We start from the raw sequence: 57028 nt of genomic DNA, 5'->3' as shown, positions 1-57028 counted from the left end.
GCGGGCGGCCTCGGCGCGACCCCTCCGTACGGGCCGACGCCCCTCCAGGGCCCCGGCGGCCGGCCGCGACCGGACCGGTCCGGCGGCAGGCGTTCCTCCGTGGTTTTCGTCGCGGTCGCCCTGGTGGTGGCGCTCGGCGCGGGCGGCTCGGTGTACGCGCTGATGAAGAAGGGGGAGCAGGGCGGCAAGGAGAACGACGGCAAGGGCGGGCCCACGACGAGCGGGCCCGAGACCCCCGGGCCGACGACGTCCGGGCCGACCGACCCGGAGACCTCTCCCGACCCCACCACCGAGTCCCCGGACGCGGGCACCATCCCGGAGGACTTCCTCGGCACCTGGAACGCGTCCCTCGGTGGCTCCGGCGGGTCCGACACCCGTGAACTCGTCATCCAGCAGGGCGAGGTCGGCGACATCGTGCTCTCCCTGACGGCGGACGGGCCGCTGGAGACGGGCGGCACGTACCACTGCGTGTTCGAGGCGGAGCTGAGCGAGGCGCCGGACGACGACGGCCCCCTGCGGATCGGCCCCTCCACGGTCACCGAGGGGGAACCGGCCACGTCCTGCTCACCGGGCGCCGCCACCACGGTCACCCTCCTCCCCGACGGCCGCCTGCGCCGCGTGGACACGGCGGGCAAGTCGGTGACCTACACGAAGGGCTGAGCGGGGGCCGGGGCGCCTAGGAGCTCGGGGGTGCGCGGTTCGTTGGCGGGTGCGGGTTCGTCGTGGTTTCTCGCGCGGTTCCCCGCGCCCCTGAAGGGTTGGGCCTGCGGCCCGGCCTTCATCCTGAAAAGCACGGGGCGCGGCCCCGGTCGCTTTTCAGGGGCGCGGGGCGTTGACATATGCGGCTCCGCCGCGTGGGCGCGACCAGCCCCCACGCACCCGCACCCGCCCACGAAACAGCGCCCCCCGAGCCATGAGGCGCCCTGGTCACCGCGTATCCGGTGGTCTCTGGCGAGGCATGTTCGGCCGTGCCCCCGGCGACATCGGCAGTCGGCCGCCGGGCGGGATCTCGGAGGGCCGGGAGGCCGACCCGGCCGTCTGGAGGCCCAGCGGCGCCGCCCCCGCGCGGAACTCGACCATCCAGTCCGCGGTCTCCGCCCGCACCAGCTCCGTCACGTCCTCCGAGAACCGCCGCAGTACCGACAGGCACCGCTCCGCCGCCTCCCCGGCCGTCCCCTCCGTCGGCCCGAGCACCTCCCGCGCGCTCTCCGACGCCCAGTCGAACTGGAGCGCCTGGAGCCGCCGCTGCACCGCCTGCGCCGTGGCGACGTCCCTCATCCACCCGGAGGTGAGCCCGAAGAACCGATCCGCTGCCACACAGGCCACTGAGCCCAGCAGGGCCAGGTACCCCCAGGGCGCCATGCCGCCGACCGCCCCGGTGACGTCCAGCAGCGGCAACCCGGCCCCCGCGAGCGCGCCCACCGCCGCCCCCACCCGCAGCACCCGTGCCGCCAGCCGTTTGCCCGTCCGGTCCGCGAGATACCACGCGGTGGTCTCCAGCGCCGCCCGCTCCACCCACCGGTACAGCTCGTCCAGCCGCTCCGCCGGCACCGCCCAGTCCCCGTGCGGAAAGGGCCGCCCGGTCAGATCACCCGCCCACGGCCCGTCCGCCCCCGTCCACGGCTCGGCCCACAGCCCCGGCCCCTCACCCCGCCCGTCCTGGGGGGACCCCTCGGGCTGCATCTCCGGCTGGCTCACCCGGTACTCCCTACTGACGACGCCGCTGACGACAGTGCGAGACGCGTGCGCGCACCGCCGCGTCACCGGCCGTACGCACGGCCTCTTCCTACCTCCCAATGGGTGGCGAAAACCCCGGTTTCATAGCTTTTCCGCCTGGAAGAGGTCCTTGATCAGGTATACGAATCCCCGCACGCTCACTCGAAAGAGTGGCGCCGCGCGGGCCGGGCCGACCACGTAGGCTCGTGGGCGACCGCAAGAGAGCGAAACGAGGGAGCTGAACGTGATCCCCGGTGGTGGCCAGCCCAACATGCAGCAGCTGCTCCAGCAGGCCCAGAAGATGCAGCAGGACCTGGCGCGGGCCCAGGAGGAGCTCGCGAACACCGAGGTCGACGGTCAGGCGGGCGGCGGCCTGGTCAAGGCCACGGTCAACGGCTCCGGCGAGCTGCGCGCCCTGAAGATCGACCCGAAGGCGGTGGACCCGGAGGACACCGAGACCCTCGCCGACCTGATCCTCGCGGCCGTCCACGCGGCCAACGAGAACGCCCAGAGCCTCCAGCAGCAGAAGCTGGGCCCCCTCGCCCAGGGTCTCGGCGGCGGCTCCGGCATTCCCGGTCTGCCCTTCTGAGGCGACCCTCCCCTCCACCGACCCCATCCGTGCCCCGTACCGCCTTCCTCGGACCGGCGGCGGCCGACTACGGTACGTACGGAAAGACACCAGGAAGGACGGCAGTCCGTGTACGAAGGCGTGGTCCAGGACCTCATCGACGAGCTGGGGCGGCTGCCCGGCGTCGGTCCCAAGAGCGCGCAGCGGATCGCCTTCCACATCCTTCAGGCGGAGCCGACGGACGTACGGCGTCTCGCGCAGGCCCTGATGGAGGTCAAGGCGAAGGTCCGCTTCTGCGCGACCTGCGGCAACGTCGCGCAGGAGGAGCTGTGCAACATCTGCCGCGACACCCGCCGCGACCCGTCGGTCATCTGTGTCGTGGAGGAGCCGAAGGACGTCGTCGCCATCGAGCGGACCCGTGAGTTCCGGGGCCGGTACCACGTCCTCGGCGGCGCGATCAGCCCCATCGAGGGCGTCGGACCCGACGACCTGCGGATACGGGAACTTCTCGCCAGGTTGGCCGACGGTACGGTCACGGAGCTGATCCTGGCCACCGACCCCAACCTGGAGGGCGAGGCCACGGCCACGTATCTCGCCCGCATGATCAAACCCATGGGCCTCAAGGTCACCCGCCTGGCCAGCGGCCTCCCGGTGGGCGGCGACCTGGAATACGCGGACGAGGTGACCCTCGGCCGCGCCTTCGAGGGGAGACGATTGCTGGATGTCTGACGCCACGCTGCACGCGACCGGCCTGAACCCGGACGACTTCGCCGTCCAGATCGCGGACCAGATCGAGAGCTTCCTGGTCGCGGTCACCGAGGTGGCCAAGGGCGACGAGCCGGACTCGGCCGTGCCCTTCCTGCTGCTGGAGGTCTCCCAGCTCCTCCTGGCGGGCGGCCGCCTCGGCGCGCACGAGGACATCGTGCCGGACGAGCGCTACGAGCCCGACCCGGGCCCCGAGCAGGACGTCGACGAGCTGCGGGAACGCCTGGCCGCGATGCTCGACCCGGTCGACGTCTACTCCGAGGTCTTCGACCCGTACGAGCCCCGCAAGGCGCCCGTGCCGGCCCGCATCTCCGACGACCTCGTCGACGTCATGGCCGACCTCCGCCACGGCATGGCCCACTACCGCGCGGGCCGCACCACCGAGGCGCTGTGGTGGTGGCAGTTCTCCTACTTCTCCAACTGGGGCTCCACCGCCTCGGCGACCCTGCGCGCCCTGCAGTCCCTGGTCGCCCACGTCCGCCTCAACCAGCCGCTCGCCGAACTCGACGGCCTCGACACCGACCAGGAACTCATGGGCGACGAAACCCTGGAGTTCGAGGCGGGCAAGGTCATGGCGGAGGAGATCGCGGAACCGCTGGGGTTGCGGAAGGTCAAGTAGACCGCCGCCGTGAGGTAGTGGTGAACCGACCGGGCGCGGCATCAAGGAGTTCACGGCGGGAGTCGGACGCCCCGAAGCAGCGGGGCCGCCCGACTCCCGCCGTACGCATAGAGAAGCTGTGCGACTCACCGCCGCTGTTCTCTCACCGATTTGAGTGACTGCACTGCCGTACGCCCCTCTTGGCCCACACAATGCGCTTATGACACTCAAGCCTTGGGCGTGGGCCGGCCTCGCCATCGGTGGGCTCGGCGTGGCGACACTGATCTCGGTCGCCTTCGTCGATCTGGGTAAGGCGGACCAGATCGCCAGCGTGGCGGGCGGTTCGGTCGGCATGATCGGCTTCGTGCTCGCCCTCATAGTCCAGTTCGGCGGCTCGTCCCCGTCGACGGCACCGCCCACCCCGGTTCCGCCCGCCCAGCGCGGGGCGGTTGACGCCTCCGGCGCCGGGGCGATCGCCGCCGGCGGCAACATCGGCTCGGCCTCGACCGGGGGCGGCGCCACACCGCCGGCCGCGACGGTGCCCACCCCGTCCACGGCCACCCCCGCGGCCGGCGTGACCGCCTCCGGCGCGGGCGCGATCGCCGCGGGCGGCAACATCGGTACCGCTTCGACCGGCGGCTCCACACCCCCCGCCACCCCGGCCCAGACCCAGCCCACCCCGCCGCCCTCCGGTGCGCCCGGTCCCGGCGCCAGTGTGGCGGCCACCGGACCGAGGTCCATCGCGGCGGGCGGCGACATCGGCTCGGCGTCGACGGGGAACTGATGGACGTCGAGGCGTCGGGGGAGCGGGCCGTCGCGGCCGGAGGGTCGATCGGCATGGTGGTCACCGGGGACACCTTCCTGCGCGTCGATCGGATCACGGCCCAGCTGCCCGCCGAGGCGTACGAGCTTCCCGCGTGTACGACGCGCGTGGTCAACCTGCCGGACAGGCCGGATGTGTTCGTGGGTCGTGAAGCCGAACTCGACGCTCTGGACGCCGCGTTCGAGGGCGCCGATCAGGTCGTGGTCCACGCCGTGCACGGCCTGGGCGGCATCGGCAAGTCCACGCTGGCCGCTCACTGGGCCGCCGGTCGCGCGGACACCTGGAACCCGGTCTGGTGGATCAACGCGGAGACCCCTGCTGATCTGGACGCCGGCCTCGCCGATCTCGCGGTCGCGTTCCGCCCCGCCCTGGGCGACCAGCTGTCCCGCAGAGTGCTCCGCGACCTCGCTGTGCAGTGGCTGTGCACGCATGATGGCTGGCTGCTGATCCTGGACAACGTCGCCGACCCCGCCGATGTGAAGCCGCTGTTGGGGAGGGCCACGCGAGGACGTTTCCTGGTCACGACCCGGCGGGCGGAAGGCTGGCGGGGAATCGCGGAGAAGCTGCCCCTGGATGTTCTGACCCTGCCGAAGGCGGTGGAACTCTTCGCCGCCGTGCACGGCCGACCGTTCGGCCGTAGGGACGACGACGGCACGGATCTCGACGACGTAGGCGAACTCTGCCGTGACCTCGGATGCCTCCCGCTGGCCGTCGAACAGGCAGCGGCGTACTGCCGGGAGGCGGCGATCACGCCCGCGCGGTATCGGCGGCAACTGGCGGAGTATCCGCAACAGTTGCTGGCCCAGGCGCCCGAAGGCGGACGCGCCGTCGCCCGCGTCTGGCGCGTGACGCTGGACCGGCTGGTGGACACCCCGTTGGCCGGGGAGATCCTCCGGGTGATCGCGTGGTGGGCACCGGACGGCATCCACCGGTCGTATCTGGATCCGCTCGGCAGCCCTCCCGAGGTGACGGAGGCGCTTCGCAGACTGGCCGCCCACAGCATGATCACGCTGCATGGGGACGAGATCTCCGTCCACCGGCTCGTCCAGGCGGTCGCCCGGGCCGCCGATCCGGCCGACCCTCACCGGCTGCCGGAGTCCGTGGTCGCTGCGCGCGAATCGGCGGCGACGTTGCTGAACGGACCGACGGGACCGACGGAGGACAGCGCGCGAGCCATGCAGACGCGCTGGTACTCCCATGCGGAGGCGTTCCTGGGGCATGGCGAACCCGATACGGAACAGAGCGCGCTGCTGTTCGTCACGGTCGTACGGTGGCGTTGCGTCTTCCACGAGGAGGGAGGCGTCGCCGCGCTGTGGCATGCGCTGGGAGTCGCCCGACGGGTCTGCGGACTCGGCCATACGACGACCCTGCTGGCCAGGGAGAACGTCGCTGAGGAGTACCTCGCGACAGGTCAATGGGTACAGGCCCAACTGCTGCTGAGGCAGAACATGTTCACGGCGTACCGGCGGCTTGAGCGGGCACACCCGGTGCGGATCATGGCTTACGCCCGACTGGCCGGACCGATGCTGAGGAAGGGCAACGCCTTTGCCGCGCTGGGCACTCTGGACCGTGCGCTGCGCAAGGCCGAGCGGGCGCTGGGCCCCGACCACGACGTCACCGTGCGGATCGGAATCATGCTGGCCAAGACCGCGACGCATCTGGGCCGGATCTTTCCCCGTCGATACGCCCCGCGTGTCATTCCCCAGGTGGAGAGGTTGCGCGCCCGGGCGGACATCGCGAGTGACGCCGCCTTGCTGTTCACGACATACCTGGTGAGCCTCCATACCAGCACCGGAGACCACGAGCGGGCCGTGCGCACGACAGTCGACTTCGCCGACGAACTGGCCGGGACGCACGGCGAACGGCATGTGTCGACGCTGTACGCCCGAGCCGAGCAAGTGTCGACGCTGGAGGCATACGGGGAGACCGACCTCGCCCGCGCGGTACTCGATCCGTTGCGCGCGGACTGGGAGGAAGCCGTCGAGGACACCCGGCTACCGGCGTCCTTGCGCGAGGCGATGACGCGGATGCTGAGGACGCTCCTGCCCCCGCGCACGGACTGAGAGCCGACAGGCCGCGTTCTCGATTCGCGGCTGGCTTGAGCGGATCGCAACCGTTCCTTTCCCGGTAGCGTGTCCAAGGACCCCTAAGCCGTACCGATGCCTCGCCCTCCCGCCAAGGAACCGGAGTCACCGACGTGACCGTCCTCCTGCTCCTTCTCATCGCCGTGGCTCTGACCGCCGCCGTGCTGGGCCCCCGTGCGCTGCTCCGGGCCGGGTGGCCGGAGCGGGAACCCGTGGTCGCGTTGTGGGCGTGGCAGTGCCTCGTCGCGGCGGCGCTGCTCAGCTGCCTCGCGGCGCTCGTGCTGGGCGCGGCTGCCGTGTTCGAGACGGTCCGGACGCATGCCTTCGCGCCCGCGCCGGCGGCCGTGACCGCCGCGTACGACCTGACGGCCGCGCCGCCCTGGACGGCCGTCCTGACGCTGCTGCTGGCCTGCGGGGCCGCCTGGAGCGGGGCCATGCTCGCCCGGGAGGTCGTCGAGGCCCGGCGCCGCCGCCTCCTGCGCCGCGCCCATCTGCGTGAGCGCGCCCCCGATCTGCCGGCCGGCCTGCCCGACGCGCAGGGCCCCCTGCTGGTGCTGGAGGACGAGTACCCGGACGCCTGGCTGATGCCCGGCGCCCCTCCCCGACTGGTCGTCACCACCGGCGCGTTGGGCAAGCTCACCGACCGTCAGCTGGACGCCGTACTCGCCCATGAACTCGGCCACGCCCGCGCCCGCCACGACTGGCTGCTCCACCTCTCCACCGCCCTCGCGACCGGCTTCCCGCGCGTCCCGCTCTTCGCGCACTTCGCCGACCAGACCCACCGTCTCGTCGAACTCGCCGCCGACGACACGGCGTCGCGTCGCTGCGGCCACCTCACCACCGCGCTCGCGCTGATCGAACTGAACCAGCACCGGGGCGTGTTGAGCTGCGCCAACACCCGCCGACTGCTCGGCGACCGCGTCGAGCGGCTCCTGTCGCCGCCGCCCCGCCTGGACCGGACCCGCCGCGCGGCGACCACGACCGCCGCCGCGCTCCTCGCCCTCCTCCCGCTCCTCATCGCCTTCGCACCGGCGCTGGGGACGCTCTAGGGGGTGTCGTCCAGGGATGCCCCTCAAGCCGCCCGCTCCCGCAGGAAGTCCATCAGTACGGCGGTGAGTTCGGCGGGGTTGTCCTCCTGGACGAGGTGTCCCGCGCTCGTGATCGGCTCGAAGCGCGCGCCCGGGATGCGCGCGGCCAGTTCGCGCCCCTTCGCCAGGGGGATCCAGCCGTCGTCCTCGCCCCAGCACACCAGCACCGGGATGCCGATCTCCCCGTACCGGTCCTGGATCTCGTCGGTGTGGGCCTGGTCCGCCTGGGCGATCTGCCGGTAGAAGGCGGGCTGCCCGTGCTCGCCGAGCCACGGTTCGACGAGCCGGTCGACGACCGCCGGGTGCAGTCCGGGCCCGCCGACGGAACTCACGTACTCCCGCACGAGGGCCCGGTGCAGCGCGGACGGCAGCTGTTCGAAGACGTCGGCGTGCCGGCCGAGCAGCCGGAAGGAGGGGGAGCCCCACGGCGCGAGCGCCACGGGGTCGACGAGGGCCAGCGCGCGGTAGCGGGCCCCGTGCAGCAGATGGGCCCGCAGCGAGACCGCCCCGCCGAAGTCATGGGCGACCATGGAGGGTTCGCGAAGCTCCCACCATGTCAGCAGCTCGGCGAGGACCCGGCCCTGGGCGGCCAGGGAGACGTCCTGACCGGTGTGCATGTCCGACTCCCCGTACCCGGGCATGTCCCACACGAACACCTGGTACCGGCCGGTGCCCGCCAACGCCTGGGCGATGCCGCGCCAGACGTAGGAGGAGAAGGGGGTGCCGTGACAGAGCACGACCGGGTCCTGCCCGTCCTCCCCGACCCTGCCCCACCGCACGTCCCCCGACGTACTCCGGAAAGTCTCAGTCAGCAGCACTTCGCTCATGGATGTCTGCTTACCCCGGTGAACGCCGCCGTCACTGCGGCGAGCGGCAACTCCAGTGCGTCACAAGGGCCTTCAGGCGTTCGGGCCCCGCACCGAGGGTGACCGGGGCGTCGCGGTGCGTGCTTTGTACGATCCCTGTCCCGCCGCTGTATCTGCGTTGCACGGACCCTAACCGGCTCCCCGCGAATCTGGAGTCACTTCCACCGCACACGAGGCGGAGGCAGGAGAACCCCACATTCGCACAGGAGTCAACGATGACCCGCAAGAACCGCATACGCGCCGCCATCGTCACCGCCACCGCTCTCGTCACCGCCGCCACGGTGACCGCCGGCGTCAGCATGGCCGGTGGCGAGTCCGCCCCGAAGAAGCCCTCCAAGAAGGAGATCGCGGCGCTCTTCGACGGCTGGAACAAGTCGCTGCAGACCGGGGACCCGAAGAAGGTGGCCGACCGCTACGCGAAGGACGCGGTTCTGCTGCCGACCGTCTCCAACAAGGTCCGCACGAACCGCGCCGGAATCGTCGACTACTTCCACCACTTCCTGGAGAACAAGCCCAAGGGCAAGAAGATCCAGACGATCATCAACGTCCTGGACGGCAACTCCGCGATCGACGCCGGTGTCTACCAGTTCACGCTCACCGACCCGAAGACCGGCGACAAGCGTGTGGTCAAGGCCCGCTACACATACGAGTACGAGAAGCGCGGCGGCGTCTGGAAGATCGTGAACCACCACTCGTCGGCGATGCCCGAGGGCTGATCACCGGCACCCGTACCGGTGGCTGAGCCACCCCCCGGCTCAGCCATCACCCGGCCCGACCGCCTCCGGTTCAGCCGCCCCCGTGTCGCGCCGCCCGCAGGGTGAGCGCGACGCACAGGCCGCCGCCGGGCGCGTCCTTGAGGATCACGGTTCCGCCGTCGTCGGTGACGAGTTGCTTGACGACGGCGAGACCGAGGCCCGAACCGGACCTGCCGGTGAGACCCTGACCGCGCCAGAAGCGGTCGAAGGCGCGGGACTTCTCGGCGTCCGACATCCCGGGCCCCTCGTCCAGCACCGACAGCACCACCTCGTCGCCCCTGCTCTCCACCCGCACGGTGATGGTCGCACCGTCGGGTGAGACCTCCAGGGCGTTCGACAGCACGTTGTCCAGGACCTGGTCCAGATGACCGGGACTGGCCAGCACGAGCGGCCGGCCGTCGGCACTCCCCCTGAGCGTGATGGTGACTCCGCGCTCGTCGGCGGCCGGTCTCCACACGTCCAGACGTTCCTGGATGACGTCCCGGAGGGACAGCGGTTCCGCCGCCGTGACCTTCGCCTCGGCCCGGGCCAGCACCAGCAGCCCGTTGACCAGCCGGCTCATCCGGACCACCTCGGCGGTCGCCTGCTCCACGTCCTCCCGTACGAATTCGTCGTCCACGCCGTCCGCGATGTTGTCCAGCGACAGGCGCAGCGCCGTCAGGGGGGTGCGGAGTTGATGGGAGGCGTCGGCGACGAAGATGCGCTGCGAGGCGATGAGCGTGTCGAGTCGCTCGCTCGCCTGGTTGAGGGTGCGCGCGAGGGTCTGTGTCTCCTGCGGGCCGGTGATCGCGGAACGCGCCTTGAGGTCGCCGTCGCTCATCTTGCTCGCCATCTCGTTGAGCTGGCGCAGGGGAGCGGTCAGCCGCCGTGCGGCGAACACGCCGATGCCCGCGGCGGCCAGCAGGACGAGCACGGCAAGGCCCGCCCGGAAGCCCCAGATCTGCCAGAGCCGGGCGGTGAGGTGGTCGGTGGAGAACTTGATCCGGACGGCGCCGACGACATCGGCCGTCGGCTTCTTTCCCGCCGCCCGCGTCCCGTCCCCGGTGTCGTCGGCCGACTCCTCGCCGGTCGCGGGGCGTTCGAAGGAGGGGACGGTGACCACCAGGTTCTTGCCCCAGATGAAGTCGGAGCCCCAGTCGACGGTCTCCTCGCCCCGGTCCAGGGCCCTGGTCAGTGCCGCGTCCGGCGTGGGCCGCCGCAGCGTCTCCCGTACGCACCGGTCCGTGGCCGAGACCTCGACCTTCTCCTGCTTCGGATAGGCCCCGGCCATCTTCGCCAGCGCCTCGCAGGAGGCCACGTCACCGGCGCCGAGGAGGCGGGCCATCGTCCTGGCCTCGCGGGTGATGGACGCCCTGGTGTCGTCCCGCAACTGCTTGGTGAGCGTGAACGCCACCGGCACCGTGAACAGGGCGATCGCCACCGCCACGAGCAGCACGTAGCTGCGGATGAGCTGGCGGATCATGACGCGCCGCTGCTCCCGCTCGCACCGCCGAACGTCCCGCCGCTCCCGCTCGCGCCGCCCACGGCACCGGCGTTCTCGTCGGCGCCGTTCACGATGAGCCGGAAGCCCACCCCGCGCACCGCCTCGATGGTGATCGCGCCCGCGAGCTTGCGTCGCAGCGCCGCCACATGGACGTCGAGCGTCTTCGTCGGGCCGAACCAGTTCGCGTCCCAGACGGCCTCCATGATCTGCTCGCGCGACATCAGCGCGCCCGGCTCCTCGGTGAGGAACGCCAGCAGGTCGTACTCCTTGGGGGCCAGCCCCACCTCCGCGCCGTCCAGGTGCACCCGCGCGGCCTTGCGGTCGATGGTGAGCCGGGAGCCGTACCGGTCGGGTCCGGCCGGCGGCGCGTCCGCGGGGCGCGGCTGCACCCGGCGCATCACCGCCCTTATCCGGGCGATGACCTCGCGCACCCCGAACGGCTTGGAGACGTAGTCGTCGGCGCCGAGTTCGAGGCCCACCACCCGGTCCGTCTCGTCGCTGCGGGCGCTGATCACGATGATCGGCACGGCACTGCCGGCCCGCAGCGCCTTGCAGACGTCGAGCCCGTCGGTGTCGGGCAGCCCCAGATCGAGGAGCACCACGTCGTACGGGCCGTCGTACGTCAGCGCCGCCCCGCCCGTGGACACCCACTCCACCTCGAAGCCGTATCGCTGCAAGCCACGCCGGAGCGACTCGGCCACCGGCTCGTCGTCTTCCACCAGAAGTACGCGCACAGGCGAACCATAATCGTTGAACTTTAAGGCGGTCGGTCGGCCAGCCCCCGTTCCGGCGGGGCGGGCACCGGCAGGGAGGGGTGCGCGCATGGTGGAGGCGTCGGGGGAGCGGGCCGTCGGGCTCGGCGGGAGCGCGCGCAATGTGGCCACGGGCGACGGCGCCACCCAGATCGACATGCGGATCGAGCAGGCGACCGTCCTGCCCGCCGAAGCGTTCGCACCGGTCGGGGACTTGCCGGAGAGGCTGCTCAGAGTGCCGTCCCGGACAGGGCTGTTCGTGGGCCGGGAGCGGGAACTGGGGCTGCTGGACGAGGCGGTCGGCGCGCCCGGACGCCCGGCCGTGGTCGCCGTCCACGGACTCGGCGGCATCGGCAAGTCCACCCTGGTCGCCCAGTGGGTGCGGAGGAACGCGGCCGACGCCAACCCGGTGTGGTGGATCACCGCCGACAGCCCCGCCGCGATCGACACCGGTCTGACCGAACTCGCCATGGCCATGGAACCCGCCCTGGCCGACGCCCTGCCGCCGCACGTCCTCAGGGAGCGGGTCCTGCGCTGGCTGGCCTCCCATGACGGATGGCTGCTCGTCCTCGACAACGTGAGCGAGCCGGCCGACGTCGAGCCCCTCCTGGAACGGGCGCCGAACGGCCGTTTCCTCATCACCAGCCGCCGGGCGACCGGCTGGCACGGTGCGGACACCGTCGTGGACGTCGACGTCCTCGACGCGGCGCACGCGGTCGAACTGTTCGAGCGTGTCTGCCCGGCGGGCGGCGTACGCGTTCCCGAGCTCGTCGCCGAGCTGGGCAACCTCCCCCTCGCCGTGGAACAGGCGGCGGCCTTCTGCCGCGAGTCGGCCACCTCGGCCGAGCGGTACCTGGACCTGCTCGCCGCGTACCCGGCGGACATGTTCGCGGTGTCCGCCGAGGGCGGGGACCCGCAGCGGACAGTGGCCCGGGTCTGGCGTGTGACGCTCGACCGGTTGGAGGAGGGCGACCTCACGGCGGTCGTGCTGCTGTCCGTGCTCGCCTGGTACGCGCCGGACGCGATCCCGCGCGGCATGTTGGAGGCGTCGGCGCAGCCCGTGGTCCTCGCCAGGGGCCTCGGGCGGCTCGCCGCGCACAGCATGATCTCGCTGCACGGCGACGCCGTCTCCGTCCACCGGCTGGTGCAGGCCGTCGTCCGCACGCCCACCGGGACGGAACAGGCCGAGGCCGAGTTCATCGCCCTCACCCGGAACCAGGCGATCCGTCTGCTGCACGCCGCGCTCCCCGCCGACCACGAGGACGTCGGCGCCCTGCCCGTCTGGCGCGCGCTGCTGCCCCACGTCCAGGCCGTGATCGGCCATGTGCCGCCGGAGGACGACACCGACGAACTCGGCCGGATGGCGAACGAGGCGGGGATGTTCCTCTTCGGGCAGAAGGACGTCCGGGAAGCCGTCCGTCTGCTGGAGCGCGCCCACGGTGTCGCGGTGCGGTTCCTGGGGCCCGAGCACCACAGCGCGCTCGTGGTGGCGAGCAACCTGGCGCTGGCGTACGCCGAGGCCGGCGACACCGGCCGTTCCCTCGGCCTGATGCGGTGGGTCCGCGAGGTCGGCGAGCGGGTGCTGGGCGCGAACACCCCCGAGTACGCGGTGCTCCTCGGCAATCTGGGGTCGGTGCACTACGCGGCCGACGACCTGGACACGGCGACCGAACTGCACGCCCGGGCGGTGGAGATCCTGCGCCATACCGTCGGCCGCGACGACCCCCGGACCTTCCGCGCCCGCGGCAACCTGCTGAACGACCTGATCACCGCAGGGGAGGGGGCGCACGCGGTGCCCGTGCTGGAGGAGTACCTCAAAGACTGTGTACGTCGCCACGGCGAGGATCATCCGGCGACGCTTCAGGCCCGCAACAACCTGGCCGGGGCCTACCAGTCCTCCGGGGACCTCGAACAGGCCATCGATCTGCTGCGGCGCAACGTCGCCGACCGCGAGCGCCTCCTCGGCCCGGACCACCCGCAGACGTCGCTGTCGCTGAACAACCTCGGCGGGGCGCTCCTCAGGGCCGGCCGGGCGGCCGAGGCGGTCACCGTGGTCGAGCGGGCCCTGGAGGCGTACGAGCGCTCCCTCGGCGCGGACCACCCCCACTGCCGGAAGGTGCGGGACAACCTGGAGGACGCGCGGCGGGTGGTTCGCGAGGGGACTGCGCCCCCCGAGTGACCTCGCCCACTTTATGACTGCGGCGTGCCCGGGGCGGGCAGGGACCACCCCGGAGCGGCCTGGCCACCGACGGTCTCCCGGCGAAGAAGCCGGGGTGAAATCCGGCGGCGGCCCGCAGGAATCCGAGGTGATCGAAGGGTGAGCGGGACATCTCACCATGCGGGAGCCCGGAGGCGGGATTCGGCCGCTCGATAGACTGAGCCGACCGCAGTACCTGTGTATGTGCGGATAAGGGACGAAACCGAGCGAGGAGCGCACGTGGGCCTTGTCGTGCAGAAGTACGGAGGCTCCTCCGTAGCCGATGCCGAGGGCATCAAGCGCGTCGCCAAGCGGATCGTGGAAGCCAAGAAGAACGGCAACCAGGTGGTTGTCGTGGTCTCCGCGATGGGCGACACGACGGACGAGCTGATCGATCTCGCCGAGCAGGTGTCTCCGATGCCTGCCGGACGTGAGTTCGACATGCTGCTGACCGCCGGAGAGCGTATCTCCATGGCCCTGCTGGCCATGGCGATCAAAAACCTGGGTCACGAGGCCCAGTCGTTCACCGGTAGCCAGGCAGGCGTCATCACCGACTCGGTCCACAACAAAGCCCGGATCATCGATGTCACGCCGGGCCGTATCCGGGAGTCCGTCGACCAGGGCAACATCGCCATCGTCGCCGGTTTCCAGGGCGTCAGCCAGGACAAGAAGGACATCACCACGCTGGGCCGCGGCGGGTCGGACACGACCGCGGTCGCGCTGGCCGCCGCGCTCGACGCCGAGGTCTGTGAGATCTACACCGACGTCGACGGTGTCTTCACCGCCGACCCCCGGGTCGTGAAGAAGGCCCAAAAGATTGACTGGATCTCCTTCGAGGACATGCTGGAGCTGGCCTCGTCCGGCTCCAAGGTGCTGCTCCACCGCTGTGTCGAGTACGCCCGCCGCTACAACATCCCGATCCACGTCCGCTCGTCCTTCAGTGGACTCCAGGGCACGTGGGTCAGCAACGAGCCAGTCGTCGGAAAGACGCAGCAGCAAGGGGAACAGAAGGTGGAGCAGGCCATCATCTCCGGTGTCGCGCACGACACCTCCGAGGCCAAGGTCACGGTCGTCGGTGTCCCGGACAAGCCGGGCGAGGCCGCCGCGATCTTCCGCGCCATCGCCGACGCCGAGATCAACATCGACATGGTGGTGCAGAACGTCTCCGCCGTGACCACCGGTCTCACGGACATCTCCTTCACCCTCCCCAAGACCGAGGGCCGCAAGGCGATCGACGCGCTCGAGAAGAACAAGGCCGGCATCGGCTTCGACTCCCTGCGCTACGACGACCAGATCGGCAAGATCTCCCTGGTCGGCGCCGGTATGAAGACCAACCCCGGGGTCACGGCGTCCTTCTTCGAGGCGCTGTCCGACGCGGGCGTGAACATCGAGCTGATCTCCACCTCCGAGATCCGCATCTCCGTCGTGACCCGTGCCGACGACGTCCCGGAGGCCGTGCGCGCCGTGCACACCGCCTTCGGACTCGACTCCGACAGCGACGAGGCCGTCGTCTACGGAGGCACCGGCCGATGACGGTCCGTTCGTACGGTCCGTACGGCGGCGGCACCGGCCGTTGATGGCCGTCGCCGCCGGGCGGACCGGCAGGCCGACGCTCGCGGTCGTGGGGGCGACCGGGGCCGTCGGCACCGTCATGCTCCAGATCCTGTCCCACCGCGCGGACATCTGGGGCGAGATCCGGCTGATCGCCTCCCCCCGCTCGGCCGGCCGCAAGCTGGCCGTGCGCGGGGAGGAGGTCGAGGTCCTCGCCCTCGCCGAGGAGGTCTTCGACGGGGTCGACGTCGCCCTGTTCGACGTGCCCGACGAGATCGCGGAGCGCTGGGCGCCGATCGCGGCGGCCAAGGGCGCGGTGGTGGTGGACAACTCGGGCGCCTTCCGGATGGACCCGGAGGTGCCCCTCGTCGTCCCCGAGGTCAACCCGCACGCCCTGCGCGTCCGGCCGCGCGGCATCGTCGCCAACCCCAGCTGCACCACCCTGTGCATGATCGTGGCCCTGGGCGCGCTGCACGCCGAGTACGGGCTGCGCGAGCTGGTGGCCTCCTCGTACCAGGCGGTCAGCGGCGCCGGCCGGGCCGGCGTCGACACCCTGCGCCGGCAGATCTCCCTCGTCGCCGGTACGGAACTGGGCACCAGCCCCGGTGACGTACGGCGGGCCGTCGGCGACGACACCGGGCCGTTCCCGGAGCCGGTGGCGCTGAACGTGGTGCCATGGGCCGGGGAGGCGCGCGCGGACGGCTGGTCCTCGGCGGAGATGAAGGTCCGGGACGAGACCCGCAAGGTCCTCGGCCGGCCGACGCTGCCGGTCGCCGTGACCTGCGTACGGGTCCCCGTCGTCACCGCGCACGCCCTGACGCTCCACGCCCGCTTCGAGAGCGAGGTCACCGTCGCCAAGGCGCGGGAGATCCTCGCGACCGCGCCCGGCGTGGTCCTCTTCGACGACCCCGGGGCGGGGGAGTTCCCCACCCCCGCGGACGTCGTGGGCACGGATCCCACCTGGGTCGGCCGGGTCCGCCGCGCCCTCGACGACCCCACCGCCCTCGACTTCTTCGTCTGCGGCGACAACCTCCGCAAGGGCTCCGCCCTGAACACGGTGCAGATCGCGGAACTGGTGGCGGGCGCGCGGGCCTGAGGGTCCTTGGGGGAACGGGTGCGAGGGGGGCCTTGTGGCCCGGGGTGCTCGGAGGCTTCGTGGGCCAGGTGGTCCGGGGTGCGCTCGGCCCCCGTCCGTTGGCTGCGCTCCTTTCCCCGTCCCGGTGGCCCCGGCGTCCATCCGTTGTTGTCCCGGGGTGCACCGTTTCTTGGCTCCGCGTGCACCGTTCCCCGAATTCCTCGCGCTGCCACCGGCGTTGGGATAGACCGGCTGTCACGGCCTGCGGGCGCCGTCGGCTGCCGTCGGCGTTGTCGGTGGTGGCGTGTAAGTTCTTCGAGTCGGCGGTTCGTCGGACGAAGGATTTCCGGCCGGACAGCTGTGTGATTTCCGGGTTGATTCAGGCCTCCCGGAGATCGAGGATTTTGCTCCCCGTCCTCCGCAACCGCGCGGCGGACGGGGAGCGTCTTTAACGAGCGCCCTTCGGCGGGGCTGGGCGCGCACGGACTCGGGGCATAGGGGAAGAGCTGGTACGCATGAGGGCGTTCGACGCGCTGTCCGCTGTTCGGTCGGCCGTGCGAGAGGCGCGGGGCGCGCGGCCATACATATGCGCCGCACGAACAGGCACTCGATCTGACGCAAAAGTGATGCCTGTCGCGTACAACCCCGACGGGGGGATACGGGTCCAACAGGCGTGGCAGAGGTACTCGACTTCACCGCGGTACAGACGAGGGGCACCGCCCTTCGTCCACCCCGCCGTCCCCGCATGCCCGGTCCGCCCGGCGGCATGCCGGTGATCGCGCCCATGCCCGCGGCGCGGCCCACCCGCATCCCCAGCCAGCGCGACGGCGCGGAGGACACGACGACACTGCCGGCCTCCGGCACGACCGTCGACCATCTCACCGAGACCTACCGCGCTCACTACCGCTCGCTCCTCGGCCTCGCGGCCCTCCTCCTCGACGACACCGCCTCCTGCGAGGACGTCGTGCAGGAGGCCTTCATCCGCGTGCACTCCGCGCGCAAGCGCGTCCGCGACCCGGAGAAGACGCTCGCCTATCTGCGCCAGACGGTCGTGAACCTCTCGCGTTCCGCGCTGCGCCGCCGCATCCTCGGTCTGAAGCTGCTGTCGAAGCCGATGCCGGACATGGCGAGCGCGGAGGAGGGCGCCTACGACCAGCTGGAGCGCGACTCCCTCATCAAGGCGATGAAGGGCCTCCAGCGCCGTCAGCGCGAGGTCCTCGTGCTGCGCTACTTCGCCGACATGACCGAGGCACAGGTCGCCGAGACCCTCGGTGTATCGCTGGGCTCGGTCAAGGCGTACGGCTCCCGTGGCATCGCGGCACTGCGCGTCGCCATGGAGGCGTCGGCATGAGCGGCGACGCCAGGGGCGACAGGCACGACACGCACGACAGGCACGAGGGGCACGACGAGCTCGGCGCCCGCAGGCGGGCCTCCTGGGGCCGCCGGGACGACGAGCGCACCGAAGGGCAGGAGCGGGACCGGCGCGTCGGGGGGCGCGGGCTCGCCGAGCACGAAGACACGCAATCGCACGCTGGGAACGGAACTGTGAATCACGGCCCCGAAGAACAAGGCCCCACCAAGGGTCAGGATCTCGAAGGCCGCGGTCCGGACGAGCCGGCTCCGGACGCCATGCGCGCGGACGAGCCGACCCCGGGGAAGACGCACACCGACGACGGCACGGAACCGGACGGGACCGTCTCGGACGACGTCGCTACGGGCGAGGACGATGTGGCTTCGAGCGACAGCGCCACGGGCGAGGCGGGCTCGGGTGCGGCGCACTCGGGCGACGCGGATGAGCTGAACGACGACGCGCACGACCTGAACGACGCGCACGGCTTGAACGACGCGCACGACCTGAGCGATCTGAACGACCTGGGCAATCCGCGCGGTCTCAACGGCACGAAGCCGTCCGGGGCGGCGGCGGACCTGCTGTCCTTCGGCCTGTCGGAGGCGGCGCCGGGATCCGGGGCCGGGGCGGCCGGTTCCGGTCCGAAGGGGCCGGACGGTGCCGGTTCCAAGGGGCTCGGCGGGTTCGACTCCGACGAGCTGATGCTGCGCAACCTGCTGCATCACGCCGTCTCGGAGATCGAGCCGCGTGACGGCACCCTGGACCACCTGCGCCGGGCCGTACCGGCCCGGCGGGCGCGCAAGCGTCAGGCCGTCGTCGGGATGGCGGCCGCCGCGCTCTTCATCGGCACGGCGATCCCCGCCCTCGTGCACGTCTCCAACTCCACCGGCTCCGACGCCAACCCGTCGGTCGTCGGCCATGGCTCGGCGACCCACGGCAGCGAGGGCCAGTCCAAGGGACAGACCGGCGGCAGCGGTTCGTCGGGCGGCACCTCCGGCGGCTCCAAGGACACCGGCAAGGGCAGCGGCAAGGGCAAGGGCGACAAGGGCAAGGGCTCGTCCGCCGGGGTGCCCGGCGGCACCGAGGCGACGCCCACCACCGCGAGCGCGGCCCTGTGCACGTCCGCGCAGCTCAGCGGCGTCGGCAGCGTCGGCTCCCCGGACTCCGGCGGCGCCGTCTACGGCAGCTTCCGGGTGTCCAACGTCTCCGGCTCCAGCTGTACGGTCACAGGCGCGGGCGCGGTGAGCGCGTCACCGCAGGGTGCCGCGGACGCCGCAAAGATCACCGTGGCGAACCATGTCTCGGGCGACGCGGCCACCGGACTGCCCGACCCGTCGCTGGCCCTGTCCCAGGTGGTGCTGGAGCCGGGGGCCGCGTACGAGGTGCGGTTCGCCTGGGTGCCCTCCGAGCCCTGTCCCACCACGAGCGGCGGCACCACGGACGGCGGCACCGGCGGTACGGATCCGAGCCCGGACCCGACGCCCACCGAGGAGGACCCGGGGGCCACCGCCGACGGCGGCAGCTCGATGTCCACCCAGCTCGTCAGGGAGGACGGTGTGGCCGACGGCAGCGTCGTCATCTCCCACACGGCGGAGGGCGGCGTCGGCACGTACTCCACCGGCGTCGGCAACGCCTGCGCGGGCACCGTCTACCGGACGGGCCTCCTGACGGCGTCCTGACACCCGCCCCGCCCGCCCTTCACTTCCTGGGCGGGCCCGGCGTCACTGGGCGGGTTCCGCTTCGCGGGAGGGGTCCCGCTCCTCGCCGGAACGGCCTGCCTCCGCCCCCTGGCCGTCCCCGGAAGCACCGCCGTCCCCCTCCGGGAGCAGCCCCAGCTGTTCGTCCCGGAGGAACTCGATCTCACGGCGCAACAGCCGGAACCACATGAAGACGACGAAGCCGGCGAAGACGAACCACTCGCCGGTGTAGCCGAGGTTCTGGAACGCCTTGAGGTCGAGCCCGCTGTCCTGCGGCGCCGTCGCCGGCACGGCCTTCATCCCCGCGTCGCCCTTGTCGAGGGTGACCCACGCGTCGTACAGGTCGTCAGGCACCAGGTTCACCAGCGTCGCCGCGCTGATCGCCCCCGTCTGGCCGGCGGGGAGACCGCCCTGCACGGGCACACCGTTGGAGCCGGGCGTCTCGGACGCCTGGAGCGAGCCGGTCACGGTGACCTCGCCGGTGGGCGCGGCCGGCGCCCGGTCCGGGTCCGCGGTGCCGGGCAGCCAGCCCCGTACGACCGGCAGTGACTTGCCCCCGTCGGTGCGCAGCAGCGTCAGGACGTAGAACCCGTCCTTGCCGTCCAGCTCGCGGTGGGGAACCAGCAGCTGCTCGCCGTACCGGCCGGTCGCGGTGGCCAGTTCGCCGGAGGTCTCCTTGTCGACCGGCAGCAGCTGGTCCAGCGGGCGGGCCGGGGCCCGGTCCGCGGGGTCGACGCGCTCGGTCGCCGTGCGGTGGTCCTGCATGCGGTCCTCGAACCGGCTCAGCTGCCACGACCCCATGAACACGCAGAAGGGGATGGCGAGCAGCACGAAGACGTTGATCCCCCACCATCGGGGCGTCAGCAGAAACCGGTACACGCCTTCCACCGTACGGTGCCCGCACCGCCCGCCCGGCCGCGGGGTCGGCCGGGCGGGCGGCCACGCGGCGGGGCGGTTCAGTACCGCTCGACGAGGTGCTCCCGGCCCGCCGGAGGCTTGTACGGCTCGGGCCAGAAGTCGGTGACGGAGGTGATCCGGCCGTGCGCGTCCCCCGTGAAGAAGGAGACCGCGTCCATCTCCTCCGGCCCCACCGCCACGCGTATCCAGCTGACGACCTGCCCGGGCTCGGCGACGATCCGCTCGACGCCGGCGTGCCAGTCCGCCGGGTAGTCGCGGTTGAACCGCACATACCGCTCCCGGCCCCGGATCCGCTCCCTCGTCTGCGGCAGCTCGTACACCACGTCCTCGGCCAGGGTGTCGGCGAACGCGTCCCAGTCGCGGGCCTCCGCGCTCGCCCAGTACGTCTCGACCGTCCCGCGCAGCACGCCCGCCGGGGTGTCCACCGTCGGTACGCCGCTCGTCGAGGCCGTCGGCACGCCGCTCGTCGAGGTTGTCGGCACATCGCTCGTTGAGGTCATGCGGCGAGTCTGCACCCGGCCACTGACAATCGGTCCGCACCGCCCGGACATCCGGTCGCGACCCGACTGCGCGGTAGCCCCGCGCCATCCGGTCGTGGTCCGGCCGCGGTCGGGCTCGACCTGCGCGTTCACAGGTTGTCCACAGCGCGGGAGCGGCGCCGGGCGGAAGTTTTCCACAGGCTGGGGGCCTCGCCGACGCAATGTCCGACGGTCGGGGCAATATGGGGCCATGACTGAGAGCAACGGGTCCACCCCGCAGCAGCAGAGCGGGTCCATGCCCGACTGGGAGAAGAGGTTCCGGGCGCCGAGGGTGTCGCTGCCGGACTGGGCGGAGGACGCGCCGCACCGCTCGCTGTTCGTCTCCAACGCCACGGGGACGTACGAGTTGTACGCGTGGGACCGGGCGACCGGCGAGCAGCGCCAGGCCACGGACCGGGCCAACGGGACGACGGACGGGGTGCTCTCGCCGGACGGCGAGTGGATCTGGTGGTTCGACGACAAGGACGGCGACGAGTTCGGCGTCTGGCGCCGCCAGCCCTTCCAGGGCGGCCCCGACGAGGAGGCGACGCCGGGCCTGGACGCGTCGTATCCGGCGGGCCTGGCCATCGGCCGCGACGGCCTCACGGCGGTCGTCGGCCGCTCCACCGACGAGGACGGCTCGACGATCCATCTGGTCCGGCGGGGTTCGGCCCCCGTCGAGATCTACCGGCACCGTGAGTCGGCCGGCGTGGGTGACCTCTCGCACGACGGCTCGCTGATCGCCGTCGAGCACACCGAGCACGGCGACGCGATGCACTCGGCGCTGCGCGTGGTCCGCCCGGACGGTACGACGGTCGCCGAGCTCGACGACACCAAGGGCGGCACGATCGAACTGGGCCTGGAGGTCCTCGGCTTCGCCCCCGTCGTGGGTGACACCCGACTGCTCATCGGGCACCAGCGCCGGGGCCGCTGGGAACCCCTCGTCTGGGACGTGGTGTCCGGCGAGGAGACCGACCTCGGTCTCGCCGACCAGCTGGAGGGGGACCTGAGCGCCGAGTGGTACCCGGACGGCTCCGCGCTGCTCGTCGTCCACAGCTTCGAGGCCCGCAGCGAGCTGTGGCGCTACGAACTGGCGACGCGTCGTCTGGAGCGCGTCGAGACCCCCAGGGGCACGGTCTCCGGGGCCACGGCCCGCCCCGACGGCAGTGTGGAGTACCTGTGGTCGTCGGCCGCCGAGCCGCCGGTCGTGCGGTCCACGACGGGTGGCGTCGTCCTGGACCCGCCGGGCCTGAAGTGCCCGGGCTCGGTGCCGGTGGAGGACGTGTGGGTGGACAGCCCCGGCGGCCGGGTGCACGCGCTCGTGCAGCGCCCGGTCGGCGTGTCCGGCCCGTATCCCACGCTCTTCGAGATCCACGGCGGCCCCACCTGGCACGACAGCGACTCCTTCGCCGCCGGCCCGGCCGCCTGGCTCGACCACGGGTACGCGGTGATCCGCATCAACTACCGCGGCTCCACCGGCTACGGCCGCGCCTGGACCGACGCCCTCAAGCACCGGGTCGGCCTGATCGAGCTGGAGGACATCGCGGCCGTCCGCGAGTGGGCGGTGAGCAGCGGCTTCGCCGACCCCGACCGCCTCGTCCTGACCGGCGGCTCCTGGGGCGGCTACCTCACCCTCCTAGGCCTCGGTACCCAGCCGGACCTGTGGAGCCTCGGCATCGCCGCCGTCCCCGTCGCCGACTACGTCACCGCGTACCACGACGAGATGGAGGCGCTGAAGGCGATGGACCGCACCCTCCTCGGCGGCACCCCGGAGGAGGTCCCCGAACGCTTCGCGGCGTCCTCCCCGCTGACGTACGTCGACGCGGTCAAGGCCCCGGTCTACATCTCCGCAGGGGTGAACGACCCGCGCTGCCCCATCCGCCAGATCGACAACTACGTCGACAGACTGGTGGCCCGCTCCGCCGTCCACGAGGTCTACCGCTACGACGCGGGCCACGGCTCCCTCGTCGTCGACGAGCGCATCAAGCAGCTCCGCCTGGAACTGGACTTCGCCGCCCGCCACCTGGGGGTGGATGCCTAGAGCCTGACGACCCCCACCGACCACGCGCGCTGCTCACCGCTCACCGCGTGCGGCTGACCGCTCACCGCGTGCGGCTGACCGCTCACCGCGTGCGGCTCACCGCTCACCGCTCAGGCGGCCGCCAGCGCCGTAGGCTCCCGGGACTCGGCGGGGTCCCGGGGTGCCTCGGCCGCCATGAGCAGCTCCACGAGGGTCGCCCGGGCCCGGGCGACCCGTGAGCGCACCGTTCCGACGGGGCACGCGGTCAGCCGCGCCGCGTCCTCGTAGGGCAGCTCCAGCACCTGCGTGAGCACGAACGCCTCGCGTCGCTCGTCGGGCAGCGCGGCCAGGAGATCGGCCAGCGCGATCCCGTCGTCGAAGCCGGGCAGCCCGCTCGGCTGGGCTCGTTCCACGGCCAGCCGCCAGTCCGGTACGTCGGCGGGCCGGGGCCGGGCCGCCGCGTACCGGAAGCTGTCGGTCACCGCCCGCCGGGCGATGGACAGCAGCCAGGTCCGCGCCGAGCAGCGGCCCTCGAACCGGTGCAGGCTGCCGAGCGCCCGCAGGAACGTGTCCTGGGCCAGGTCGTCCACCACCTGGGGATCGGCACCGAGATGGGCGACGAAGCGGCGGACGTCGCGGTGCAGGGCGCCGACGAACCGCTCGACGGCCTCCGGGTCACCGCCGCGCGCGGCGAGCGCCCAGGCGGTGATCGACTCGTCCCTCGACGCGTTCGCCGAACGGGCGGCCCGGGGCGCCGGGGCCGACGCCGGGGCCGAGCCGGCCACCCGGGGTGCCGGTACCGAACAGGCCGTCTGGGGTGCTGGGGCCGAGTCGGCCACCCGGGGTGCCGGTACCGAACAGGCCGTCTGGGGTGCTGGGGCCGAGTCGGCCACCCGGGGTGCCGGTATTGAACGGGCCGTCTGGGGTGCCGGTACCGAACGGGCCGTCTGGGGTGCCGAGGACGACGGGACCGCCGGACGTGCCGGGGAAGGCGGGGGCTCGGGCAGGTCGCCGGGGAGGAGGGGGAGGGGGGTGGGGGCGGGCGAAGGTATGGGCGTGGGGCGGGTAAGGGTGGTCACCTGGAGTCCTTCTCGGGTCGTCCGGGACACGCCGGACGCGGCGGCCGGTGGACAGCACGGCGCGCGCGTCGGCGGTCCGGTGGGGAGAGGTGGCCGTACGACGTCGCCGGCATGGGCGGCGTACGTACGGCCGAGGCCCGGGGCAGACATCGCTGCGCGTACGGGACGCGGTGCGGGCCTGCGCACAGGCATGACCCGCACGGCCCGCACGGTTGCCCCGGGGCACCGGCTGCCGTCAGCTGACAGTGATCCCGGCGGGTGGCCCCCGAGAGGTGAGGGTGTGGACGAGGAGGAGACGGCGCGGCGAACGGTCCGAGCGGTGGCGGCGGACCCGCGGGCGCGGTCGGCCCGGTGGCACGGCGAGCGCGAGCGCCATCCGCAGGGGCGCCGCCAGCCAGCCGGCCACGGCCCGCAGCAGCCCGAAGGCGGCGCGTTCGCCGTACGCGAGCCACAGTCCGCACAGCAGCGCGGCCAGCAGATGCGCGGCGAGCATGCCGGACGAGGCAGTGAACGGCCCGTCCATGAGGTAGCCGGTGTGGTCCGCGTGGCCCAGGTGACCGGCCGAGCCCATGTGGACGGTGTGGTTCATGTGGGCGGAACCCATGTCCATGGCGCTCGCGCCACCGAAGCCCCCGTCCACGGAACCGCCACCCGCCGAGCCGCCACCGACGGAGCCCCCGCCGAGGGAGCCCCCGTTCACGGGGCCGTCGGCACCGGCCGGGTGCGAGGGCTGGGCCAGGGAGAAGCCCGAGTGGAGGGCGGTCTGGGCGGCGAGTACGACGGACACGATCAGCGGGAGTCCCCGCTCACGGCCCGCCAGGCACCAGCCGAGCCCGCCGGTGGCGGCGGCCGCCGCGCCCATGGCCCACCACGGGACCGGGCTGCCGGACATGGTGACGTGGCCCAGGGCGGCGAGCAGCACACAGACGGCCGCGAACAGCGCGGCCCGGACTGTGCGGGTACCCCACCCTGCGATCATGGCGCCCCATCCTCGCATTCGGACACCGGTCGTCACCCCCGTCCCCCTTGAGTACGGATGTCCACCCTCGGTCGCACTCACACCCCCAAGTGTGATCCGGATCACGCGGGAACCGGTCACGTTCATGAGGCAGGCTTCTGCTTCGTGGGGAGCCCTTCGCAGCAGAGCAACCAGCCCGTTTCGGGCCGTCGAACCGGCCCGACCGACCCGAACTCCCAAGCGGCGCCGGGCCCACCGGCCGTGCCGCCCAGGCCCGGCATCCTCGCCGGACTCGGCGGGCAGCGCGGACCGGCCGATTCCGGGGCGCACATGGTCGTCTGCGGCGACGACGGGCTCGCGCACCGGCTCGCCGCGGAACTGTGCACGGTGTACCGGGAGCAGGTGACGCTCGTGGTGCCGCCGACCGCACGGGTCGCACCCCGGCCGGTGGTGGGCCGCACCCGGGCCGCCACGATCCTCGACCGGGTCTCCGCGGCGGTCAACCGCGCGGCGGGCAACGGCGATCCGGCGACCACCGACCGCACCGGTCCCGGTGCCGGCGCCGGCGTCGGTGCCGGCACCGGGAACGACCGGACCGCGGCCCCGGGCGTCGCCCCGCACGGCGAGCGGCTCCTGGAGGCGGGGGAGGCCACGGAGGCGGTGCTCGCCGAGGCCGGGGTGGAGCGGGCCGCCGCGCTGGCGCTCGTCTACGACGACGACGAGACGAACATCCGGGCCGCCCTGACCGCCCGGCGGCTCAACCCGAGACTGCGGCTCGTCCTGCGGCTCTACAACCGCAGGCTCGGCCAGCACATCGAGGAACTCCTCGACCGGGCGGCCGCGTTGGCGACAGGCGACAACGCCGACGAGGGCGTCGACGGGGTCGACGGGTTCGGCGCCTCCACGACCGTCCTGTCCGACGCGGACACCGCCGCGCCCGCGCTCGCCGCGACCGCCGTCGCCGGCACCACCAAGGTCGTCCAGACGGACGGACTGATGCTGCGGGCCGTGGAACGCCCGCCGGGACACACCAGCCAGGGCCCCGGCCGCGGCCTGTGCACCCTCGCGCTGCTGTCGGCCACCACCAACGACCCGGCGGGCGCCGACGGTTCGGAGGGCAGTGGGGAGCGCGGCCCCCAACTCCTGCCCGACGAGCGGGCCGTGGCGGAGGCCACCGGGCGCGGGTCCATCGTCCTGGACACCGTGCGGTACGCGGGCCCCGCGCTGCCGGCGGGCCGGTCGGGCGGCGGCCCGCTCGGGGCGGTCGGCGCGTTCAGGTCGCTGTTCTCGCGGCGGCTGCGGTGGTCGCTGGCGGGGTTGGTGGGCTGTGTGTTCGCCCTCGCCGTCGCACAGATGGTGACGACCGGGGAGCATCCGCTGGGGGCGACGTACACGACCCTGCTCGACCTCTTCGCGATCAACGACCCGGCGACCGAGGGCAGCGACTCCAGGAAGGTCCTCCAACTGCTCTCGGGCCTGATGGGCTTACTCCTGCTGCCCGTGCTCCTGGCCGCCGTGCTGGAGGCCCTCGGCACGTTCCGCAGCGGCTCCGCCTTCCGCAAGCCGCCGCGCGGCCTCTCCGGCCACGTCGTCCTCCTCGGACTCGGCAAGATCGGCACCCGCGTCCTGGCCCGCCTGCGCGAACTGCACATCCCCGTGGTCTGTGTCGAGGCCGACCCCGAGGCCCGCGGTCTCGCGGAGGCCCGGCGGCTGCGGGTTCCGGTGGTCCTGGGCGACGTGACGCAGGAGGGCGTGCTGGAGGCCGCGAAGATCAACCGCGCCCACGCGCTGCTGGCGGTCACGAGTTCCGACACGACGAACCTGGAGGCGGGCCTGTACGCGCGTTCGGTACGCCCCGACCTGCGCGTCGTCCTGCGCCTCTACGACGACGACTTCGCGACCGCCGTGTACCGCACGCTCCGCGCCGCCCACCCGCACGCCCTCACCCGCAGCCGTAGCGTCACCCATCTGGCGGCGCCCGCGTTCGCCGGCGCGATGATGGGGCGCCAGATCCTGGGTGCGATCCCCGTCGAGCGCCGTGTCCTTCTTTTCGCCGCCGTCGAGGTCCGGGGGCACCCCCGGCTGGAGGGGCGCACCGTGGCCGAGGCGTTCAGCGCGGGGGCGTGGCGGGTCCTGGCCCTCGACACGGCCACGGATCCCGCGGAGCGGGCGGGCGGCCCGGCCGCCGGGTCGGGCCTGATCTGGGACCTGCCTCCCACGTATGTGCTCCGCGCCGAGGACCGCGTCGTCCTGGCCGCGACCCGCCGGGGCCTGGCGGAACTCCTGGGCCGCCGGACCCGCTCCACGTCGTAGGGGGCTGGGGCGCCTACCAGTTCAGGACCTGGTGTTCGTTGGCGGGTGCGGGTGAGTGGGGGTTGTTCGCGCTTTTCAGGGGCGCGGGGAACTGCGCGAACAACCCCCATGGACCCGCACCCGCCAACGAACCCCAGGCCCCGAGCTGTTACGCGCCCACGCCCCCCTCCACCTCATGCTCACACCGCTCCTCAACCCCGACCGTCTCCCAGTAGGGAAACGGATCCTCGAAGCCGGCCGCACCCCCCACCTCCCCGTCCCGCACCAGACACGCACCCAACGCGTCGCGCAACGCCTCCGCCCGCAACCCCGCCCCGATGAACACCAACTCCTGCGCCTCACCGGCGGAGCCACCCCGTACTGCCGACGGCTCGAAGCGGGCCACCGACCCCGCCTGCGACCACAGGCCCACCACCAGCGGCCGGCTCGCCAGCGTGAAGAACCCCTTCGACCGCAGCACCTCCCCGAAGCGCCCGCTGTCCAGCTCCTCGGTCACGAAGGTCCACAACCGCCCGGGATGGAACGGGCGCCCGGCCCGGAACACGGTCGACGAGATCCCGTACTCCTCGGTCTCCGGGACATGGTCCCCGTTCAACTCCCGCACCCACCCCGGCGCCTCCTGAGCCCGCTCCAGGTCGAACAGCCCGGTCCCGAGCACCTGTGCCACCCGCACCCGCCCGTACCTGGCCGGCACGACCCGCGCGGCCGGGTTCAGCCGGGCCAGCGTCCCCGCGAGCCGTTCCGCGGTCGCCGTGTCCACGAGGTCCAGCTTGTTCAGCACGATCACATCGGCGAACTCGACCTGGTCGATCAGCAGATCGCTGACGGTCCGCTCGTCCTCCTCGTACTGGTCGAGACCCCGTGCCGCCAACTCGTCGCCGCCCGCCAGCTCCGGCAGGAAGTTCACGGCGTCGACGACGGTGACCATCGTGTCCAGCCGGGCGAGATCGCCGAGCGTGGCGCCGTCGTCCCGAGCGAAGGCGAAGGTCGCGGCGACCGGCATCGGCTCGGAGATACCTGAGCTCTCGATGAGCAGATAGTCGAAGCGCCCCTCGCGGGCCAGCCGGTCCACCTCCTCCAGCAGATCGTCGCGCAGGGTGCAGCAGATACAGCCGTTGGTCATCTCGACCAGCCGCTCCTCCGTCCGCGACAGCGCCGCCTCACCGCCGCGCACGAGGGCCGCGTCGATGTTGATCTCGCTCATGTCGTTGACGATGACCGCGACCCGCAGCCCCTCGCGGTTGGCGAGGACATGGTTGAGCAGGGTGGTCTTGCCCGCGCCGAGGAAGCCGGAGAGAACGGTGACGGGCAGCCGGTCGAGGCCGCCCAGCCCGTCGTACGCCGTGGACTTCGTGGACCCCGTGGACTTCGTGGGCTCCGTGAACACCGTGGGTTCCGTGGGCTCCGTGGACACCGCGCTCAGCCCTCGGGGTGGATCAGTCCGCGCTCGTACGCCTTCAGCAGCCGCTGCGGTACGAGGTGGGTGACGCCGTCCACCGTGAAGGGCACCAGCTGCGGTGTGCTCGCCTTCCACTGGGCGCGACGGTGACGGGTGTTGCTGCGGGACATCTTCCGTTTGGGCACGGCCATGGGGTCCTCCTCGACGAACGGCGGAATGCCGCACGAGACGCTACATGAAAATGGATCCCATTACGAAAAAGGTTTCGTCTGTGGTGCGCGTCGCAGCGCGGCACGTGAGCGGGAACGGCCTCGTCGCCGTATGGAAGGGGAGGGCGCACCGACCCGCGCAGCACAGCCGTACCCGTACGGAGGTACCGTCCCCCGTGGCCATCACCAAGGAAGCCCCCGACCGGCCCGGCCCCGGCGTCGACGCCTCGCCGCCGGATTCCCGCGGCCGGCACCTCAACTCCCCCCTCCTCCTCACCATGTTGCTGGTCCTGGCCGTCGCCGCGCAGGGCCCCCTTCGCCGTGTCCTCGCCGCGCCCGTGACGCAGAGCTGGATGACGGTGTTCGTGGCGGTGGTCGTCCAGGCGCTGCCGTTCCTGGTGCTCGGGGTGGTGCTGTCGGCGGTGATCGCGGTGTACGTGCCGCCGTCGTTCTTCGCCCGCGCGCTGCCGAAACGGCCCGCGCTGGCGGTCCCCGCGGCGGGCATGGCCGGTGTGGTGCTGCCGGGGTGCGAATGCGCGTCGGTGCCGGTGGCGGGGGCGCTGGTACGGCGCGGGGTCACGCCCGCCGCGGCGCTCGCCTTCCTCCTCTCCGCACCCGCGATCAACCCGATCGTGCTGACGGCGACGGCCGTGGCGTTCCCGGGGAACCCCGAGATGGTGCTGGCCAGGTTCGTGGCGAGCCTGCTGGTGGCGTGCGTGATGGGCTGGCTCTGGCAGCGGTTGGGGCGCGGCGAGTGGATGCGCCCGCCGGAGCGGCCGTCCTACGAGGGGCTCGGCAAGGGGGCGGCGTTCTGGGGCTCGGTACGGCACGACGTGATGCACGCGGGCGGTTTCCTGGTGGTGGGCGCCATGGCGGCGGCCACGCTCAAGGCGGTCGTCCCCGCGAGCTGGCTGAACGCGGCCGCCGACAACCCCCTCGTCGCGATCCTCGCCCTCGCCGTGCTGGCCGTGCTGCTGTCGATCTGCTCGGAGGCGGACGCGTTCGTCGCCGCGTCGCTGACCCAGTTCTCCCTGACCTCCCGGCTGGCCTTCCTCGTCGTCGGGCCGATGATCGACCTGAAACTCTTCGCCATGCAGACGGCCACGTTCGGCCGTGCCTTCGCGCTCCGCTTCGCCCCCGCCACGTTCGCCCTCGCGATCCTGGTGTCGGCCCTCGTCGGGACGGTGCTCCTGTGAACCGCCACGCCCAGACCGTCGTCCTCCTCCTCACCGGCGGCGCCCTCCTGCACGCCGGCTCCACCGACCTCTACCTCCGCTACGTCAAGGCGGGCCTGCAACCCCTGCTGATCGGCGCGGGCGTGGTGCTGATAGCGGCGGCGGTGGCGACCCTCTGGTACGAACGCCGGGCGACTCGAAGCCGGCAGGGGAACGGGGCGCCCGCGCCCGACCACGCTGCCGAGTCGGACCACGCCCCCGGCCCCGACCGAACCCTCGGCCCCGACCGAACCCTCGGCCCCGACCGAACCCTCGGCCCCGACCGAACCCTCGGCCCCGACCGAACCCTCGGCCCCGACCCCGACCGGCACGCTCCCGAGCCCGACGCGCCCGCCCACCATGAACCCCGTGTCGCCTGGCTCCTCGTCCTCCCCCTCCTCGCACTCGTGCTGGTCGCCCCGCCCGCCGCCGGGTCGTACACCGCGATGCGCACCGGATCGGCCCTGCAGGAGCAGCCCTGGGGTTACTCGAAGCTCCCCGCCGACGGCCCGCTGAAGCTGAGCGTCGCCGACTACGCGGGCCGTGCCGTGTACGACAAGGGCCGTGCCCTCGCCGGCCGGCAGATCAAGGTCGCCGGCTTCCTCGCCCTCGACGGCCACGGCGCCCCGTACCTCGTCCGCATGGCCCTGAACTGCTGCGCCGCCGACGCCCAGCCCGTCAAGATCGCCCTCACCGGTGAACTCCCCCCGGTCCTCCAGCCGGACAGCTGGATCGAGGTGACCGGCACCTACACCCCGAAGCGCACCAAGGACCCGGTCAACGGCACGGCCGTCCCGTACCTCTCGGTCGCCTCCACCCGCCCGGTCAAGGCCCCGCAGGACCCGTACGACGAGGCCTGGAACGGCTGACACCCGCCCGCCGCGACGGCGTACGCGCGACTCTGGATAGCTGACGGTCCGTCAGTTATGGTCGCCGACAACGCCGTACCCCCGAGAGGTGAGTGCCGTGTCGACACATCCCCGGACCCGGACCCCGAGCCCGCAGCCGCCCGGCGCTCCCCGCTGGGTCGCGATGTTCTACGAGCCCTCGTCGTCGTCCTGGAAGGTGGGCGCCCAGTCGCCGTACCGTTCGCCCGTGCTGTACGCGGTGGGGGAGATGACCCAGACCCTGCGGGCGCGCGGCGAGGACCCGGCGGTCACGGTGTGGGGCCCCAAGGACGGGCCGGGCGACGGCGACTGGGAGCGGCACGACCCGGCGGCCCTCGCGACGGACGCCGCCCCGCTCCGGGAGCCCGACCGGACCGCCGACGCGCCCGCCGCGCCCGCCACGAAGCCCAGCACCCTCTCCGAGCGCATGACCGGCCGGCGTCAGCAGGTGCTCATGGCCGGTCTCGGCAAGGCGGGCCTCTACGACCTGGCGCCGGACGACGTGACGGCGGTCAGGGCCGTCGTCGACGGCCTCGACGAGACCACCGTCCGCCGGATCGCCCACTGGCTCACGGTGGCGGGCGCCGGCCGCCCTTAGACGTCCTTTCCTTTGGCGTGATGGCTCGTTGAGCCGCGCATGACGGATCTGGTCGAGCGGTTGGTACCTGACGAGTTGTGGGTGCTCTTTCGCCGAGTGGTCCCGCCGACGGAGATGAAGCGTCCGCAGGGCGGAGGCAGACGGCGGGCGGGAGACCACGAATGCCTGGCGGCGAGACATCTTCGTGGCCACCTCGGGGTGCACCTGGCGGCAGTTGACCCCAGTGTTCGGCCCGGCCTGGCCGACGGTCTACCGGCGCTTCGCCCGGTGGGGCCGGGACCGGGTCTGGGCCCGGCTGCACCGCGTCCTCCTGGACGAGCTCGGCGCCCGCGGTGAGCTGGACTGGTCGTGATGCGCCATCGACTCCGTCAGTCTCAGGGCCGCAAAAGGGGGCCACTGACCGGACCGAATCCGACCGACCGCGGCAAGAACGGATCGATAAGCCACCTGATCACGGACCGGAACGGTCTACCACTGTCACTGGGCGTCCCTGGCGCCAACATGCACGACAGCCTCGGCCTGAAGCCGCTCGTACGCGGCGTCCCGCCGATCCTCTCCCGGCGCGGCCCGCGCCGTCGGCGACCGGCCAAGCTCCACGCCGACAAGGGCTACGAATACGACCACCTGCGCCGATGGCCCGCAAGCGGGGCATCCACCACCGGATCGCCCGCAAAGGCATCGAGTCCTCGCAGCGGCTGGGCCGCCACCGCTGGGTCATCGAGAGGACGGTGTCCTGGCTCGCCGGCTGCCGGCGGCTGCACCGCCGCTACGAGCGCCAGGCCGAACACTTCCTGGCCTTCGTCGGCATCGCCGCAGCCCTGATCAGCTGCCGCGGACTCGCCAACTGAAACGACGTCCCACAGTCCCCGCGCGCGCCGACCGCATCCGCGTCGGCAGTGGTCCAGCCGCTGTCAGGACACGCTCGGCCCCGTCCGAGGCTCGAGGAGGGTGAGGGCGAACTCGAACGCCCGATCGACACGCGCGCGGTCTCCCGAGACGAGAAGGTCGAGCTGAAGCCCCCGTATCTGAGCCAGGAGGAGGGTGGCCAGGGCTGACGCGTCCTCGGGCGCCCACCCGTCCTGCCTGAGCCACCCGGAGATGAAATCGACGTAGTCGTCCATCGACCGCGCCAGCTCCCCGCCGTCGCCGGACTGCCACCCCTCGCTGGCGACCGTTTCGAACAGGAGCAGGAACTGCCGCTGCTCCTTCGGCTCGCACAGCCGTCGCCAAGTGATCCTCAGCAGCTCTGCCGTCGACCCGGCTTCCTTCAGTTCCCTGTCGGCGGTCACCTGAGCGAAGAGATCGGTGCGCATCTTCTCCACTACGCACTTGATCAGCTCGTCCTTCGACGAGAAGTGGCGCAGCAGCGTCGCATGGGTCACCCCCAGCGCCTGGGCCACCGGGCGCAGCGACAGGCCGGCGATGCCGTGATCGAGGACGTACTCGGTCGCCGCGGTCAGCAGCTCCGGCCGCCGGTGCTGAAACCGGAGGGTCCGCCCGTCGACGCGCTCGGAACTCATCAGCTGTCGTCCTCCTCCGCTTGCCTGGTCGATTGAGTGTACCAACTGGTTGCCCTAACCGAGTGGTACTGCTACTTTTCATGCACCGGAGCCGGAGGCCGCCGCATCGGTCGGGACCCCCTGAGCGGCGACGATGACTGATCCGGCACGGGTACCGACTGCCGGACCTTCCATCACGACAAGGACACCTGATGACTGACACGACAACGACACCGATGACTGACGACGAGACGGCAGTCCGCGCCGCGAGCACGGCCTTCGCCCAGGCGATGCAGGCGATGGATCTCGAGGCGCTGAAAGATCTGTGGGACGACGGCTACGAGCACCTGGTCTACCAGCCGGAGGAGATTGAAGCCGCCCTCACGACGTGGGACGCGATCGTCGACTACTGGCGCCAGCTTCCGGGATTCGTCGACGGGATCGAAGGGCGTGAGTACAGCAGCCACGTCGCTGTGCTCGGCGATGTCGCGCTCGTCTACTGGCGGGGCCACACCACGGTCGAGTTCAAGGGCTCCAGCGAGTCGCTCGCCGGCGACTCACGGCTCTCGGCCGCTCTGCGTCGGACTGATGGTGGTTGGCGATTCATCCATTGGCACGAGTCGCGCCAGCTCGCCGTCGGGTGAGAGCACGACCATGAGTACGGGAGTTCCGCAGCTGCCACGCGGGGAAGCGGGTTTCGCTGAGCGCCTGCACCGGCTGGTGTTCAACAAGCTGCGGTTCGACCGCGTACCCGATCGCGTCGTCTCGCCACGGCCCGACGACGAGGTCAACGCCGCGGTCCTCGGTGCAGCGGCGTACGGCCGGAAGGTCGCCGTCTTTTCCGGCGACCACTGGGAGCACTGCTGACCCGGGCGACCGGCCGTCCCCTCAGCGAGTACATGCAGGAAGAACTGGGTGAGCCCCACCGGGCGGAGCGCCGGTAGACCGTCGGCCGGGCCGGGCCGAACACTGGGGTCAACTGCCGCCAGGTGCACCCCGAGGTGGCCACGAAGATGTCTCGCCGCCAGGCATTCGTGGTCTCCCGCCCGCCGTCTGCCTCCGCCCTGCGGACGCTTCATCTCCGTCGGCGGGACCACTCGGCGAAAGAGCACCCACAACTCGTCCGGTACCAACCGCTCGACCAGATCCGGCATGCGCGGCTCAACGAGCGATCACGCCAAAGGAAACGACGTCTTGGAAGCCGCCACTCCAGGAAGTCGCCGTTCCTCGAAGCTGCCGCTCCTAGAAGCCGCCGCCGTCTCCGCCCCCGTGCTCCCCGCCCGGTGGTGGGCCGTGGCTGTGGCCGTGGCTGTGGACGAGCGGGTCCAGGCGGTCCGGGTAGGTCCAGCGGAACGTGGCCAGGGCGCGGGCGCGGGCCTCTATCACCGCCATGCGGGCGGCTCGTTCGGCCTTGTCGAGGTGGGCCGCCTGCCCGGTCGCCTGGCCCTCCCACTTGCGGTAGAGGAGGCCGACCTCGGCGGAGAACCAGCCGCGGCTCACGGAGTTGAGCGCGAGGAGCAGTCCGGTGTCCTCGGAGGCGGGCAGGGCCATCCAGCCGCCGAGCGCCAGCGCCAGTTCGCGGCGGACGAAGAGGGTCGCGGGGTGCACCGGCGACAGGAAGTCGTGGGCCGCCCAGTGGTCGAGGACGGCGCCGCGCTCGATGGGGCCGTGCTCGGGGTCGCCGGGGAAGCCGAGGGTGGAGCCGTCGGGCAGGACGTCCAGGACGCGTGAGGTGGCCCAGCCGAGCGTGTGGTCGGCTTCGAGGGCGGCCAGATCGCGGGCGAGCGCCCCTGGTGTCAGCCGGTCGTCGGCGTCCAGGACCTTCACGTAGGCACCGTCCGCCTCCGAGAGGGCGATGGTGCGGGCGACCCCGGGGCCGCCGGGCCGCCCCTGGCGGAAGGTCACGCGGGTGTCGGCGGGGACGTACGGGGCGACGGCGTCCGAGGTGCCGTCCTCCTGTATGACCCAGTGCCACTCCCAGCCGCCGGGTAACCGCTGGTCGCGCAGCGACGCGTAGGCGTCGGGGAGGAAGGGGGCCGAGGGGGCGTGGACGGCGGTGACGACGACGATGCGCCGGGTCACGGCAGCACCCACCACCCTTCGAGGCGTCGCGTCGATCGGCCGCATGACAACGCCCGGCCGCTGGCGACGGGGGATGCACCAGCGACCGGGCTATGGCCAAGGCTAACAAGGTCGCCCCCGCGACGGGAGTCGACTGCCGAACTGCGTTGACAAGTTGTGATCGGGATCACGCCCGAAGGGGGCAGTGACCAAACGTTTGTTAGACGGCGGGGGCCACGTCGAACCCCGCCCTTGGCACTGCCGAGACCGGGCCTGATCGCGCCCGGACACCGCCCTGACCTCGCCCGGAAGCCGCCCTGATCGCGCCCGGACACCGCCTGACCGCCCGGAAGCCGCCGGGAACCCGCCCCGAACCCGCCGAGCCTCTGCCGGAACGTCGGAAGGTCCCCTCGGTCCGCCGTCAGGAACCCTCGCACGGCGGCTCGTACGACAGCCGCGGCAGGTACTCGTTCCACTTCGACCGGGTCAGCACCCCGCGCGTGGCGGAGCAGATGTGCCGTACCGCCTCGTCGACGTCGAGGTTCCACAGCCGTACCGTGTCGGCGCCGCTGGAGACGCCGAGCATGCCGCTCCTCGGGCTGAACGACAGGAAGTTGCCCGTCTTGGCGTTGGGGCTCATCGACTGACCGATGGGGGAGGCGTCGGCGGGGTCGGAGACGTCCCACAGCCGGACCGTGTTGTCGTTGCCGCCGCTGGCCAGGGTCCGGCCGTCCTCGCTGAAGGTCAGCGACACGACGGCCTCGGTGTGGCCGGTGAGCGGCTCGCCGAGCCGGGTCGCGTCGGCGGGGTCGGAGACGTCCCACAGCCGCACCGTGTCGTCGTCGCTGCCACTGGCCAGGGTGGCGCCGTCCGGGCTGTACGCCAGGTCGTTGACGGGCCCACGGTGGTCGGTGAGGGGTGCGCCGAGGCGGGCGGGGCGCCGCGGATCGGTCACGTTCCACAGCCGGGCGGTGCCGTCCGCGCTGCCGCTGACGAGGGTGCGTCCGTCGGGGCTGAAGACGAGGGCGAGGATGTAGCCCTTGTGGCCGGTGAGCGGCTTGCCGAGCGGGACGGCACGGGCCGGGTCCCTCACGTCCCACAACTGCACGGTGTGATCGTCGTACGGGGTGGCCAGGGTGCGCCCGTCCGGGCTGTACGCCATCGCGTCGGTGTAGCGGGTCCGCAGCATCAGGGGCTCCGCGTGGGGGACCGGGTGCGCGGGGTCGCGGACGTCCCACAGGTGCACCGCCCGGTTCCCGGTCACGATCGCGAGGGTGTGGCCGTCGGGGGAGAAGGCGAGGGAGCGGTTGCCGCCGTCCTTGACCAGGAACGGCCTGCTCAGTGCCACCGGCCGGCCGGGCCTTCGCACGTCCCACAGCCGGATCCGGCCGTCGCGCCCGGCCGTGGCGAGCACCCGCCCGTCCGGCCGGAACACCCCGTTCTGGCCGACCATGTCCGCGGTCGGTATCGACCACAGCCGGACCTTGCCGTCCCCGCTCCCGGTGGCGAGGGTCCGGCCGTCCGGGCTGAAGCCCAGCGCGTACATCTCGCCGCTGGCCCCGGCGAGCGGCTCACCCACCTGCGACGGGTACGCGGGGTCGCGGACGTTCCACAGGCTCGCCGTGCTGTCCGCGCTGGCGACGGCCAGCGTCCCCCCGTCGGGACTGAACGCCACCGACCACACCGGCCCGGTGTGACCGCTGAGCGGGGCGCCGAGCGCCGCCGGATGCCGTCGGTCGGCGACGTTCCACAGCCGTACGGTGTTGTCGGCGCTGCCGCTGGCGAGGGTGCGCCCGTCGGGGCTGAACGCCACCGAGTGCACGGTGCCGGTGTGGCCGCTGAGCCGGGCGCCGAGCGCGGCCGGATGCCGTGGGTCGGCGACGTTCCACAGCCGTACGGTCCGGTCGTCGCCCCCGGCGGCCAGGGTCCTGCCGTCCGGGCTGAACGCCACGGAACGCACGGGCGCGTCGTGCCCGGTGAGAGGCTCGCCGAGGGCCTTCGGGCGGGCCGGGTCGGACACGTCCCACAGCCGCACGGTGCGGTCCTCGCCGACGGACGCCAGCGTCTTCCCGTCGGGACTGAAGGCGACCAGGTAGATCGTGCCGTCGTGGCCGGTCAGCGGTGCGCCCGACGACCGGGGCGAGCGGGGGTCGCGGACGTCCCACAACCGGATCTCCCCGTCGTCGCCGGCACTGGCGAGCGTCCGGCCGTCCGGACTGAAGACGGCGCTGCTCACCCAACTTGTGTGCCCGGTGAGGGGCTTGCCCAACGCCTTCGGGCGGGACGGGTCGGACACGTCCCACAGACGGACGGTCCGGTCGTAGCTGGCGGTGGCCAGGTACCGGCCGTCGGGGCTGTAGGAGGTGAGGTAGACGGCGCCGGTGTGGCCGAGCAGCGGGGTGGCCAGCGGCGCGTTCACGATCGAGATCAGCCGGTTGGTGGTGCCCTCGTCGCCGGGCCGCAGCCCGTGCGCCACCAGGTCGAGCTGGGCCGACAGCGACGGGTCGGTGTACTGCACGCGGTCCGCCTCGGCGACCACCTGCTCGAACACGGCGTCGTTGCGCTGCTGCCAGGCGACCACCGCCGAGCCGACGGCCACCAGGGCGAGCGCCACCAGGGCGGCCACCGCGCTCCGGCTGATCCACACCGTGCGCTTGCGCAGCCTCACCGCCGCGGCCAGGAACTCCACCGCGCTGCGCGTCAGCAGCGTGTCGTCGGCGGACCCCGCCCAGCTGCGGGCCTGCTCCAGCCGGGAACCCCGGTACAGCAGCGACGTGTCGCGGTCCGACTCCTCCCAGGCCCGGCCGTCCTCCTCCAGGCGCTGGCGCAGCAGATGGTCGTTGCGGCCCTCGTCGATCCAGCCCCGCAGCCGGGGCCAGGCGTGCAGCAACGCCTCGTGGGTGATCTCCACGGTCTCCGCGTCGAGCGTCACCAGCCGGGCGCGCACCAGCGCCTCCAGCGACTCCTCCGTCTTGCCGGGGTCCGTCGACTCGTCGGCGAGCTGCCGCCGGGTCCCGCGCCGCCGGGTGGCCTGTGTGTCCTCGCCGAGCCGCACCAGCCGCAGCAACAGCAGCCGCGCCGCCGTACGGGCCGCCGGGTCCAGCCCCGACCAGGCACGCTCGGCGGTCGCCGCCACGGCGCCCTGGATGCCGCCGGCCGCCCGGTAGCCGGCCAGCGTCAGCCGCCCCGCCTTGCGCCGCTGCCAGGTCACGAGCAGCGCGTGCGACAGCAGCGGCAGCACGCCCGCGTCGTGCGCGCCCCGCGGCCCGTCCGCGCTCACCTCGCGCACGATCAGCTCGGCCAGCCCCGGCTCCAGCTCCAGCCCCACGGCCTTGGCCGGCCCGGTCACCGCCTCCCGCAGCTCCGCGGTCGTCAGCGGCCCCAGCACCATGTGCCGGTGCTGCAACGCGTCCGCCAGCTCCGGATACCCGAGGCACTCCTCGTAGAAGTCGGCCCGGATCCCCAGCACGACCAGCACGGGCGCGAGTTCCCCCGCGGCACCGGGCGTACAGGCGGCGGTGAGCAACTGGATGAACGTCCGCCGATCGGCCTCGTCGGAGGAGAGCGTGAACGTCTCCTCGAACTGGTCGACGATCAGGACGGGGCGGGCGGGGTCGCTCGCTCCGGAGGGGGTGGAGTGGGTGGAGTGGGTGGAGGGGGTGGAGGAGGCAGTGGCGGAGGTAGCGGCGGTGGCGGTGGTTGTCGAGGCGGCGGTGGCGGAGGTAGCGGCGGTGGCGGAGGTAGCGGCTGTCGTGCGGTGGCGGGCCCAGGCCCTGACGGCCTCCCGTACCGCGTCGGCGAAGAACGGCGTGCCGGGCTCGTACGCGGCGGACACGACCTGCGCGAGTTCGGGAATGTGGCGGGTCAGCTCCCCGATGGGATCGGCACCCGGAACCAGCTGGATCACCGGGCCGCCGGGTCCGTCCGCACCCGAGCCGTCCGCGCCCTGGCCGTCCCCGCCGCCGAGCGCGCCCTCGCGTACGGCGGGCACGAGGCCGGCGTTGAGGAGGGAGGACTTCCCCGACCCCGAGGCGCCGACGAGCATGACGAGGCCGCCCGTCTTCTCCACCGCCCGGAGCTGGCCGACCAGGGCGTCCGTGCTGCGCTCCCGCCCGAAGAACCAGCGGGCGTCCTGCTGCCGGTAGGAGGCCAGCCCCCGGTACGGGCAGACCCCGCCGGGGACGGCGGGGGAGTCCCCCGGAGGTGACGGTTCCTCTTCCGTGGAGGCCCCGGCCGGGGCGGTGCGTTCGCCGGCCGGGTCGGCCACCGCCCGCTCCCAGAGCCGCTGCCACTGGGCCAGGTCGTACAGCCCCTTGGACACCGGCGCGGGTCGCGCGCGCCGCGCCTCGGGTATCAGGACGTGCAGGACGGCGGCGAGGGCGGCGAACTGGGCGGGCACGTTCTTGGCCCGCCGCCAGTCGCTGATCCGCTGGGCGGAGACCCGTACCGGACGCCCGCGTTCATCGACCCTTTGCAGTCGGACGACCGACTCGGAAACACTCTTGAGGGGAGGATTGCCCGCTTCCTTGTACAGCAGCGCGAGACGTTCCGCGAAGGCCGTGCGTGCCCCTGAGTCGCCACTCAAGGTCTCCACCCCTTACTTCCCCCGCTGCTGGACATCCGGACCGGAAAACTCACTTTATATGCCTGACCTGCGGCGAAGCCGTCCGGACGTCCCCGGGCCCTCCTCGCCGCTGGCCCCGACTGGCAGGATCACGACCAAGCGGCCACCGCCTCGGGTGGCCCCCTCGCAGGCCACCAGCGCAGCGCACGCAGAGACGACTCATGCCGCCGTTCGTTTTAGGTCAGCTTCACCGACGCGATCACCGACACCGACGGACGTGATCACCAGGGCACACGGACGAGATCAGCGACGATCCGTCCGCCGAGACCTCGATCCAGTCCCCTGACCCGGATCGAGCACCCCCGCACCGTTCGGCACCGGTCCCCACGTGGGGAGGGACCGGTGCCGAACGAAGGCGACCGCCCCGAACCGGCCCGACGCCCACGCCGCCGCACCCTCGTGGTCGGGGGTGACATCGCCTCGTTCCGGCACTGCGCCGCTTCCATGGCGAGATGACGGTGGTCGAGCGGGCGCCCCGCTTCGGCGAGATCGGCGCCGGCATCCAACTCGCCCCCAACGCCACCCGCGTCTGCGACCCCTGGACGGCGAGTGACGCTCCTGGGTGACAGCGCCCACGCGATGGTCCCGTTCCAGGTGATCACGGACGCGGCCGTCCTGGCCGACACCCTCAAGGACGCGACCCCGGCCGACGTCCCCACGGCCCTGGGCCACTACGTACACCGCCGCCTGGCCACCGCCACAACCCTCCAGACCCACTCGTCACCCACGCGTCCCAGGCAGGCGAGGACTGCCACCCCCCGACGGCCCCGAGGCCCGGTCCCGCAACACCCGCTGGCGAACGACGCGACGAAACACCGTTTCGGCCCACTGGCAGAGGCATGGGCGGAAGCCCTACGACCCCGGCCTCGTCTCAGCGCCTCTCAGCGCCTCTCAGCGTCTCAGGGCGGCGTCTCAGGCAGCACACGTTTCCGCAGCTCAGGGTGGGTGGGATGGTTGCGCTGTCGCGGGTTGGGCGGTGGTGGTTGCGGTGGGCGCCCGGTGTCTTTGAATCTGTGGATGTCGCACCGACCGGGGCGGATCGAGGACCCCGGTCGCAGCCTGTCGACGACTCCCTCCTGAGGCGCCCACCGGGCATCGGTATGCCCGCGGCGTCCGCCGAGAGAGCCGACGCAGGCCGGGGGCGACCCCTACTGATGACGCGAAGAAGAAAGAAGAAGACATGAGCAAGAGCACCCGCGCACTCCGTCGTCCGGGCCGCCGCGCGGCCGTCGCCGCCGGACTCGTCCTTGCCGTCGGCCTCGGTGTGTCGACGCAGGCGGTGGCCCAGGCCGCCGCCCCCACCCCCACGAAGGCATCCGCAGCGGCATCCGCGGCGGCATCCGCGAAGGCGACCGCCGCGCCGCGTTCGATCACCGGCTTCAACGGTGACCTGCTGACCCAGACCGCCGACTTCTACGGCGCGTACGTCGACGCGAAGGACGACGCCGCGGGCCCGGACACCAAGTTGGCCAAGGCGCTGCGCACGCACTACCTGACGCCGGCCTACGCGAAGCGGTTGACGGCGTGGGAGAAGAAGAACAACCTGGACGGCGTCCTGCGTGCCCAGAACGTCCCGGTGGAGTGGACGGTGAGCGAGAGCCGCAACGGCCTAGATGTCATCGTCTCCCTCACCTACGGCGGCGGGGAGTCGCCGACGACCACGACCAGGTTCGTCGTGAAGCATGAGGTGGCCGGCGGCATCACCGACATCCGCCCCACGAGCGCGGCCCCCGCGAAGCCGTCCGCCGCGAAGCGTTCGGTCAGCGGCCGGACCGGTGACTCGGTCACCCGGATCGCCGACTTCTACGGCGCGTACGTCGACGCGAAGGACGACGCCGCAGGCCCGGACACCAAGTTGGCCAAGGCGCTGCGCACGCACTACCTGACGCCGGCCTACGCGAAGCGGCTGGCGGCGTGGGAGAAGAAGAACAACCTGGACGGCGTCCTGCGCGCGCAGAACGTCCCGGTGGACTGGACGGTGAGCGAGGGCCGCGACAGCCGCGAGATCAGGGTCACCCATGCCTTCGGCGGAGGGGAGACACCGACGGTGACGACCGACCTCGTCGTGAAGCTGGAGCCGGTGTCCGGCGACGTCACCGACATCCGCCGCACCAGCACCCACTGACGCCACACCCACTCCGCCCGGCCCGCTCCCGGCCCCATCCGGCAGCGGGCCTTGACGGCGAACGGAAGTCGGCCCCACGCGATCCACTCGATCCACTGGATCCACTCGATCCACTGGATCCACTCGACCCATCTGACTCCGCGCGATCCGGCCTCTGTCCGCGATCTGTCGCGGCGTCAGCCCTCGCCACCATCGCCCCCCATATTGACGGCGGGGATCGGAACCCAGCGGCCGGGGCTGTAAGAGATGCGGTCGTACCGGTAGCCCGTCAGCCCCTTGGTGCTGGTGCTGCGGAAGGGCCGGCCGTGGTCGTCGATGCGGACCGTGCCGGTGCGGCCTTGTGAGGACCAGGCGAGTTCGAGGTACCAGTCACAGGTGCAGGATTCGTTGAGCGTGGAGACGACCAGCACCTCGGGCTCCTGCAGAGACACCCGGTAGGGGAAGTTGATGGCGGGGATCTTCGTCCCCGACCCGTTGTCGCCGGGTACGGAACGGGCCAGGGGCTGGTGCGCGTCGAGGTTCACGGAGAAGTAGCGAGGGACGATGCCGGCGCCGCAGCCGTCGCTCAAGGAGTAGACGATGCCCCGGTCGGCGGCGGGCGCGACCCGGTTGACCACGCGGACGTGCAGGGCGTCCAGGACGACGGCCGCGGAGCCGCGTCCCTGCACGGTGATCCGCACACCGGTGGGACCGCCGTGCACCGCCCGCTGGGAGTCGACCCACGCCGCGACGTCCTCGGGATGCGGCGGCGGAGGAACCCGCTGCGGCGGCTTGGCGACGACGTAGTCCTCGCCGCACCCGTTGACCCCGCGCGTGTGGAAGTCGGCGGTCCAGGTGAGGGGAGCCGCAGGCTGAGCCGTGCCGGCCCGCGCCTGGTGCGGCTCGGGGCGGCCGCTGCCCGTGGCCGAAGTGGAGGGCGGCCCGGCGGCGGAAGCGGTGAGCCCGAGAAGCACGGCGACGAGCGAGACCGCGAGCGCCACCGCCCGCCCGGCCCGCCACCGAGGGCGCCCGCCGGAGAACCGCGACCGGGCCGGCGACGAAGTCGACCCAGGAAGCTGAACGCCCGCCGTTACGGGGCCGGGCGCAGCCCCAGCCGCTTCCCCACCCACCCCCACCTCGGGGCTCTGCCCACGCGCGGGGACGGCCGAGACGGCACCGCCGCCCGCGGAGTCGATGAACTCCGAGTCGCTCATGGAGTCGCGAGGCGCAGGCGCAGGCGCAGGCGCCTGTCGACCGTCGGACGGACGCGGCCGTTGCCGCGCGGCGTAGGCCATGATCCACCGGCGGTGCAACTCCGTGCGCTCGTCAGGGGAGGCCCCGCAGAGCACGGCGAACCGCTCGATCGGAGCGAAGTCCTGCGGGACCGCCTCACCGGAGCAGTAGCGGTGCAGGGTCGAGGCATGCACGTCCAACCGACGGGCAAGTGCCGCGTAGCTGCGGTCGGTACGCTCCTTCAGGCGCCTCAGCAGCAACGCGAATTCCGCTACGTCATCGTGGATCGAATCCATGCAGTCCGCACTCGTATCCGCTAGTCGACCCACAAAGGCCGGTCCCAACGGGGCACGACACCCCGCCGCTCCCCATACCTGCACGCCCATACGCACGAGACGGTTCCAGCGTCGAGCCCCATGACCCGGCTCACGCGACCCCGCCTCACGAGTTCCGCTCAGACTCGAAACAGCCGGCGCAACGGACTCCTGCGACGACGTCCGAAGGACAGAACGACGGTCCACGCTCGCCCCACGTCGCCGACGTCAGCCGTGGATCGTCAGCCGTCCATGAGATTTGGGTAGGGACAAAGCTCCAGCGGGGCGGTCGGACGGTCGGTCTCCTCGTGGTCACACAGCACCATCGCGCCGGCCCGCAACGGGCCACCGAACTCGGGGACAGATCGGCACGGACTCGGTCGGCACCCCAGGAACACACCCCTGGCCGAGGGCCCCGGGGCTCACTCCGAAGCGGAGAGCAAGGCGTCCAACGCCGCCCGCGCCTCGGCGATTCCGAGGCGCCACTCGTCGCTCCGAAGGACCGCGGTGTCCCACGCGACCACCGGTTCGGCGCCGGTCACGCAGTAGCCGTAGACCTGGTGGGCCACCCGCTCGGTGAGCAGTTCGTCGTAGTGGAACGTCCCTTCGAAAGCCGCCCAGGCCACCGCCCGCGTGTCCGCGCAGACCCGCCGAAGCGCTGCTCGCGTGTACCCGCGGAGATCGAGCGAGACGTCATGGAAGTCGAGGTCGTACGACACCAGACCGAGCCGCTCGACAGCGTCGGGCTGCTCCAACAGAGGGAACGACAGAAAGGCATCGGGAACCATCCCGGCAAGGCGAAAAGCCTCCTCCGGCAACGGAATGTTGCCGGAACCGGCGACAAACACATTCACCGAGGCCGGCCCCCGCCAACACAACGCATCAAGCACCTCACCCGCCACAGCGCCTCCTCCCCTTTACCCGCCTCCGAGGCACACGCCGCCATAACACCAAGCCAGTCACCAGCGGTGCTGCGGCCCGCGACGCCATTATGACCACCGTGATCACGACCGAGTCATCACCAGGGCAGAGAGCCCGGAACGGCTGAGCAGCGCCCACCGAATCCGCCGCCTGAGCCAGCCACCCCGGACGAAACCGACACTCCTCCAGTGGAAACACCGCACGCCAAAGGGCCCTTACCGATCCGGTAAGGGCCCTCTGGCCTGCTACTCAGCTGTCGGGGTGGCGGGATTTGAACCCACGACCTCTTCGTCCCGAACGAAGCGCGCTGCCAAGCTGCGCTACACCCCGATTGCCGCTGCTTGTCGCGGCGACGTCGTTTACTTTAGCCCACCGGGGGCTGGAGACGAAATCCGGTTTTCGGGGCGGCGGTCATGGCGCCCCGGGCGGCCTCGGCGGGGGCGGACGAGGTCGGGGCGGAGGTGGTCGACGGCGACCAGGACGAGGCCGAGGGCGTAGAGGGCGAGGCCCATGAGCAGGGCGTTTCCGAGGACGCTCTTGTAGCCGTGCCGGTCGACGTCCAGGAACGGGTAGAGGTACGGCGTCGGCCAGTCGGGGGTCAGCAGCGCCGCGCGGCCCAGCGTGAACGCCAGGAACGCCATCGGGTAGAGCGTCCAGACCATGGTGTGGCCCAGCCGCAGGGCCGCCGGGCGGGTCAGGAGCAGCCAGTCCGCCACCACCGCCGCCGGGATCACCGTGTGGAACGCCGGGTTCGTCAGGGCGTGCCACCCCGTCGGTGTCACCGGAGCCCCCGTCGACGTCATCGTCATCGAGAAGGGCGTCGCGTCCCGCATCAGGACCAGGTGGTACACCAGGGCCGCGACCATGACGTACAGGACCGTGCCCCCCGTCACCAGCGGCGACAGCGGGCGGCGCGCCGCCCACGCGCGGCGGGACGAGGCGGCGAAGGCCAGCGCCACCAGCACCGTGCACTGGACGGAGAAATGGCTGAGGACACGCAGGGGGCTGCCCGCGACCATCTCGATCAGCACGGTCAGGGCCGCAGTCAGCGCCACCAGGGCGCGGAACGCTGCCGCCACCCGGCGTCGAGTCGGTGCCACCACTGCCGTCGCGGGCACGATGGACGTCACCGGTGCGGGGATGCCCGAGATCGCGGGCAGGTCTGGGATGTCCCTGGGTATCGGTGCGGTCATGCGATCACGCTAGGCCGCGCCGACATACCGGGCGATTCGGGCGACCCGTATGGGTGTCAGAGGACCTGAGGCCCGAGGCCAGCGGCCCGAGGCCAGCGGCCCGAGGCCAGCGGCCCGAGGCCAGCGGCCCGACGCCCGAGGCCAGGGGCCAGCGGCCCGAGGCCAGCGGCCCGTGGCCAGGGGTCAGGGGCCCGAGGCCAGGGGGCAGCGACCAGGGGGCGGTGGTCAGCGGGCAGTGGTCGTGGCGCGCTCCCCCTTACCAGCCGATGGCCGATCGGCCGCCCTACCCGTCCCTCCCCACCAACGTGAGCAGCGACGCCTCCGGTGGGCAGGCGAAGCGGACCGGGGTGTAGCGGTTGGTGCCGCAGCCCGCGGAGACGTGCATGTAGGCCGTGTGGTCGCCGATCGTGTGCGTGGAGAGGCCCTTGACGCGGTCCGTGTCCAGGTCGCAGTTGGTGACGAGCGCCCCGTAGAAGGGGATGCAGAGCTGTCCGCCGTGGGTGTGGCCGGCCAGGATCAAGGGGTAGCCGTCGGCGGTGAACGCGTCCAGCGACCGCAGGTACGGCGCGTGGACCACGCCGAGGGAGAGGTCGGCCGACTCGGAGGGGCCACCGGCGACCCGGTCGTAGCGGTCCCGCTTGATGTGCGGGTCGTCCAGGCCGGTGAGCTCCACCGACATGCCCTCGATCTTCAGTGTGCCGCGGGTGTTCGTGAGGTTGAGCCAGCCCGCGCCGTCGAAGCCGTCCCGCAGGTCCTCCCACGGGTTGTGGATCGCGCCGACCGCCGGCTTGTTGCCGTTCAGACCGTGGCGGCCCTGCGCCTTCTCCATCAGGTACCGCGCGGGGTTGCGCAGCTTGGGGCCGTAGTAGTCGTTCGACCCGAAGACATACGCGCCCGGGAACTCCATCAGCGGGCCCAGCGCGTCCAGCACCTCCGGGACGCCCTCGGTGTCCGACAGGTTGTCCCCCGTGTTGATCACGAAATCGGGGCGCAGCCCGGCCAGGGAACGCAGCCAGCGCTGCTTCTTGCGCTGCCCGCTCACCATGTGGATGTCGGAGACCTGGAGTATGCGCAGCGGTCGCATGCCCGGTGGCAGCACCGGCACCGTCACCCGCCGCAGCCGGAACGAACGGGCCTCGAAACCCGCCGCGTACAACACACCGGCGGCACCGGCCGCCGCGATCCCCAGAGGTACTCCGTAACGCGCTCGCATGCGTCCATCGTGTCAGACCCCGGCGCGGCGCCGCGCAGCCTGTGGACAACCGTGCCGCGGTCTCACCGATCGCCAACTCGGCCTGTGGACAACCGACTCCGGCCCGCCCTCCCGAACCGCTTTCCCGAACCGCCCTCGTTCCGCACACACCAGCGAAATCAAGGCGCGCCTCCCGCACCACACCTGCGACAATCAACCGCATGACCACGCTCAAGTCGAAGCTGCAGGAAGACCTCAACGCCGCGATCAAGGAGCGCGACGAGCTCCGCTCCTCGACGCTGCGGCTGACGCTCACCGCGATCACCAAGGAGGAGGTCGCCGGTAAGGAGAAGCGCGAGCTCTCCGACGACGAGGTCCTCAAGGTGATCACCAAGGAGGCCAAGAAGCGCCGCGAGGCCGCGGACGCGTTCGCCCAGGGTGGTCGCGCCGAGTCGGCGGAGCGGGAGAAGGCGGAGGGCGAGATCCTCGCCGAGTACCTGCCCAAGCAGCTCTCCGACGAGGAGCTTCAGCAGATCGTCGTCCAGGCCGTCGAGGAGGCGAAGGCGGCCGGCGCCGAGGGCCCCCGCGCGATGGGTCAGGTCATGAAGATCGTCAACCCGAAGGTGGCCGGTCTCGCCGAGGGTGGCCGCGTCGCCGCGATCGTCAAGCAGCAACTCGCGGGCTGAGCAGGAGCACTCCGGCCGCTCCAGCCGCTCGGGCCACTCGAGCGGCTGGGCCTTTGAGCCATGCCCCGAGTCCTTCGGGGCCTCCAGCCCCCGACTGGCTGTGTCTCCGAGCCTGGCCTCAGCTCTTCACACCTCGAACGGTGAGCCCTCCGGAGCTCCGGGCCCCGGGCTGTCCGGGCCCCGCGCGGCCGTTCCTCCGAGCGGCGGAGCGGCGGTCACGCCAGCCGTACGGCGGTGGGGCGCCCCTTCCCAGAAGGGGCGCCCCACCGCCGTATCCACAGCTGCCCGGGGCCCGTCGGCCCCGACCGAGGAACTCAGCCGCCGAAACCGCCGAAGCCTCCGCCGCCGTTTCCGTTGCCCCTGTTCCCGCCGTTCGTCTGGCCCTGGATCCAGCCCTCGGGGATGGTGAACTCGGGGGTCGGGAACGTACCGCCGTCGGTGCCGCCGACGAAGCCGTCGTCCCCGCGGCCTCCGTTCCCGCCGCCGTTTCCGTCGCCGTTCCCGTTGTCGTCGTCGCGGTCGCGATCGCGGTTGCGCGGACGGTCCTCGGGGAGCGGGACGGTGGTGAAGCCGGGGGCGGGCTCGCCGGCCAGCGCGCCGGCCATCATGTCGCGCCAGATCGGACCCGGGACCCTGCCACCGAAGACCTTGTCGTGGTCGACACCGCCGATGGTGATGTCCACCATGCGGCGCTCGTGGGCCGGGTCGCCGACCCAGACCGCGCCCGCCATGTTCGGGGTGTAGCCCACGAACCAGGCCGCGTAACGGCCGTCCGTCGTACCGGTCTTACCGGCGCTCGGGCGGCTCGGGCCAAGACCCGCCTCCGTACCCGTACCGTCCTCGACCACACCCTTCAGCAGGGTGTTGATGGTGTCGGCGGTGTTCTCCGACATCGCGCGGGAACACGTCGACTTCGGGACCTCCAGCGACTTCGACTTCTCGCCGACCCGCTGGGTGATCGACTCGATGGCGATCGGCGTGCAGTACATGCCGCGCGCGGCGAACGTCGCGTACGCGTTGGCCATGGTCAGCGGGGACATCTCCTGGGTGCCCAGCGCGATCGACGGGTTCTGGCCCATCTTCGCTCCGTCGGCCCGTTCGACGCCCATCTTCCCGGCCATCTTCGTCACCGGGCAGATGCCGATGTCCGCGATCATCTGGACGAAGTAGGTGTTGACCGAGAGCGCGGTCGCCTTCCGCAGCGAGTACGGGCCGACCTCGGCCGTGTTCTCGTTGCTGAGCTTCGTGCCGTCCGTGTTCACCCAGTTCTTGCCGCCGCACACCGAGATCGGGCTCGGGTACTCCATCTCGTACGGCGCGGAGTACGACTTGCCCGGGGACATGCCGCCCTCCAGGGCCGCCGCGGCCACGATCGGCTTGAACGTCGAACCGGGCTGGTAGCCCGCGCCGCCGCCCATGCTCTTGTCGACCGAGAGATTTATCGTCGTCTCGTTCTGCTTGACGTCCATGCCGTACGGCCGGGACTGTCCCATCGCGAGGATCTTGCCGGTGCCGGGCTCCACGACGGTGGCCGCGGTCGCCACCTCGTCCTTCTGGTAGACGTGGTTCTTGATCGACCGCTGGGTGGACTTCTGGGCCTTCGGGTCCATCGTCGTCCGGATCGTGAGGCCGCCCTGGTTCCAGGTCTTGGCCCGGTCCTTCTTGGTCTTGCCGAAGACCGGGTCGTTCAGGAAGACCTCACGGACGTAGTCGCAGAAGAAGCCGGCGCCCTTGACGGCCGTGATGCAGCCGTTCTTCGGCTTGCTGACGTCCAGGCCGAGCGGCTTCTTCTTGGCCTTGTCGGCCTCCGACTGGGAGATGTCGCCCACGTCGGCCATGCGCTGCAGCACGATGTTGCGCCGCTCGGTGGCCTCCTGCGGGTCGTTCACCGGGTCGAAGCGGCTCGGCGACTGCACGATGCCGGCGAGGAGCGCGGCCTCGTCGACGTCCAGGTCCTTGGCCGACTTGGAGAAGTAGCGGCGGGAGGCCGCCTCGACGCCGTAGGCCTGCTGACCGAAGAACGTGATGTTCAGGTAGTTCTCGAGGATCTTCTTCTTGCCCAGTTCCTCCTCGAGCTGGATCGCCTTCTTCAGCTCGTTGATCTTCCGGCCGAGGGTCTGCTGGGTGGCCTGGGCGACTTTCGTCGGGTCGTCACCGGCCTCCTCCACCGCCACGTTCTTCACCAGCTGCTGCGTCAGCGTGGACGCGCCCTGGGTGACGCCGCCGTCCTGCGCGTTCCGGTTGAGTGCGCGCAGCACGCCCTTCAGGTCGATCGCGCCGTGCTGGTAGAACCGCGCGTCCTCGATGGCGACGATCGCCTTCTGCATGTACGGCGAGATCTCCTTGAGATCGACCACCGTACGGTCGCGGGAGTAGACGCTGGCGATCTGGTCGCCCTTGCTGTCCAGGATCGTGGTGCGCTGGCTCAGCGGGGGCTGCTTGAGGTTGGCCGGGAGCTCGTCGAATCCCTCGACCGACCCTTTGGCGGCCAGCCCCAGGGCACCGACGGCGGGCAGCGCGATGCCCGCCATGACGGCGCCCGCGAGCACGCTGACACCGAGGAACTTGGCGGCCTGCTGCGTGGAGGACAGACCACCGCCCGAGCGCTTGTTTGGCATGGAGGCAGCCTACGTTCTCATTCGCCGGACACACGTATAGGCCTTGGCCTAAGCTGCTCTCAACTGTCACAACCGTTGGCCCTTGTATCAAGTACGTCCGGCGAGCCCGAATCGTTCCGACGTTCTTCCGATTTTTTCCGGGGCTGCGTCCGAATTCACCTTGTGTGTCATTCGGTGTCCGTTGTGACGTAAGTCAACTGTCCCGATCTGTCGGGATAGTCACGTATGCCCTCGGGTCACTCCCGCGGGTGATCTGCCGCTTACGCATAGTCCGTTCGGGCCATTCAAGATTGGGCCCGAAGGGGGTGTTGCGCTGTGCCCTCCTTCCGTAACGTCCTCAACTGGCGGCGGTGAATATGCCGCTGCCGCCGTGGGGGAGCCTCGATTCGGGAGAGGACGGCGCCGGTATGGGCTGGGTAACCGACTGGAGTGCGCAGGCTGCCTGCCGCACTACCGATCCGGATGAACTGTTCGTTCAAGGAGCAGCGCAGAACAGGGCCAAGGCGGTGTGCACCGGATGCCCGGTGCGGACGGAGTGCCTGGCGGACGCGCTGGACAACCGCGTCGAATTCGGCGTGTGGGGAGGAATGACGGAGCGCGAGCGCCGCGCACTGCTGCGCAGGCGACCGACTGTCACCTCGTGGCGCCGTCTCCTCGAGACCGCGCGCACGGAATACGAGCGTGGCGCCGGCATTCTGCCGCTCGACGATGACGAGATGTACGAGAACTACGCGGCGGTGAGCTAGAGGACGAGACCCTTGCGGGTCCCGTCCGTCCAGGGCGCCCTTGAGGTGTCGGCGCGTCGGGCAGGTGTGCCGGCTCTCGGGTGCCCCGAGACACCGTTCAGTCGTAGGGACGCTGATCGTTCGTGGGTCAGTCGTCCGTGGTGGGCAGTTCCGGCCGTACGGTCGCGAGCCGGTCCCCGATGTCCCGCAGGCCAGCCAGGTCGTGGACATCGCCGGGCAGCGCGGCCACTTCGGCCACCGCCACCTCGGGATGCAGCGCGGTGAAGCGGTCACGCGTGCGCCGCTCGCGGGAGAGCAGCCGCATCCGCTCGGCGTGCAGCCTGAGCAGACCCGCGGTCAACGTCTCGACGGCGCGATCGGGGGCGGGGGAGCCGTCCTGGGCGCCGGTGGATGCGGGAGATTCTGAACTGCCGGACGTGTCGGGAGAGTTACGAACTGCTTTCCCGTCCATCTGATCCACAATGCGGGGCTCGTCAAGATTTTCCGCGGCGGCGAGCGCGCGCTCGGCGGACAGCTGGGCCGCGCCGCTGCCGTGGACGCGGTTGAGCACCAGACCGGCCAGCGGCATGTCCTCGGCGGCCAGCCGCTCCACGAAGTACGCCGCCTCCCGCAACGCGTCCCGCTCCGGCGCGGCCACCACCAGGAACGCCGTACCGGGCGCCTGGAGCAGCTTGTACGTGGCGTCCGCGCGGGTACGGAAACCGCCGAACATGGAGTCCATCGCCGCCACGAACGTCTGTACGTCCTTGAGTAGTTGACCGCCGAGCAGCTTGCCCAGGGCGCCCGTCATCATCGACATGCCGACGTTCAGGAACTTCATCCCGGCCCGCCCGCCGACCTTCGCGGGCGCCAGCAGCACCCGGATCAGCTTGCCGTCCAGGAACGAACCGAGCCGTTTCGGGGCGTCCAGGAAGTCCAGCGCCGAACGGGACGGTGGGGTGTCGACGATGATCAGGTCCCACTCGTCGCGGGACCGCAGCTGGCCCAGCTTCTCCATCGCCATGTACTCCTGTGTGCCCGCGAAGCCGGCGGAGAGCGACTGGTAGAAGGGGTTGCCCAGGATCGCCGACGCCCGGTCGGGGTCCGCGTGCGCCTCGACGATCTCGTCGAACGTGCGCTTCATGTCGAGCATCATGGCGTGCAGTTCGCCGCCCGCCCGTCGGCCGCCGTCCTCGGCGGAGCCGTCGGGCGGGACCTCTCGCCGGTCCTCGACGCCCTTCACCCGGCGCGGGGTGTTGTCCAGCGAGTCGATGCCCATCGACTGGGCGAGCCGCCGGGCCGGGTCGATGGTCAGCACGACCACCTTCCGGCCGCGCTCCGCGGCCCGCAGCCCCAGGGCCGCCGCCGTGGTCGTCTTGCCGACGCCGCCCGCGCCGCAGCACACCACGATGCGGGTCTCGGGGTCGTCGAGCAGCGGGTCGATCGCGAGGGGCCGGATCGAGTTGATCGCGCGGTGTCCGTCGGAGGCGTGGGCCGATTCGTGCGGGGCGGCGGCCGGGTCCGAAGTCATGAGATCCCTTGCTGACGCAGTTCCGTGGCCAGTTCGTACAGTCCCGCCAGGTCCATGCCCTCGGCGAGCAGTGGCAGTTCGTGCAGGGGCAGGCCCAGCTCGCCGAGGACACCCCGCTGCTCGTGCTCCAGCGTGTACCGCTCGGCGTACTCCTCGGCCTGCGCGAGCAGCGGCTCCACCAGACGCTCGGCGTTGCCGCCGCGCCGGGCGCCGCCGAGGCCGGCCGTGGACAGCGACTTGGCGACCGCCGTACGCGGCACCGCGCGCGCCAGCTCCAGCTCGTCGAAGTCCAGCAGCTCGGGCCGCACCATGTTGACGATGATCCGCCCCACCGGCAGCTTCGCCGCCCGCAGTTCGGCGATCCCGTCGGCCGTCTCCTGGACGGGCATCTCCTCCAGCAGCGTCACCAGGTGCACCGCCGTCTCCGGCGACTTCAGCACCCGCATGACCGCCTGGGCCTGATTGTGTATCGGGCCGATCTTCGCGAGCCCCGCCACCTCGTCGTTCACGTTCAGGAAGCGCGTGATGCGGCCGGTGGGCGGGGCGTCCATCACCACGTAGTCGTAGGTGTACCGCCCGCTCTTCTCCTTGCGGCGCACCGCCTCGCACGCCTTGCCGGTCAGGAGGACGTCCCTGAGGCCGGGCGCGATCGTGGTGGCGAAGTCGATCGCGCCGAGCTTCTTCAGGGCCCGGCCCGCACCGCCGAGCTTGTAGAACATCTGGAGGTAGTCCAGCAGGGCCAGTTCGGGGTCGATGGCCAGCGCGTACACCTCCCCGCCCCCGGGAGCCACCGCGATCTTCCGCTCCTCGTACGGAAGGGCTTCCGTCTCGAAGAGCTGTGCGATGCCCTGTCTGCCCTCGACCTCGACCAGGAGGGTGCGTTTCCCCTCGGTCGCGAGGGCGAGCGCGAGTGCGGCGGCGACCGTGGTCTTTCCGGTCCCGCCCTTGCCGCTGACGACCTGGAGCCTGCTCACGTATTCGAGCCTAACCAGTCCGCGCGCGGCATACGCGGGAGGCTGTGGACAACTCCGCCCCACATGGCCGTCCGGACCTGCCCGGGGCAGCGGCGGAACCGGTGCGGGCCAGGGGCTAAAGTCGGCCGCATGACCAAGAAGTGGGAATACGCGACCGTGCCGCTGCTCGTCCATGCCACGAAGCAGATCCTGGACACCTGGGGCGAGGACGGCTGGGAGCTCGTCCAGGTCGTGCCCGGGCCGAACAACCCCGAGCAGCTCGTCGCCTACCTGAAGCGCGAGAAGTCGGCATGAGCGCCGTCGAGGCCAAGCTCGCGGAACTCGGGCTGAGCCTGCCCGAGGTGGTCCCTCCGCTCGCCGCGTACCAGCCGGCCGTGCAGTCCGGGGTGTACGTGTACACCGCCGGCCAGCTCCCCATGGTGGACGGCAAGCTGCCCGTCACCGGCAAGGTCGGCGCGGAGGTCACCCCCGAGGAGGCCAAGGACCTGGCCCGCACCTGCGCCCTGAACGCCCTCGCCGCCGTGAAGTCGGTCGCGGGCGACCTCGACCGCGTGGCCCGCGTCGTGAAGGTCGTCGGCTTCGTCGCCTCGGCCGCGGACTTCACCGGCCAGCCCGCCGTGCTCAACGGCGCGAGCGAGCTCCTCGGCGCCGTCCTCGGCGACAAGGGTGTGCACGCGCGCAGCGCGGTCGGTGTGGCCGTGCTGCCGCTGGACGCGCCGGTCGAGGTGGAGATCCAGGTGGAGCTCACGTCGGCGTGACGGCCCCCGTGCCCCCTCGGCAGCCACAAGATCGCGGGGGCTCACTCGAACATCCGGCCGTCACGGGTTAGCCTCCGCCCATGGCAAACGGGCAGTGGTACCCACCCGAGTGGCCGGATCGCATCCGCCGGCTCGCGGCCGGCACGCTGACACCGGTGACCCCCAGGCGGGCCGCCACCGTCATGCTGCTCAAGGACACGGCCGACACCCCGGTCGTGCACATGCTGCGCAGACGCGCCTCCATGGCCTTCGCCGGGGGCGCGTACGCGTATCCGGGCGGCGGGGTCGACCCGCGCGACGACGACCGCAGGATCCGCTGGGCGGGCCCCACGCGCGCGTGGTGGGCCGACCGGCTCGGCGTCGACGAAACCGGTGCCCAGGCGATCGTCTGCGCGGCCGTCCGCGAGACGTACGAGGAGGCCGGGGTCCTGCTCGCCGGCCCCACCCCCGACACGGTGGTCGGGGACACCACCGGCGACGACTGGGAGGCGGACCGCGCCGCCGTGGCCGCCCGGGACCTGTCCTTCGCGGAGTTCCTGGACCGCCGGGGCCTGGTCCTGCGCTCGGACCTGCTCGGCGCCTGGACCCGCTGGATCACCCCCGAGTTCGAGGCCCGCCGCTACGACACGTGGTTCTTCGTGGCGGCCCTCCCGCAGGGCCAGCGCACCCGCAACGCCTCCACGGAGGCCGACCGCACCGTGTGGATCCGCCCCCGCGAGGCCGCCGAGGGCTACGACAAGGGCGAGCTGCTGATGATGCCGCCCACCATCGCGACCCTGCGCCAGCTCACGCCGTACGACACGGCCGCCGGGGCGCTCGCCGCGGCACCCGGCCGCGATCTGACCCCGGTGCTCGCCCGCGCCCGCCTGGAGAACGACGAAGTGATCCTCTCCTGGCCCGGCCACGACGAGTTCACCAAGCGCATACCGTCCGGGGGAGGCCCCGCATGACCGACGCAGCAGCCCTCCCCGGACAGCCGAGGGGCGGTGTCCTCTCGGGGCCCGCCACCACGCGCGCGGTGAACGTCCTCGCGCCGAACGCGTCCGCGATGACCCTCGACGGCACCAACACCTGGATCGTCTCCGAGCCCGACTCCGACCTGGCGGTGGTGATCGACCCCGGCCCCCTGGACGACGGGCACCTGCGCAAGGTCGTCGAGACCGCGGAGAGGGCCGGCAAGCGCGTCGCGCTGACCCTGCTCACGCACGGCCACCCCGACCACGCGGAGGGCGCCGCGCGCTTCGCGGAGCTGACCCGGACCAACGTACGGGCCCTCGACCCGGCCCTCCGGCTCGGCGACGAGGGACTCGGCGCGGGCGACGTGGTGAGCGTCGACGGCCTGGAACTCCGCGTCGTCCCCACGCCCGGCCACACCGCCGACTCCCTCTGCTTCCACCTCCCGGCCGACCGGGCCGTCCTGACGGGCGACACCGTCCTCGGCCGCGGTACGACGGTCGTGGCCCACCCCGACGGCCGTCTCGGCGACTACCTCGACTCCCTGAGGCGCCTCAGGTCCCTCACGGTGGACGACGGCGTCCACACCGTCCTGCCCGGCCACGGCCCCGTCCTCGACGACGCCCAGGGTGTCGTCGAGTACTACCTCGCCCACCGGGCCCACCGACTGGCCCAGGTCGAGACGGCGGTCGAGGACGGCTACGGCACGCCCGGCGAGGTGGTCGCCCACGTCTACGCCGACGTCGACCGCTCCCTCTGGCCGGCCGCGGAACTGTCGGTACGCGCGCAGATGGAGTACCTGACCGATCATGGCCTGATCTGAGAGCGAGGCCCCGGACGGGCCTCCGGGCGGCATGGGCGGCCCGCTGCGGCCCGAAAGCGCGCCGGAGGCCGCCGGATGCCGCCGGAGGTGCGGGAGGGGCCTGAGGGGCCCCAGGAGCCTCGACGGGCCTCGGAGGAGCTCGAACGAGCCTCTGGAGGGCTCGACGGACCTCTGGGGGAGGAGCAAGGCTGAGAAGGCTCAGGAGGGCCGGGGAGGCCACTGGGACCCGTGGGGTCGACCGAGCCGCCGCCACCGTCGGTCATCAGCCTCTCGCTCGGCCCCTCGGCCGGCACCTCACCCTTCGTCCGGGCGAGGTGCCTTGACGCCGTGCACGCGCGCGTACTCCTCGGCCAGCCAGGGCCCGAGGTCGTCGACGTAGGACCGCAGCAGGGCCTCATGCCCCTCGGGATCGGCGTCCGGGGCGTACGCGGCGGCCGCCGCCGCCCTCATCCGGTCGGCGCGCTCGGGGTAGTACTCCCCGAACGCCTCCGCCATCTCGTGGAGGTCGCTGGTCCAGCCGTTCCAGCGGGGCATGACGAGGGTGAACCCGGTCCGCACGAGGCGGCGGGAGCAGGAGCGCACGAGGGAGCGCCGGGCCTCGGGGGTGGACGCGGCGGCGACGCGTTCCCGCCAGCGGGGCAGCAGCCGCGCCAGGTCGCCGTTGGTCTCGCGGGCGAGGAGGGAGTCAGGCCGGTACCGGGGCAGGTCCTCGGCGAGGTCCTGGCCCAGCAACGGGGTGCACAGGCAGGCCAAGAACCACCCCAGGTCGTAGCGCTCCGGATCACTGAGCACCCTGGCCCGGCTGACGAGCAGGGTCCCCGCCCCGTCGATCTGCGGGAACTCCCGGTCCAGCGCCTCGTCCAGGGCTCCTGCCTCCGCCCGGTCCGCGTCGGTGGGCTCGTCCCGCAGCACCACCAGCAGGTCGAGATCACTGCGGCCGGGGCGGGCGGTGCCACGAGGGATCGACCCGTAGAGGTACGCGCTGTGCAGCCGCGTCCCGAACAACTCCAGCACCCGGTCCCGAGCGGCGGCCACCACCCCCCGAAACCCCTCCGCGACCCGCCCCAGCGACCCCTCCCGCTCGATGTACCCCCGCGCGTCCAGCCCTCTCCGGGCCCCTCTCACAGCCATAGGACCACTGTGCCTCCAGGGTCGGAGCGAGGCAGGCCGTCCAGGGCGTGGCGAGGGCACGGAAAAACCACTGGGGCCCGCCCCCACGAACGGGGCGGGCTCCCAGCGACGTACAAGAAACCGCGGCCGGCGGTCGGCAACCGATGACCGGTCACCGGTGCGTGGCGAAGGTCAGCGCGACCGCTTCGCCAGTCGCTCCACGTCCAGC

The 57028-nt window shown here is 72.0% G+C and carries 50 protein-coding genes, 1 tRNA gene and 2 pseudogenes (2 of these 53 only partly in view); 29 read left to right on the top strand and 24 right to left on the bottom strand.

The features are described 5' to 3' along the window. Window positions 1–660: the final stretch of a serine/threonine-protein kinase gene (locus SMA5143A_RS27125; protein WP_107465461.1), read on the top strand. 1635 nt of this gene lie to the left of the window's left edge; only the last 660 of its 2295 coding nucleotides appear in the window; the start codon falls outside the window, past its left edge; the stop codon is at window positions 658–660. A gap of 267 nt (window positions 661–927) precedes the next feature. Here the strand turns inward: SMA5143A_RS27125 and SMA5143A_RS27120 are convergent, their stop codons facing one another. Further along, window positions 928–1698: an SLATT domain-containing protein gene (locus SMA5143A_RS27120; RefSeq protein WP_107465460.1), complete on the bottom strand. Its 771-nt coding sequence runs from the start codon at window positions 1696–1698 to the stop codon at window positions 928–930. Window positions 1699–1960: 262 nt separating this feature from the next. On the opposite strand from SMA5143A_RS27120, the gene SMA5143A_RS27115 reads away from it, so the two are divergent. From SMA5143A_RS27115 to SMA5143A_RS27090, 6 genes are all read left to right on the top strand, one after another. Then, entirely contained in the window at window positions 1961–2305 is a 345-nt protein-coding gene (locus tag SMA5143A_RS27115; RefSeq protein ID WP_079058472.1) for a YbaB/EbfC family nucleoid-associated protein, read from the top strand. 108 nt (window positions 2306–2413) lie between these two features. Beyond that, on the top strand, window positions 2414–3013 hold the full coding sequence (recR, locus tag SMA5143A_RS27110; protein ID WP_055536881.1) for a recombination mediator RecR: 600 nt from the start codon (window positions 2414–2416) through the stop codon (window positions 3011–3013). Further along, complete coding sequence (locus SMA5143A_RS27105) at window positions 3006–3668, top strand: DUF5063 domain-containing protein (RefSeq protein ID WP_107465442.1); 663 nt, start codon at window positions 3006–3008, stop codon at window positions 3666–3668. Before recR ends, SMA5143A_RS27105 begins: the two co-directional genes overlap by 8 nt. Before the next feature lie 199 nt (window positions 3669–3867). Further along, window positions 3868–4431 (top strand): hypothetical protein, encoded by a 564-nt coding sequence (locus tag SMA5143A_RS27100; protein WP_181362035.1) that lies wholly within the window; start codon window positions 3868–3870, stop codon window positions 4429–4431. Beyond that, window positions 4431–6533: an ATP-binding protein gene (locus tag SMA5143A_RS27095; protein WP_107465441.1), complete on the top strand. Its 2103-nt coding sequence runs from the start codon at window positions 4431–4433 to the stop codon at window positions 6531–6533. The genes SMA5143A_RS27100 and SMA5143A_RS27095 overlap by 1 nt, the downstream gene beginning before the upstream one ends. Before the next feature lie 134 nt (window positions 6534–6667). After that, a complete protein-coding gene (locus SMA5143A_RS27090; RefSeq protein WP_107465440.1) occupies window positions 6668–7603 on the top strand; it encodes a M56 family metallopeptidase in 936 nt (311 codons plus the stop codon). 23 nt (window positions 7604–7626) lie between these two features. Here SMA5143A_RS27090 and SMA5143A_RS27085 read toward each other — a convergent pair whose 3' ends face one another. Then, a complete protein-coding gene (locus SMA5143A_RS27085) occupies window positions 7627–8469 on the bottom strand; it encodes an alpha/beta fold hydrolase (RefSeq protein ID WP_107465439.1) in 843 nt (280 codons plus the stop codon). A gap of 254 nt (window positions 8470–8723) precedes the next feature. Between SMA5143A_RS27085 and SMA5143A_RS27080 the strand changes: the two genes are divergently transcribed. Further along, complete coding sequence (locus SMA5143A_RS27080) at window positions 8724–9224, top strand: SgcJ/EcaC family oxidoreductase (protein WP_107465438.1); 501 nt, start codon at window positions 8724–8726, stop codon at window positions 9222–9224. A 70-nt stretch (window positions 9225–9294) separates the two neighbouring features. Here SMA5143A_RS27080 and SMA5143A_RS27075 read toward each other — a convergent pair whose 3' ends face one another. Beyond that, entirely contained in the window at window positions 9295–10725 is a 1431-nt protein-coding gene (locus SMA5143A_RS27075; protein ID WP_107465437.1) for a sensor histidine kinase, read from the bottom strand. After that, a complete protein-coding gene (locus tag SMA5143A_RS27070; RefSeq protein ID WP_107465436.1) occupies window positions 10722–11480 on the bottom strand; it encodes a response regulator transcription factor in 759 nt (252 codons plus the stop codon). Before SMA5143A_RS27070 ends, SMA5143A_RS27075 begins: the two co-directional genes overlap by 4 nt. An 88-nt stretch (window positions 11481–11568) precedes the next feature. On the opposite strand from SMA5143A_RS27070, the gene SMA5143A_RS27065 reads away from it, so the two are divergent. From SMA5143A_RS27065 to SMA5143A_RS44150, 5 genes are all read left to right on the top strand, one after another. Then, window positions 11569–13677, top strand: coding sequence for a tetratricopeptide repeat protein (locus SMA5143A_RS27065; protein WP_107465435.1), 2109 nt, complete (start codon window positions 11569–11571; stop codon window positions 13675–13677). 258 nt (window positions 13678–13935) lie between these two features. Further along, window positions 13936–15228, top strand: a complete 1293-nt coding sequence (locus SMA5143A_RS27060) for an aspartate kinase (protein WP_107465434.1) — start codon at window positions 13936–13938, stop codon at window positions 15226–15228. 43 nt (window positions 15229–15271) lie between these two features. Beyond that, a complete protein-coding gene (locus SMA5143A_RS27055) occupies window positions 15272–16342 on the top strand; it encodes an aspartate-semialdehyde dehydrogenase (RefSeq protein WP_107465433.1) in 1071 nt (356 codons plus the stop codon). Between the two features lie 724 nt (window positions 16343–17066). Continuing rightward, window positions 17067–17672: a SigE family RNA polymerase sigma factor gene (locus SMA5143A_RS27050; protein WP_107465432.1), complete on the top strand. Its 606-nt coding sequence runs from the start codon at window positions 17067–17069 to the stop codon at window positions 17670–17672. After that, window positions 17669–19348: a hypothetical protein gene (locus SMA5143A_RS44150; RefSeq protein ID WP_258193771.1), complete on the top strand. Its 1680-nt coding sequence runs from the start codon at window positions 17669–17671 to the stop codon at window positions 19346–19348. Before SMA5143A_RS27050 ends, SMA5143A_RS44150 begins: the two co-directional genes overlap by 4 nt. A 42-nt stretch (window positions 19349–19390) precedes the next feature. Here the strand turns inward: SMA5143A_RS44150 and SMA5143A_RS27040 are convergent, their stop codons facing one another. Together SMA5143A_RS27040 and SMA5143A_RS27035 are read right to left on the bottom strand one after the other, a co-directional pair. Then, complete coding sequence (locus SMA5143A_RS27040) at window positions 19391–20245, bottom strand: SURF1 family protein (RefSeq protein ID WP_181362033.1); 855 nt, start codon at window positions 20243–20245, stop codon at window positions 19391–19393. Window positions 20246–20322: 77 nt separating this feature from the next. Beyond that, complete coding sequence (locus tag SMA5143A_RS27035) at window positions 20323–20784, bottom strand: nuclear transport factor 2 family protein (RefSeq protein WP_107465430.1); 462 nt, start codon at window positions 20782–20784, stop codon at window positions 20323–20325. Between the two features lie 229 nt (window positions 20785–21013). Here SMA5143A_RS27035 and SMA5143A_RS27030 point away from each other — a divergent pair, with 229 nt between their 5' ends. After that, window positions 21014–22843: a S9 family peptidase gene (locus SMA5143A_RS27030; protein WP_181362032.1), complete on the top strand. Its 1830-nt coding sequence runs from the start codon at window positions 21014–21016 to the stop codon at window positions 22841–22843. Between the two features lie 110 nt (window positions 22844–22953). Here SMA5143A_RS27030 and SMA5143A_RS27025 read toward each other — a convergent pair whose 3' ends face one another. Both SMA5143A_RS27025 and SMA5143A_RS27020 read right to left on the bottom strand, forming a co-directional pair. Continuing rightward, complete coding sequence (locus SMA5143A_RS27025) at window positions 22954–23607, bottom strand: sigma-70 family RNA polymerase sigma factor (protein ID WP_107465428.1); 654 nt, start codon at window positions 23605–23607, stop codon at window positions 22954–22956. 529 nt (window positions 23608–24136) lie between these two features. After that, window positions 24137–24880, bottom strand: coding sequence for a hypothetical protein (locus tag SMA5143A_RS27020; protein ID WP_181362031.1), 744 nt, complete (start codon window positions 24878–24880; stop codon window positions 24137–24139). Between the two features lie 309 nt (window positions 24881–25189). Here SMA5143A_RS27020 and SMA5143A_RS27015 point away from each other — a divergent pair, with 309 nt between their 5' ends. Then, on the top strand, window positions 25190–27172 hold the full coding sequence (locus SMA5143A_RS27015) for an NAD-binding protein (RefSeq protein ID WP_107465427.1): 1983 nt from the start codon (window positions 25190–25192) through the stop codon (window positions 27170–27172). Between the two features lie 148 nt (window positions 27173–27320). On the opposite strand, the gene SMA5143A_RS27010 is transcribed toward SMA5143A_RS27015, so the two are convergent. Further along, complete coding sequence (locus SMA5143A_RS27010; RefSeq protein ID WP_107465457.1) at window positions 27321–28502, bottom strand: GTP-binding protein; 1182 nt, start codon at window positions 28500–28502, stop codon at window positions 27321–27323. A gap of 89 nt (window positions 28503–28591) precedes the next feature. Beyond that, the gene (gene rpmF, locus SMA5143A_RS27005; protein WP_055717714.1) at window positions 28592–28762 is read right to left on the bottom strand and encodes a 50S ribosomal protein L32; all 171 of its coding nucleotides are present in this window, start codon (window positions 28760–28762) and stop codon (window positions 28592–28594) included. A 194-nt stretch (window positions 28763–28956) separates the two neighbouring features. Here rpmF and SMA5143A_RS27000 point away from each other — a divergent pair, with 194 nt between their 5' ends. The 5 genes and pseudogenes from SMA5143A_RS27000 to SMA5143A_RS44810 all read left to right on the top strand — a co-directional run bounded on the left by SMA5143A_RS27000 (window position 28957) and on the right by SMA5143A_RS44810 (window position 32327). Further along, window positions 28957–29976: a permease gene (locus SMA5143A_RS27000; RefSeq protein WP_375136549.1), complete on the top strand. Its 1020-nt coding sequence runs from the start codon at window positions 28957–28959 to the stop codon at window positions 29974–29976. Beyond that, window positions 29973–30863: a TIGR03943 family putative permease subunit gene (locus SMA5143A_RS26995; RefSeq protein WP_107465426.1), complete on the top strand. Its 891-nt coding sequence runs from the start codon at window positions 29973–29975 to the stop codon at window positions 30861–30863. Before SMA5143A_RS27000 ends, SMA5143A_RS26995 begins: the two co-directional genes overlap by 4 nt. Before the next feature lie 97 nt (window positions 30864–30960). Continuing rightward, entirely contained in the window at window positions 30961–31479 is a 519-nt protein-coding gene (locus SMA5143A_RS26990) for a hypothetical protein (RefSeq protein ID WP_146193965.1), read from the top strand. Between the two features lie 223 nt (window positions 31480–31702). Beyond that, window positions 31703–31831: a hypothetical protein gene (locus SMA5143A_RS44815; RefSeq protein ID WP_375136551.1), complete on the top strand. Its 129-nt coding sequence runs from the start codon at window positions 31703–31705 to the stop codon at window positions 31829–31831. After that, window positions 31831–32327, top strand: a pseudogene (locus SMA5143A_RS44810) (IS5 family transposase). Before SMA5143A_RS44815 ends, SMA5143A_RS44810 begins: the two are co-directional and overlap by 1 nt. A 63-nt stretch (window positions 32328–32390) precedes the next feature. On the opposite strand, the gene SMA5143A_RS26980 reads toward SMA5143A_RS44810, so the two are convergent. Next, a complete protein-coding gene (locus tag SMA5143A_RS26980) occupies window positions 32391–32999 on the bottom strand; it encodes a TetR/AcrR family transcriptional regulator (RefSeq protein ID WP_107465424.1) in 609 nt (202 codons plus the stop codon). 191 nt (window positions 33000–33190) lie between these two features. Here SMA5143A_RS26980 and SMA5143A_RS26975 point away from each other — a divergent pair, with 191 nt between their 5' ends. Together SMA5143A_RS26975 and SMA5143A_RS26970 are read left to right on the top strand one after the other, a co-directional pair. Further along, on the top strand, window positions 33191–33622 hold the full coding sequence (locus tag SMA5143A_RS26975) for a nuclear transport factor 2 family protein (RefSeq protein ID WP_258193770.1): 432 nt from the start codon (window positions 33191–33193) through the stop codon (window positions 33620–33622). Window positions 33623–33632: 10 nt separating this feature from the next. Further along, entirely contained in the window at window positions 33633–33845 is a 213-nt protein-coding gene (locus tag SMA5143A_RS26970) for a hypothetical protein (RefSeq protein WP_107465423.1), read from the top strand. A gap of 55 nt (window positions 33846–33900) precedes the next feature. Here the strand turns inward: SMA5143A_RS26970 and SMA5143A_RS44145 are convergent. From SMA5143A_RS44145 to SMA5143A_RS26955, 3 genes and pseudogenes are all read right to left on the bottom strand, one after another. Next, window positions 33901–34132 (bottom strand): annotated as a pseudogene (locus tag SMA5143A_RS44145) (transposase); the annotation flags it as partial. Window positions 34133–34220: 88 nt separating this feature from the next. Next, entirely contained in the window at window positions 34221–35060 is an 840-nt protein-coding gene (locus SMA5143A_RS26960; RefSeq protein WP_107465422.1) for a glycosyltransferase family 2 protein, read from the bottom strand. A gap of 400 nt (window positions 35061–35460) precedes the next feature. Continuing rightward, window positions 35461–39633: an nSTAND1 domain-containing NTPase gene (locus tag SMA5143A_RS26955; RefSeq protein WP_107465421.1), complete on the bottom strand. Its 4173-nt coding sequence runs from the start codon at window positions 39631–39633 to the stop codon at window positions 35461–35463. A gap of 1210 nt (window positions 39634–40843) precedes the next feature. Here SMA5143A_RS26955 and SMA5143A_RS26950 point away from each other — a divergent pair. Beyond that, on the top strand, window positions 40844–41788 hold the full coding sequence (locus tag SMA5143A_RS26950) for a hypothetical protein (RefSeq protein WP_107465420.1): 945 nt from the start codon (window positions 40844–40846) through the stop codon (window positions 41786–41788). Window positions 41789–41964: 176 nt separating this feature from the next. Here the strand turns inward: SMA5143A_RS26950 and SMA5143A_RS45005 are convergent, their stop codons facing one another. From SMA5143A_RS45005 to SMA5143A_RS26925, 5 genes are all read right to left on the bottom strand, one after another. After that, window positions 41965–43296 (bottom strand): helix-turn-helix domain-containing protein, encoded by a 1332-nt coding sequence (locus tag SMA5143A_RS45005; protein ID WP_107465419.1) that lies wholly within the window; start codon window positions 43294–43296, stop codon window positions 41965–41967. Window positions 43297–43736: 440 nt separating this feature from the next. Beyond that, window positions 43737–44216, bottom strand: coding sequence for a hypothetical protein (locus tag SMA5143A_RS26940; protein ID WP_107465418.1), 480 nt, complete (start codon window positions 44214–44216; stop codon window positions 43737–43739). Window positions 44217–44491: 275 nt separating this feature from the next. Further along, window positions 44492–44565: transfer RNA gene (locus SMA5143A_RS26935), tRNA-Pro, on the bottom strand. A 29-nt stretch (window positions 44566–44594) separates the two neighbouring features. Next, window positions 44595–45428, bottom strand: coding sequence for a Pr6Pr family membrane protein (locus SMA5143A_RS26930; RefSeq protein WP_107465417.1), 834 nt, complete (start codon window positions 45426–45428; stop codon window positions 44595–44597). A gap of 283 nt (window positions 45429–45711) precedes the next feature. Further along, window positions 45712–46641 carry a metallophosphoesterase gene (locus SMA5143A_RS26925; protein WP_107465416.1) on the bottom strand — a complete coding sequence of 310 codons (930 nt, stop codon included), beginning with the start codon at window positions 46639–46641 and terminating at the stop codon, window positions 45712–45714. 200 nt (window positions 46642–46841) lie between these two features. Here SMA5143A_RS26925 and SMA5143A_RS26920 point away from each other — a divergent pair, with 200 nt between their 5' ends. After that, window positions 46842–47306, top strand: coding sequence for a GatB/YqeY domain-containing protein (locus SMA5143A_RS26920; RefSeq protein WP_107465415.1), 465 nt, complete (start codon window positions 46842–46844; stop codon window positions 47304–47306). Between the two features lie 314 nt (window positions 47307–47620). On the opposite strand, the gene SMA5143A_RS26915 is transcribed toward SMA5143A_RS26920, so the two are convergent. Then, window positions 47621–49924, bottom strand: coding sequence for a transglycosylase domain-containing protein (locus SMA5143A_RS26915; RefSeq protein WP_181362028.1), 2304 nt, complete (start codon window positions 49922–49924; stop codon window positions 47621–47623). A gap of 407 nt (window positions 49925–50331) precedes the next feature. On the opposite strand from SMA5143A_RS26915, the gene wblA reads away from it, so the two are divergent. Beyond that, window positions 50332–50670 carry a transcriptional regulator WblA gene (gene wblA, locus SMA5143A_RS26905; protein ID WP_033524587.1) on the top strand — a complete coding sequence of 113 codons (339 nt, stop codon included), beginning with the start codon at window positions 50332–50334 and terminating at the stop codon, window positions 50668–50670. 127 nt (window positions 50671–50797) lie between these two features. On the opposite strand, the gene SMA5143A_RS26900 is transcribed toward wblA, so the two are convergent. Both SMA5143A_RS26900 and SMA5143A_RS26895 read right to left on the bottom strand, forming a co-directional pair. Next, entirely contained in the window at window positions 50798–52180 is a 1383-nt protein-coding gene (locus SMA5143A_RS26900) for an ArsA family ATPase (protein WP_107465414.1), read from the bottom strand. Then, window positions 52177–53154, bottom strand: a complete 978-nt coding sequence (locus SMA5143A_RS26895) for an ArsA family ATPase (RefSeq protein ID WP_055520995.1) — start codon at window positions 53152–53154, stop codon at window positions 52177–52179. The genes SMA5143A_RS26900 and SMA5143A_RS26895 overlap by 4 nt, the downstream gene beginning before the upstream one ends. A gap of 129 nt (window positions 53155–53283) precedes the next feature. Between SMA5143A_RS26895 and SMA5143A_RS26890 the strand changes: the two genes are divergently transcribed. The 4 genes from SMA5143A_RS26890 to SMA5143A_RS26875 all read left to right on the top strand — a co-directional run bounded on the left by SMA5143A_RS26890 (window position 53284) and on the right by SMA5143A_RS26875 (window position 55689). Beyond that, complete coding sequence (locus SMA5143A_RS26890) at window positions 53284–53448, top strand: DUF4177 domain-containing protein (RefSeq protein ID WP_099966959.1); 165 nt, start codon at window positions 53284–53286, stop codon at window positions 53446–53448. Next, complete coding sequence (locus tag SMA5143A_RS26885) at window positions 53445–53912, top strand: RidA family protein (protein WP_055520994.1); 468 nt, start codon at window positions 53445–53447, stop codon at window positions 53910–53912. Before SMA5143A_RS26890 ends, SMA5143A_RS26885 begins: the two co-directional genes overlap by 4 nt. An 80-nt stretch (window positions 53913–53992) precedes the next feature. Further along, window positions 53993–54862, top strand: coding sequence for an NUDIX hydrolase (locus SMA5143A_RS26880; protein WP_107465413.1), 870 nt, complete (start codon window positions 53993–53995; stop codon window positions 54860–54862). Continuing rightward, entirely contained in the window at window positions 54859–55689 is an 831-nt protein-coding gene (locus SMA5143A_RS26875) for an MBL fold metallo-hydrolase (RefSeq protein ID WP_055716360.1), read from the top strand. The genes SMA5143A_RS26880 and SMA5143A_RS26875 overlap by 4 nt, the downstream gene beginning before the upstream one ends. 294 nt (window positions 55690–55983) lie before the next feature. On the opposite strand, the gene SMA5143A_RS26870 is transcribed toward SMA5143A_RS26875, so the two are convergent. After that, window positions 55984–56820 (bottom strand): nucleotidyltransferase domain-containing protein, encoded by an 837-nt coding sequence (locus SMA5143A_RS26870; RefSeq protein WP_107465412.1) that lies wholly within the window; start codon window positions 56818–56820, stop codon window positions 55984–55986. A 171-nt stretch (window positions 56821–56991) separates the two neighbouring features. Beyond that, window positions 56992–57028, bottom strand: the final stretch of a protein-coding gene (locus SMA5143A_RS26865) for a Crp/Fnr family transcriptional regulator (RefSeq protein WP_005476003.1). The gene runs 638 nt beyond the window's last position; only the last 37 of its 675 coding nucleotides appear in the window; the start codon falls outside the window, past its right edge; the stop codon is at window positions 56992–56994.

The organism is Streptomyces sp. MA5143a (assembly GCF_900290235.1).
Lineage (GTDB): Bacteria > Actinomycetota > Actinomycetes > Streptomycetales > Streptomycetaceae > Streptomyces.
The sequence above is the reverse complement of the archived record's forward strand: the minus strand, read 5'-3'. Positions and strand labels throughout refer to the sequence as shown.

Coding starts and splice junctions, on each gene's coding strand:
- SMA5143A_RS27030 (WP_181362032.1), top strand. CDS start 21,014: ATGACTGAGAGCAACGGGTCCACCCCGCAGCAGCAGAGCGGGTCCATG.
- SMA5143A_RS27085 (WP_107465439.1), bottom strand. CDS start 8,469: ATGAGCGAAGTGCTGCTGACTGAGACTTTCCGGAGTACGTCGGGGGAC.
- SMA5143A_RS27100 (WP_181362035.1), top strand. CDS start 3,868: ATGACACTCAAGCCTTGGGCGTGGGCCGGCCTCGCCATCGGTGGGCTC.
- SMA5143A_RS27075 (WP_107465437.1), bottom strand. CDS start 10,725: ATGATCCGCCAGCTCATCCGCAGCTACGTGCTGCTCGTGGCGGTGGCG.
- SMA5143A_RS26950 (WP_107465420.1), top strand. CDS start 40,844: ATGAGCAAGAGCACCCGCGCACTCCGTCGTCCGGGCCGCCGCGCGGCC.
- rpmF (WP_055717714.1), bottom strand. CDS start 28,762: ATGGCCGTGCCCAAACGGAAGATGTCCCGCAGCAACACCCGTCACCGT.
- SMA5143A_RS45005 (WP_107465419.1), bottom strand. CDS start 43,296: ATGGATTCGATCCACGATGACGTAGCGGAATTCGCGTTGCTGCTGAGG.
- SMA5143A_RS27080 (WP_107465438.1), top strand. CDS start 8,724: ATGACCCGCAAGAACCGCATACGCGCCGCCATCGTCACCGCCACCGCT.
- SMA5143A_RS27095 (WP_107465441.1), top strand. CDS start 4,431: ATGGACGTCGAGGCGTCGGGGGAGCGGGCCGTCGCGGCCGGAGGGTCG.
- wblA (WP_033524587.1), top strand. CDS start 50,332: ATGGGCTGGGTAACCGACTGGAGTGCGCAGGCTGCCTGCCGCACTACC.
- SMA5143A_RS26930 (WP_107465417.1), bottom strand. CDS start 45,428: ATGACCGCACCGATACCCAGGGACATCCCAGACCTGCCCGCGATCTCG.
- SMA5143A_RS26920 (WP_107465415.1), top strand. CDS start 46,842: ATGACCACGCTCAAGTCGAAGCTGCAGGAAGACCTCAACGCCGCGATC.
- SMA5143A_RS26975 (WP_258193770.1), top strand. CDS start 33,191: ATGACTGACACGACAACGACACCGATGACTGACGACGAGACGGCAGTC.
- SMA5143A_RS27020 (WP_181362031.1), bottom strand. CDS start 24,880: ATGATCGCAGGGTGGGGTACCCGCACAGTCCGGGCCGCGCTGTTCGCG.
- SMA5143A_RS27105 (WP_107465442.1), top strand. CDS start 3,006: ATGTCTGACGCCACGCTGCACGCGACCGGCCTGAACCCGGACGACTTC.
- SMA5143A_RS26870 (WP_107465412.1), bottom strand. CDS start 56,820: ATGGCTGTGAGAGGGGCCCGGAGAGGGCTGGACGCGCGGGGGTACATC.
- SMA5143A_RS27055 (WP_107465433.1), top strand. CDS start 15,272: ATGGCCGTCGCCGCCGGGCGGACCGGCAGGCCGACGCTCGCGGTCGTG.
- SMA5143A_RS27015 (WP_107465427.1), top strand. CDS start 25,190: ATGGTCGTCTGCGGCGACGACGGGCTCGCGCACCGGCTCGCCGCGGAA.
- SMA5143A_RS26915 (WP_181362028.1), bottom strand. CDS start 49,924: ATGCCAAACAAGCGCTCGGGCGGTGGTCTGTCCTCCACGCAGCAGGCC.
- SMA5143A_RS26925 (WP_107465416.1), bottom strand. CDS start 46,641: ATGCGAGCGCGTTACGGAGTACCTCTGGGGATCGCGGCGGCCGGTGCC.
- SMA5143A_RS26980 (WP_107465424.1), bottom strand. CDS start 32,999: ATGAGTTCCGAGCGCGTCGACGGGCGGACCCTCCGGTTTCAGCACCGG.
- SMA5143A_RS26875 (WP_055716360.1), top strand. CDS start 54,859: ATGACCGACGCAGCAGCCCTCCCCGGACAGCCGAGGGGCGGTGTCCTC.
- SMA5143A_RS26880 (WP_107465413.1), top strand. CDS start 53,993: ATGGCAAACGGGCAGTGGTACCCACCCGAGTGGCCGGATCGCATCCGC.
- SMA5143A_RS26890 (WP_099966959.1), top strand. CDS start 53,284: ATGACCAAGAAGTGGGAATACGCGACCGTGCCGCTGCTCGTCCATGCC.
- SMA5143A_RS44150 (WP_258193771.1), top strand. CDS start 17,669: ATGAGCGGCGACGCCAGGGGCGACAGGCACGACACGCACGACAGGCAC.
- SMA5143A_RS26970 (WP_107465423.1), top strand. CDS start 33,633: ATGAGTACGGGAGTTCCGCAGCTGCCACGCGGGGAAGCGGGTTTCGCT.
- SMA5143A_RS27065 (WP_107465435.1), top strand. CDS start 11,569: ATGGTGGAGGCGTCGGGGGAGCGGGCCGTCGGGCTCGGCGGGAGCGCG.
- SMA5143A_RS26885 (WP_055520994.1), top strand. CDS start 53,445: ATGAGCGCCGTCGAGGCCAAGCTCGCGGAACTCGGGCTGAGCCTGCCC.
- SMA5143A_RS27035 (WP_107465430.1), bottom strand. CDS start 20,784: ATGACCTCAACGAGCGATGTGCCGACAACCTCGACGAGCGGCGTGCCG.
- SMA5143A_RS27050 (WP_107465432.1), top strand. CDS start 17,067: ATGCCCGGTCCGCCCGGCGGCATGCCGGTGATCGCGCCCATGCCCGCG.
- SMA5143A_RS26900 (WP_107465414.1), bottom strand. CDS start 52,180: ATGACTTCGGACCCGGCCGCCGCCCCGCACGAATCGGCCCACGCCTCC.